This is a genomic window from Chryseobacterium soldanellicola (assembly GCF_900100115.1).
GTDB classification, from domain to species: Bacteria; Bacteroidota; Bacteroidia; order Flavobacteriales; family Weeksellaceae; genus Chryseobacterium; species Chryseobacterium soldanellicola.
Genome location: NZ_FNKL01000001.1, coordinates 980,413 through 1,038,083 on the forward strand (window position 1 = coordinate 980,413; position 57,671 = coordinate 1,038,083).

Below are 57,671 nucleotides of genomic sequence, written 5' to 3' on the forward strand. Positions count from 1 at the left end.
CCTAACGAATATTATCAGGTAAATGCTGTTAAGGCACCTTTAATTTCCGAAAAAGCTGAATTAAAAGGTTTTCCGATGCCTGAAACCCAGGTTTTTGACTTTAATACGAAAAAAAATGGAGTTTATATTTTTGAAACAAAATAACCTTTCATAAAAAATCCTGACGTTTATTTACATCAGGATCTTTTGCTAATTATTCAGATATTTTATTTTTCTGAAGCCATTTTGGATATTCAGTATCAATCAGCTTTTGTGCGTGATCGATATACCAGCTGTAGCCGTTTCTTCTTTCCTCGGAAACTTCATTATAATCGTATTTTACGCTTCCGTCGCGATCTCCGAAAAGAGGCTTGTTGGTATTAATATCGTAAAATCTAGCCCAAATCACAGAGTTTTTATCTTCCGCTAAAATTCTTACGGTCTTTCCGTTTTGTTTTGCGGTTTTGTAGCTGTAGCCTTCGATCTTATTTGCTTTAAACCATTTTACGGCACTTTTAACTGAATTTTCAATTTCAGGAGTGACAGGCTGCATCATCAAAAACCTTACAATACCCACAGATTCCCCGGTTGCTAAAGAAATAGGTTCAAAAGCCCGGGCTTTGTCGGGTTGAAGGGTTATTTCATTGTACTGGTCTGCCCAGATCGACGGGTTTCCTTTTTGTAAAACCTGGGTTTTTAAGATGCATAAAATTCCTTTTTGAAGAGCAATTTTTGATTTTTCTTTTAATTTTGAATCAATTACATCAAAATTATTTTTACTTTCAGCAACATTATAAAAAACCGTCAAAGCGTTGATCATTGCATTGTCATTGTATGTCACCTGCTTTCTGTAAATTGCTGAATTGGGATAATACTGAGGAAAACCTCCGTTATCATACTGCATGGAAAGCAGATACAGAATTCCTCTTTCCGCTGATTTCAGATAATCGGGATTTTTTGTGGTCTTGTACGCCTTTATTAAATCATTGATTTCTCTTGAAGTCGCATTATTATCGATCGTGGCGTGATCGTCTCCTGTAGCTTTTATCTTTTTTAAAAGATTGTTATCGATAGGCAAATTATAATTTACAACAGATTTATCGTCCAGTTGTTTTCCCCAACCTCCGTTCGGAAGCTGGTAAATTAATATTTTTTCTGCTAATGTATCTTTTACCTGCGCCGAAAATAGGGCAGTTACCAAAGAAAATACAGCTGCTGAAAGTTTTAATTTCATTATATATCAAGTTTTATCATTAAATACTGGCAAAAATGCAACCGATTGCACAATTTCATCAAATGTAAAAATAATTTTCGTTTAAATATAAAAAATCCTCATCAATGATAAGGATTTAACAATACTTTTAGAAAAAATATTGAGTGTCAAAATTAATGGAATTTTCGCAACAATTATTTAAATAGATGCTTAATTAAAAGATGCTTCGACAGGCTCAGCATGACACCGCTACAAATAAACTGTTGTAGTGTAATTAGTCGGTTAGTATTAGAGATGTCATGCTGAGCCTGTCGAAGCATCTCAATTAAAAAACAACACTTAAAAATTTTATACTTAAAATTAAGCTTAATGATTAAAAATATTCAATTACTCGCTCCACGGAGAATGCAAAATGCAGTCGCAGAAATTTTTTCTTTCAAAATTCGGGATCATGAACGCGCAAACATCGGCCTTAATATTCCCGAAAGTAGTATCTGTCTTATGCTTAAATCCTTCAAAGAAAGCCGGGATAATCCTGTTCTTAAAATCATCCCTCGGAAACGCCCTGATGATCTCGTTTCGGTTGTCTTCACTTAAATGCTCATAGCCCTCTCCCATTACATCCAGACCCACTCCGGAATACATTAGAGCCACTTCATTTTCTTTATGTTCTGCAACTCCGATTGTCGTGTGCAGGGCGATTGTATCCCAAACCAACTGTAATTTTTCTTTCGGAATTCCGTGGCTTTTAAGGAAGTCCCGGGCTGCATTGGCACCGTCAACTTCAAATCTTAAATCCGCGCTGCTGTAATGCGGAACCAATCCCAAATCATGGAAAACCGAACTTACATACAATAACTCCTCATCATATTCAAGATTTTTTCTCTTCCCGTTTAATGAAGAAAAAAGAAAAACTCTTAATGAATGATTGTAAATGAAATCCGTACCGTGCTCCAGCAACAATTCTGTGGCTTCGGTGGCAATTTTACTATCGGGAATGGTGATTCCGGCAACGTTTTTTAATCTCTGAACTGACATGCTCTGTAATTTTATTGATACAAAAGTAAGCTCAATAAAAACGCAAAGGAATGTCAGAATCTTCACATTACCTGCCAATATTTACGAAGATCTTTCGATAATCCAAAGGTGAAATATCCGTATATTTTTTGAAAAAATGACTGAACTGTTCCGGGCTGCTGAATGACAATTCGTAAGCAATTTCTTTGATTGTTTTTGCCGAAAACTGAAGCAATCGCTTTGACTCTGCGATAATTTGTGCGGCGATAATTTCTTTGGCGCCTTTCCCGCTTTTCTTTTTCGAAATATCCGAAAGCTTTCGCGATGTCACAGAAAGCTTTTCTGCATAATATAAAACATCATGCATCTGATTGTATTTGAAGCTTACCAATTCCAGAAATTTTCGGTAGGTCTGATTATCAAAATCATCGATCCCATCGTGGAAAGCCGGAGCAAGATTGGCTAATTTGATCATCATTACTTTTAAATAAGCCGCCATAGCATCGAGTTTGTTGGGATAATCTTCGCTTTCAAATTCGTTTAAAAGCATTTTGCAGATCGGGTTTAATTCTAAAAAATCTTTTCCCGTCAACGGAATATTCTGATGCAGCGCCGCATCATTGAACAGCAATAACTTACAGTTGGAAGCGCTTGCTGGAGTTTTATCCCAAAAACAATCCCCGAAGCTTATCTGAAATCCCGATAATCTGGTTTGTGGAGAAAAAAAAAATAGCTGTCCTTTTGATACGATAAATATTTCTGATCCTTTGATATCAAATTCTTTATGATCGATGATAATTTTCCCCTGCCCTTCATGAATAATAAATACGCGGTTATACGTCACACTGATCAGTGAAACCTCATCAAAATTTTTATCCTGTAACCTCACGACCTGAAAAGAATCTTTGACTTCCTGATCCGGATTGATTGTTGTAAGCTGTCGCACTGGGGATTTTTATTACATCAAAGTTCTTAAAATTAATTTAAAGTTTTTTGATTTTTTAAACAAAAAAAAGTTCAGAATAATCTGAACCCTTTTTATTTTACATTAATCTATATTTCCCCAGAACGCCCAATTGGTTCCGTTGTAGAAACAGACCAGCTTGGCGACGGGATCGTAGCACATCATTCCTGCAGCGGGTGATTTTACATTCGCTGCAGGATCTATTACTTTCGGTAAGATCAGGGCTTTATCTTCAGATTCTAGAACTAACACACCTTTAGCCGCAGAATCCGGAGCTCCGATGATAACACCTTTAGTCCTGTCCTGTTCGGCTCCTGCCAGTAAAGTTCTTGATACCCCAGTTTGTCCGGTAATCTCTATCCAGGCTGTACCGTTGTAGTATTTTACTTTTGATGTCGCTTCGTCGAAAACAAATGTTCCCTCTGCTACATCTGTCATATTTGTATTATTGGTGACTTGAGGAAGGATAAGTCCTTTTGTGGTTCCTGCCGGGAAATCTACTAATCCGCTTCCGTCAACAGCAGTGGTTTCAATACCGATCTGAGCTTTTGTAATCGTAAAAGCAAAAAGAAATAGGATAAGAATTGTTTTCATAATTAATTACATGTTTGGTTAATACAACTCCATTTTGTACCGTCATAGATTTTCAGACAAACATCGTCTGTATCAAATACCATCATTCCATCTACAGGATTGAGGATTGATATTTCAGGATCAGCAACTCTTGTAATTACAAGTCCTTTATCATTAGATTCCAACGCGACAAATCCGTTATTAACATCTGCCGGGAAATTGACCGTACTTTTAGTCGTTCTTGTGGAGATCCCAATCTTGGTAATTTCAGGAGTTCCCGTTGCACCCGGTTTATAGCAAGGGCATGAAAAAGATTTCACAACATTAGAATAGACTAAACAATTTCCGGCAACCGTTACCACAACATTATATTCAGCAGCAGAATTGTCTGTTATCGGAATAGAATAATCACTATTTGTAGCTCCCGGAATGGCTACCCCGTTTTTATACCACTGATACGCACCTAAACCAGGCGTTGCAGACAGTGATAATGACGAGCTTCCTGTAGCACCTGTACAAGGTCTTGTAGGATTTGGGCTGCCGGCTATACTGATCTCTACAATCGGTGCTGTTCCGAATCCTGAATAATATCCACCGAATCCGGCATCTACATCGGCTCCTATTAACTCTGCCTGAATGGTTCCTACAGAGCTTATTCTTACATTTTTAATTAGCGCTGTTCCTCCCGTAGCACCGGCAATATTATATCGGTAGCTTGTCCAGTTGGGATTTCCCGGCACGGCAATATTTGAACTTCCTGCAATGGGAGCCTGAGCCGTTCCTCCAACGGTTACGGTGGGCGGATTACCTGTCGTTGCCAGTACTGCAAGCTGTGTGTTGGTATATTCGTTTCCTCCGATACGCTTAGCATCCGGAATCATGTTTACTGAATTTTGCCCGAAGCACGATAATGGCGGAATAAACATAAAGCTGTTGGTATTAAGCGCAGAGCTTCCATAAATTTTATGAAAAACATAAACTGCTTTACTGCTTTTTATGTACATATTCTTATTGGTAAAGAATGTGGCAGGTACCATTTGGTAGTCTCCGACATTAGCCAATGTATAATTTACGCCTGTATTTCCATTCATGCTTATTGTTGTATTGGGTTGAGTAGCAATGACAACTACTCTTTCCTGAGTACCTCCATTTCCCTGCATGACTACATATTCGTTTCCTAATTGCTCAACAGGCACTAACTGATCCACCGCAAAGTCCCGGCTGTCCGATACCGTACCGCTTGTTGCTCCTCCTTGCTGCATTAATCCTCCTACCGTTACAGCAATATTTTTAGTGGCGGTAATTTTGGCTCCCAGCCAGCCTCTGTCCTGTAAACTCAATTGATTTAATTTTACTTTGGCGTAAAGGATAAAAGACTGTCCTTTCTGCAGTGTTCTTGTCACAGTAGTTCCGGTGATGGGTGTTGCGCTGGCTCCGTTGATAAATTGAGTTCCGTTATCAATCCCGGAAACCGTGATTACCGTATTATCTTCAGTAGCCATCATGGAAGCCATATTTCCGACTTCAGCAACGGCAGTGGTATATTCATTCGGAGTTCCGCCCCATATAAAGTTTTTACCTAAAGCCACACTTCCTTTTGTCATCACAGATCCTGCCTGACTTTCTGACCGACCTCTGTAATTGACAAAGAATTCACCAGTTGACTGGAAAATAAGTCCACCCGCATTAGCACCGATAATGGTTCCTGCAGTATTTGTTGGGCGTGTCATCGGTGATGTTCCGGGAGTTAAAATGACATTTGATGCATTCACAATATTGATTCTTAAAGGAACCCCATTGCTTAATGTTACAGACCCCGAAGTTACATAACTACCGGTGTCCGCATTGATATTATATACGTATAATCTCGGAATAGTGGTTCCGTCCGCTCTTCTTATTGTTACCGTAATATTACTGGCAGAGGGTGTTGATAAATAAATGTGCTCTGCTACAATGGTGGTATCATCATAAAGCCCGAAAATAATGGGCTGAAGGTAATGCACCGTATCAAGCTGTGCAGAAACCAATCTGAGCATAAAAAATGCTATTAATAAATAAATTCGTTTCACAATTATATTTTTAAGTTATTTTAGAAAAAGTATCATATAAATACAGAATGCCATTAGTTATTCTTAGCTCTTCTGCACTTGCTTTACATTTGAAAAAAGCCCGCTCATGAAACAGGTTTTCGTTCAATGAGCATCTGTAGCCAAATAATTTATATAAACATTTGTATTTTTAATTATAAATAAACATTAAGATGTTTTTATTTATAATTTTCCTATTTCTACAAAAATAATTCTATGATCATAAAAAAAATTTAAAATCCTGTACTAAAAAAACGACACCTTGTACTAAAAAAACTACAAAACCCCGCTCTAAAAAACAGGGTTTTATTACCTCAACTAAAAAAAGGAATAATAAGGAAATGAGAAAGTCTCAATTCAAATTAATCTATAAAGGCATTTGCATTTTATGATAATTGAGGGGAAATTTCACTGTAATAACTCATGTTCCTAAACAGCATGAAGGAAGAATTACTGCGATATTACAACAACCTTAATACATTAAATGTTGCTTTTCTTTATTTACCCAACCAGCCTGGCTTTCGTATTTCACAAAAAATATTTTTAAATCTGACTGGCTCGAATAATCTACAAAGAAAATCTTTTTCTTTGCCTGGCTCGCGTATTGTGTAAAAAACCACTTGCCGTCGTTGTTCCCGGCCTGACTTTCATACTCAACCTTATACACTTTCAGATCTGCCTGGCTTTCGTAATCAACCACAAAAACATTGACATCTGCATCACTCGAATATCGTGTTGAAAAAACGGTCTGAGCCTCTAGAAAAATTCCTGACAGGGTCAGTAAAAAAGTAAATAAGTATTTCATTTGTCGTCTGTTTCGTTTATTTAAATATATAAAGATTCTTCCAATAAAAAACGGGAGCCGGTAAAAAACCAGCTCCCGCACACTAACATTCATATTAACATATTAACTTTCTATGTCTAAAATTCAAATTCGCCGATCAAAATGCCGTCGCTATTTCCTTTAGAATCTTTCTGATTCTGGAAAACCACGATTTTTCTTTCTTGTTTTCCGGTGGCATAATTAATGTACACTTCTGCCATAATTGCTGTCGGACCCGCAATATTGATCTGTCTTTCATCAAAGAAATTGGTCTGGATATGATATTTTCCTTTAATCGCTTTTTTCAGTAAAAACTGTTCCGGACCAAAACCTCCTGTAAAATCATCACTCAATCTTCCGCCGATTTCCGTTGATTTGTGAGAATACATGCAACGCTCTTTGTTGGGATCCGTTACCCAAAGGTCAATGTCGGTGTTGTCTTTATTCCAATTCAAAACGACTCTGATATTGACGGGTAAATCTGCAATGATCTTAGGATTGATATTTTTTAAATCTAATTTATTCCCGTGATTGGTGATCAATTCATTAATTTCCATGATAATTGTTTCTTCAATTCCGTAGTCACGATTGGCTATTTCGCGGGTGTAAGACTGGTTTAAAATTTTATATAAATTGTCCAGAGCTTCCTGATATCTTCCGTTATCTTCCAAAGCCAGCGCGTAATCTCTGTAGCTTTGAGGATCGAAAGGCCGCCATTCCAACACTTTTTGAGAGATCCATAGCTCTTTATCAAAAACTTCGGCCTGTTTTAACCTGTAGGCTAATAATTTGTATAGTTCTTCATTTTCAATATCCAAATCTGCGATAGAGCTTAAGACTTTTAACCCTAATTTTTTATCATTATTTTTGAAAAGCAGCTGAGCCACATCAAAATAATATTGCGGAGTTTCGATATAATCTCTTCTTTGAGCAAGATAGGTCTGATAAATATCTTCAGTTTTTTTATCTCCTTGAAAAAACTTCATGTATTCTGCATCGGATTTTACATCAACGGTTGTAATTTTTCCTTTACTAATAAAACTTTCTGCAATTTCTTTTCTTTTATAATCTCCTTGTCCGGAACTGAAACCTCTTATAAGCACACCCGAAGCTTTACCCTGTAGCTTATTTGTCACATTTGCAGAAACGGATTCTGAAATAACTCTATTGCTGGCTGAAACCGACGCTACTCTTCTAGGCTCTGCTGAGTAGCCCAAAACAACCACCTCTTCAATATTTCTTTCGCTTCTCATCGAATCTCTGGGTGAAAATTGGGATTGCTCTTTTTCAGGTTTAGGATAAACTTTTTCTTTTGACTCAAAATCTGTTGCCCACCATTTTTTAAGATTTTCGGTCATGACTTCCGCTTTTTTCATTAAATCATTAACACGAACATCTTTTAACTGTTGCTTGTTTTTTACAATTTTATCATATTCCTGGCGCAATTCTGCAGGTGGAGTAATTTCGTACCGAACATAATCTGCCAAATTTTCAAGAACCATCAGGCTCATATTGTTGCTGACAATCCCAAATTGCTTGCTTAAATTTTTGATTTCGTTTTTATTTTTTTTCTCAAAAATCTCTAATTCATTCATTTTTTTCTGAGCCCAGAATTGCGAGATTTCCCAGTCGTTTACCATTTGTCTGTTGGCATCCAGAGAAATTGTCTTTGTTTCTGTTACTTTATTTCCGTAGCCCAGCATTACTTTTACCGTTGTCTGACTTCCATTTAAAATTCCTGTTACAACAAAACTTTCAGAAATACTTTGCGGCAGAGAAGGATACACTTCCGACAATGAAGAATTGTTTTCAATTCCTAAAAACTTCAAAGGCTCGTACAATAATTTTCTGACCTCTTTTGATGGAAGGTTTTCATTTAAATTTAAAAATTCACCGCCGGTTTTATTGCTGATAAATTTCAACTGATTAAAATTCGCATTATTCGATGCAGCAATCGTATAAACAGGATTTTCCCAGGATAATTTTAAGTCTCCGAAAGAAGAAAACCCGTCTGTAAAGAATAAAACCTCGTCTTCCCGCAATGATTTTAATTGTCCGAAATCTGTCCCGCCATCATAAGAAACCATTGAAAGATAGCTTTTTAATTCGCTCCAGTTTCCGTTGTGTATTTTAAAAGTTTTTCCTTCATCAAAGGTGTTATTAATAAAATACACATTCACCGAAAGACCTTTATTCACTTTAAAATATTCATCTAATAACTCAAATTCTTTTTTGTGATCGCGTTTTGATCCGCTCAAAGAATTGTCCCAGACAATTGCCAGTTTATTGGGCAGTTTTTTGGCTCTCTCCTGTGGATCAACGTCTAAACTTGCCAGAAAATAAGCCGAGCCATTTGAAGCCTTTTGCAGTAGAACATTTTCGTTTTCTTCACTTTTCGGAAAATTTATTTTAAGGTTCCGGCTCGGCCTGTAGTCTTTTTTATGTGTTTCTGCCACCCAGATATTTCCATTTTTAACGAAATTATAGCTTCCGTCTGGTCTTTCTTCCAATTGCGGAGAAATTGCATTTTGAAAAACACTGGTTTTAATGGTAAACTCAGGAATTTCGGAAGAATAATTTAACGGTAAATAATATTGATAATTGTTACCCGATTTTTTCAGTTCATAATTATAAGTAATCTGAACGATCCTCTCCCCGCCATTGGCATTGATCGGATAAATTCTTGTGCGGAAATTATTGCCTTCTACTTTTTCTAAAATTCCGGGATCTACATTTCTTTTTTCGATGGTTTCGAAGACTTCTTTTGCCTTTTCTTTTTCAACAGGCACGGCATTTCTCAGTTTCCCGTTGATATCCAGTGCGTAACCGCTCACATTCACGTCTTCGGGAAGCGGGAAAGTTAATCTTCCTTCCATCAATCGGCTGGAATTATTTCTGAAAACCATCGTGACGACATTGGTAGAAATTCCGCCGGTGATTTTGGTTTCAATATTAAGTTTTTGAAGAACCACTTTATTATTTGTATCAAAACCTCCTTTTTTGTCCGGAGTTTCGATGATCGGAATTTGCGCCCAGCATAAAATCGGCAGCAATAATAAAAATTGAATATATAAGCTTTTCATCCTCGAATATTTTATAGTTAATGAACCTCACTATTTATAAAGATGCCGCTTTGAGGAAAAAGGTTGGAATGAGAAGTGAAATTTTATTAAAATTCGGTGGAAATATTCAAATAAAACACTTTAAAAAGCTTTATCATTTCGTATACGCTGATAAAGTTTCATAATAAAGAAAAATCCCTGAAGATCTTTTCAGGGATTTTTTGATTTTTAAATTATATTTTAATTGAATATTTCATTCATTTCAGTTAAAATAACTGGCTTGCCGTCGGTGACTATAATCGTGTGCTCGTGTTGAGCCATATAACCGCCGTTATTGCCAACCATCGTCCAGCCATCATTCGTTTCTACTGCAATATTAGAATCTGTTGAGATAAATGTTTCAATGGCAACTACAGAATTTTTCCTGAACCGTCTGTTATCAAAACGGTTTTTATAATTGAGTAATTCATCCGGCTGCTCGTGCAAGCTTCTTCCGATACCGTGTCCGGCAAGGTTTTTAATAACTTTAAAGCCTTTTTTCTTAGCTTCGGTTTCCATTAACAAACCGACATCTGCTATTTTTACGCCTCCTTTTATGGTATTGATGGCTTTCTGCAAAATATCTTTGGAAGCATCAACTAATTTTTGATGCTGATGAATATCTTTTCCGATGATAAATGAGCCTCCGTTATCTGCCCAAAATCCATCAAGCTCTGCCGAAACATCGATATTAATTAAATCGCCTTCTTTCAAAACCCTTTGATCTGTAGGGACACCGTGGCAAAATTCGTTATCGACACTTATGCACGTCCAGCCCGGAAAACCGTATGTCAGATAAGGCGCAGATTTTGCCCCAAAGCCGGAAAGAATTTTCGCTCCGTACTCATCTAGGTCTTTTGTCGTCATACCAGGCTTTGCATAATTAATCATTTTCTTTAAGGTATATGCAACGGCCTGACTTGCTTTCTTCATTCCCGCTAATTCCTGTTCATTTGTTATCGACATTGTTTTGTTTTTTGATTGTTTAATGTAAAGATAAATAAAAAGACACTTACGTTTGTAAGTGTCTTTGGTTGTGGTCCCACCTGGGCTCGAACCAGGGACCACCTGATTATGAGTCAGGTGCTCTAACCAACTGAGCTATAGGACCTCAAAATTTGGTAGAATTTTGTGACTGCAAAAATAGCAAAATTTATTTCATTACAAAATTTTTTATTGCTTTTCTTGACAAAGTTCTATCAGTACTCCATTTGTGGATTTTGGATGAAGGAAGACAACTAATTTGTTATCAGCACCTTTTTTCGGCTCTTCTGAAATAAATTGAAAGCCTTCTTTTTTTAATCTTTCAACCTCCTCAAGAATATTTTCAACACCAAAAGCCAAATGATGAATACCTTCTCCCTTCTTATCAATAAATTTTGAGATCGGACTTTCTTCTTTATTGGCTTCTAAAAGCTCAATTTTACTTTCTCCTGTTGCATAAAAAGAGGTAATCACCCCTTCCCTTTCCACGGTTTCTTTTTTGTAAGATTCTTTTCCTAAAAGTTTGGTAAAAAGTTCGTCAGAAGCGCCTAAAGATTTAACGGCAATACCAATATGTTCTAATTTCATAAAAAATTTAAATAGGTTTAACATCGTAAATTTGATACAGTGACCAAATTTCAATGAGCAATTCAAACAAAAGTAGTAAATTTGCATAAATTATGGAAAGTAACAGACAAAGAAAAGTAGCACAAATTATACAGGAAGATTTCGCAGAGCTTTTCCGAAAGCAGGCTGCAGACAGCAAACAGAGCTTCTTGGTTTCAGTTTCGGATGTAAAGGTAACTGCAGATTTAAGTATTGCTAAAATTTATTTAAGCATATTTCCTCAGGAATTTCGTTCTTCTATTATGAAAGAAATCGAGGAAAATAAAACTCAGTACAGAAACTTTATCGGCCAGAAAATGGGCAAGCAGGTACGTATCATTCCGCAGCTTAATTTTTACTTGGATACTGCCCTTGATGATGTGGAAAAACTTGAAAAAGAATTAAGAGGCGAAGGCGATAATCCTGTGTTATAAATTTTGAAAAACATTGCATTTTATATAGCTTCCCGTTACCTTTTGTCAAAAAAAGGAAGTACTGCCGTTACGTTTATTACGTGGCTGGCGGTTGGAGCCATGACCGTAGCCGTCGTTGCAATGTTCGTCATTATTTCTGTTTTTTCGGGGCTGGAAGATCTTAATAAAGATTTAATTTCTAATCTTCATGCCGATTTAACGCTTAAAAGCTCTTCAGGAAAAACGATAAAAGATTTAGATAAAATAAGTTCTGTTTTAAAAAATAATAAAGAAATCAGCAGCTTTTCAAAAGTTATTGAAGAAAAAGTATACGTCAATTACAACGGAAAAGGCGATATTGCTTATTTAAGAGGCGTAGATTCTGCTTATACAAAAGTAAATCCCATTGATAAAAGTGTTTTTTATGGTGCTTATCCGAGTTTTCAATATTCGAATGAAGTATTAATGGAAAATTCTCTGGACAACAGGCTTTCAATTCCCGTTTCTTCAACCCGCGATTATGCAACGCTGTTTATGCCAAAACCAGGCACGGGAATTATCAATAAAGAAGAGGATATTTACAATAAAAAAGATATTCTCGTAACAGGAGTTTTTCCGGGGAATGATCAATTAGACAATTATATTATTGCGCCGATTGAGCTTACGGAAGAATTATTAAACTTGCCAAAACACTCTGCGTATCAGATTGTTATTAAGTTAAAAAATCCTGAAAATACAGATTCTGTAAAAGAAAAGCTGCATTCAGCTTTAGGTAAAAATATCGAAATTAAAACCAAAGAAGAAGAAAATGCAGCCTTCTGGAAAATGATCAACACCGAAAAACTTTTCATTTATCTGATTTTTGCGTTAGTCATTTTCATTACAACCTTCAATCTGGCGGGCGCAATCATTATTTTACAGCTTGACAAAAAAGAGCAGGCCAAATCCCTGATTTCTCTGGGATTGCCACTAAGTCATTTGCGACAGATCTATTTTTATACCGGAATTCTCATCGTAGTGCTGGGAATTATCTCCGGATTAATACTCGGAACGGCACTTTGCTACTTCCAGCTATTCACCGGATTCTTTAAAGCTAATGAAACCTTACCCTTCCCTGTAAAAATTGTTGGTAAAAATTATTTCATTGTCGCAATCACCGCTTCACTCTTTGGGTTCGGCATTTCCTGGGTATTTTCAAAGATCAGTAAAGAACATATTACTAAAAGTTAACAGACTTTACTTTCAATTTTTTGTACCTTTACGGCCCAATTTTTAGAAATGAAACGAATCTTATTTTCTTTTTTATTAAGCTTTGCATTTATCAGTGCATTTGCTCAAATTCCGGTCGGATATTACGACGGAACAACAGGTTTAACTGGCGCTGCCCTTAAATCTAAACTGAAACAGATTATCACCAACGGTCACCAGGACCACGGTTATAACGGGTTATGGACAGGCTATCAAACCACCGACCGAGACACTTTTTACGAAAACGACAACACTATTTTAGATATTTACTCTGAAAACCCAACCGGTACTGATCCCTATAATTTCACTTATGGAACCAACCAGTGCGGGTCTTACAACAGCGAAGGCGATTGCTATAACAGAGAGCATATTGTTCCTCAGAGTTTATTTAATGAAGGATTCCCAATGAAATCCGATATTAATTTTATTCGTCCTACAGACGGAAAAGTAAACGGAATGAGATCAAATTATCCTTTCGGAAAAGTAGGATCTGCTTCATATACCTCTTTAAACGGTTCAAAATTAGGAAATTCTGTATCTCCTGGATATTCTGGGATCGTTTTTGAGCCAATCGATGCATTCAAAGGTGATGTTGCAAGAATGATTCTTTATTTTGTAACAAGATATGAAACTCAACTTTCAGGTTTCAGTTCAGGTGATATGCTTGGAGGTTCTGCTTTCCCCGGTTTACAAACCTGGGAGCTTAATCAGCTTTTAGCATGGAACACTGCCGATCCTGTTTCTCCCGTTGAAATTACAAGAAATAATGCATCATACAATTATCAGGGAAACAGAAACCCATTTATCGATAATCCTGCATTTGTCGATCAAATCTGGGGAACGCCCACTGTGGACACGCAGGCTCCTACAGCTGCGACAAACTTAGCGGCAAGCAACCCTACTTCTAATTCAATTTCTTTAAGCTGGACGGCAGGAACAGATAATGTTGCCGTAACCGGTTATGACATCTATGTAAACGGAGTTTTTTATGCCACGGTTTCAGGAACTACAACGGTGGTTTCAGGATTGAATCCATCTTCGACTTATAGCTTTTATATTATTACTAAAGATGCAGCAGGAAATTCTGCGCCACAAAGTAATACCACAACAGGAACTACTCTTGCAGGGCAAGCCGGCGGAGGAAGCTGTGGAACAGAAAATTTTGAAAACATTCCGCCAAGCGCATCTGGCTACGCGACTCAGACATGGACAAATAATTCCATCACCTGGATCGCAACCGACGCAAGAACTGACCAAACCATTACCAACAAAGCAATTGCCATCAGACATGGAAGCCTTACAAGTTCCACAATTTCCGGGGGAATTCAAAGCTTAACGGTAAAAACACAATTGAAATTTACAGGTACTGACGATACCTTCAATTTAGAAGTAAACGGAGTTGTCGTTGGAACTATTCCTTACAGCGCAACCGTCGCAACAACCACAATCAACAATATCAATGTAAGCGGAAATGTGGTCATTACACTTACCAACAATTCTACCTCAAACAGAGTTGCCATCGATGATCTTAGCTGGACTTGCTTCAGTACTTTAGGAACTGCGGAAACAACAAAAGACAAAACATCTTTCACTGTTTATCCAAATCCTGTAAAAAACAACGAGCTTTTTGTAAAAGGTGAAAACTTAAACAAAGTTTCAAAAGCAACAATCTATGATCTTTCAGGAAAATTGATCGAAACGATTGCAAACCCTTTCAAAAATTCAAATAAAATTAACTTAAAAGGTCTTACAAAAGGAAATTATATCCTTAAAACAGACAATAATTCCGCAAAATTCATTGTAGAATAAACTTAAAAAATATTTTAACTTAAAGACCGGTTTATTCGGTCTTTTTTTTATTTTTGATTCATGGATTCTCATAAAAAATTAGGTTTAATAGGGAGAAATATCTCGTATTCTTTTTCAAAAAAATTCTTTGAAAACAAATTTCAGAAACTTATGCTGAAAGATTTTTCGTACGATATTTTTGATCTTAAAGAAATCAATGAAGTTGAAGATTTATTCTCAAAACCCGGACTATTGGGTTTTAATGTTACCATTCCTTATAAAGAAAAAATCATTGATTATCTGGATGAATTAAGCGAAGAAGCCCAAAAAATTGGCGCTGTAAATTGTGTTTTAATCCAAAACGGCAAAAAAACAGGCTATAATACCGATGCTGTAGGATTTGAAAAAACATTGCTTCTACACAGAAAACCCCACCAGAATTCAGCCTTAATTTTAGGAAATGGCGGTGCTGCAAAAGCGGTAAAATATGCTTTGGATAAAAATGGGATTCCGTCAAAAACCATTTCCAGGAATTCAGAAATTAATTTTAAAAATTTAGATAAAGAAACCGTTGAAAATCATAAAATTATCGTTCAGTGTACGCCTGTCGGAACCTTTCCGAATGTGGATGATTGTCTGGATTTTCCCTTCAACGGAATTACAAAAGACCATTTAATTATTGATTTAATTTACAACCCGAATTACACTCAATTTATCATCAAAGCATCCGAAAAAGGAGCAAAAACAGTCAACGGTTATTATATGCTTGAACAGCAAGCAGAAAAAGCTTGGGAAATTTGGAATTTTCAAAAAAAATAACATAAATTAGTGCAATAATTGGCTTTTTTGCTATTTTTAAAAGATATAAACGCCACTCACATAATAAGATTTGCTATGATTACAGAAAACAACCTTTCTGAAAACGAAGAAAATAAAATTTCTAATGAAGTATCTCTGGAAGAAACATCAGAAAATGCCGTGCCGCAGGAAGAAATTGCTCCTGAAGACGACACAGAGCATACAGAAGAACATCTGGACGCAGACATTAATTTGTCTGACGCTTTGAAAGAAATGGAAAAAATCATCAACACACCCAATGCTGGAGAAGATTTTAGAAAATTTAATGTATTAAAAGACAAAGCAAGTCATTTGATCCACGATGAAGTGGAAGATAAAAAGCATGAATACGTAGATGCGGGAAATGCACCTGAAAATTTCAGCTATGAACATCCTTCGCAGGCAAAATTTTCTGCTTTGGTGAATATTTTCAGAGAAAAGCATGATAATTATCAAAAAGGCCAGGAAGAAGAGCAAAAGAAAAATCTCGATCACCGTCAAAATATTATCGAAAGGCTCAAAAATCTTTATACCAACTCAGAACCGGGAACCAATCTTTTCAAATCTATTCGTGAAATAAAAGAAGAATGGTCAAAAGCCGGACAGGTCGCAAAATCTGAATTCAGAATTCTTAATAACAATTATTTCCACCATTTGAATCAATTTTATCAGATGCTGGATCTTAACAAAGAATTTCTGGAGCAGGAATACAGCCACAATCTTGAAAAAAGACAACACATCATTGCCCGCGCCAAAGAGCTGGAAAATGAGCCTGTTATTCAAAAAGCTTTAAACGAGCTACAATATCTTCATAAGCTCTGGAAGGAAGAAGCAGAACCTGTTGCAGAAGAATTCCGTGAGAAAACATGGGAAGAATTTAAAGAAATTTCCAATAAAATCCACGAAAGAAAATCTGAGCTTTCCGCAGCCATTGAAGCCGAACAGGCCACTAATCTTGAAAAGAAAAATCAGATTATTGCTGAAATCAAAAAGCTTTCTGAGCCGGATGAAAATCCAAACCATACCTACTGGCAAAATGCGATCAGAAGAGTGGAAGATCTTCGTTCTGAATTCTTAAAAACAGGAAGTGTCCCAAGAAAATTGTCTAATCAGAACTGGAACGAGTTTAAAACGACATTGAGAAGCTTTAATACGACAAAGAATACTTACTATAAATCATTAAAAGGTTCTCAACAGGCTAATTTGGAGGAAAAATTAAAATTAATCCAAACTGCAAAAGACAATATGAATAGTGAAGAATGGGATATCGCCGTTCCTCTATTCAAAAAGCTTCAGGAAGACTGGAAAAAGGTTGGCCACGTTCCAAAGAGCATGACAAACAAAATCTGGGACGAGTTCCGTGATGCCTGCAATACTTTCTTTAACAATTACAGGGAAAAAAGCAATGCTTCGACCGATAACTGGAAAGAAAATTACAAGCATAAAAAAGAGATTCTCGAGGAATTAAAAACCGTTTCAAACGACGAGGGAAGCATCGAGAAAATTGAAGCGATAAAAACCGCCTGGAACAATATTGGAAAAGTTCCGAGAGATAAAATTTCAATCAATACTGAGTTCAACAAAGCATTGAGAGAAAAATTAAAGCTTAACAAAATCAACGAGCTTGAGCTGAAAGAAGAAGGTTTATCTGAAAACCAATTAACCGATAAAGCAAGAAAAATCAAGAGCCAGATCTCTGATCTTGAATCTGAAATCGTAAAATTGGAAAACAACCTGGCGTTCTTTAAAAATCCGTCAAGAGAAAATCTTATGTTAAAAGATACTTTCGATTCAATCGATGAGAAGAAAGCGCATCTGGAAACTTTAAAACAAAATCTTCACAGCATTATCGCGGGGGGTGAACAGTAAAATAATAAAATTGAAGAGTCCCGAAGGGACGATTTAACAAAAAATTGGATAAAATCCGATTTAAATAAAAAATAAAGGCGATACAAAGAAATTTGTCTTCGCCTTTTACTTTCATACTATGCAGGACGAATTTTACATAAAAAGATGTATTGAGCTGGCTCAGAAAGCTTTAGGAAAAACCTATCCGAATCCTTTGGTGGGAAGCGTGATCGTTCATAACGGAGAAATTATCGGCGAAGGCTATCATCATAAAGCCGGAGAAAATCACGCGGAAATCAATGCCATTAATTCTGTTCAAGACAAAAGTCTTATTCCCGAATCTACCATTTACGTTTCTCTGGAACCGTGTGCGCATTACGGAAAAACACCGCCTTGCGCTTTAAAAATCAAAGAGCTTGGGTTTAAAAAAGTAGTGATCGGCGCTATGGATTCTCACGATAAAGTCAATGGAAAAGGCAAAAAAATTATTCAGGATGCCGGAATTGAAGCTGTTTCAGGAGTTTTGGAAAAGGAATGTATTGAATTAAACAAAAGATTTTTCACCTATCACGAAAAAAAGAGACCTTACATTATCTTAAAATGGGCTGAATCCGGTGACGGATTTTTGGATAAAGATTTCAAACCCTACTCTATTTCAAATTCTTTGGTTAATCAGTTTGTACATCAATTGAGAGCCGATGAGCATGCTATTCTGGTTGGAACTCAAACTGCTTTAAATGACAATCCAGGCTTAACCGTAAGAAATGTCGAAGGCACAAATCCTGTGAGAATTTTAATCGATTTTGATTTGAAAGTTCCGCAAGATTTCAGGATTTATAACAATGAAGCAAAAACTTTAATTTTTAATTCTAAAAAAGAATCAGACGAAAATAATATCCGTTTTATAAAAATTGAAAAGGAAAATTTTTTACAGAATTTGATGAATGCTTTATATAAAGAACAAATTCAGTCCGTTATAATTGAAGGCGGAAGTTTTACTTTGCAGCAATTCATCAGTGCCAATCTTTGGGACGAAGCAATTGTTATTAAAAATGAAAATTTGAAGCTTGAAAACGGAACAAAAGCTCCTGATTTTCAATTTAAAGCTGGAAAAATTTCAGAATTTAGGGACAACACAATATCGACTTATTACTATAACTTTAATAAAAATTAATATTTATTGTTATTTTATTTAAATTATTCATATAAAATTATTAATTTGGTTAAAAATTAAAACGGAATCCGAAAAGTTTTAGAGTAGGAAAAACCAAATACCAAATAATCATGAAAAATTTAAAGAAAATGAAAACTCTGACGAGAGAAGATTTAAAAAAAATTTCCGGTGCTGTTAAGGCTCCATGGGTTGATGATGGCTGCGGTTGGCCATTATGTATGAACCAGTTTGGAAGATGTTCAGCTTTCGCTTGCGATGGTGTAGAACAGATTTAAATAAAAACATTTAAAATTATAAAAGAGCTTTAGGGCTCTTTTTCTTTTTCCTTTATTTTCAATATAATTGTAAAGTGTATTTTTGCAGTATAACCTGAATATTGAATGCAGTTCGAGTACAAAACCATAGAAAAACCCATAGAAAACACTTTATTAAAAGAAAAAGGAAGCAAGTTTATCGGATTTGCTTATCCTGTTAATAATGAAGAAGAACTCAAAAACGCTTTAGAAAAAGTAAGAAATGAGCATCCGAAAGCAACACATCATTGCTATGCCTTCAGAATGGGTTTAAATGGTGAAAATTATCGCGCCAATGACGATGGCGAACCTTCCGGAAGTGCCGGTTTACCGATCTACAATCAATTATTAGCTCATGAAATTACAAATGTTCTGGTAATTTCTGTTCGTTATTATGGCGGAACGAAACTGGGTGTTTCAGGATTAGTAAAAGCTTACAAAGAATGTGCAAAGATTACGTTGGATGAAGCCAACATTATCACCAGAGAATTAGAAACACAGATTGAAATTCAGTTTAATTTTAACCAGCAAAACACCATTTTTACCTTACTTTCTAAATATGATGCTAAAGTTTTGGATTTTGATGCCAATGAAAACTGTATTTTGACAGCTTCTTTAAAGCTGGCCCAAAAAGAAAGCATCTCAGAAAAACTTTCCGAGATGCAATATATTTCTTTTGAATTTAAAGATTAGCCTCTTCTTCCGCCCATTAATAAAGAAACCCAGTAAAGAAGCTGTGCCAGTGAGCCTATAGCCGCCACAACATACGTTCGCGCTGCCCATTTTAAACTATCCTGAACTCCTGTAAATTCTTCGGAAGTCACTGTTCCTGTATCTTTTAGCCATTTCATTGCTCTGTTGCTCGCGTCATATTCTACAGGGAGAGTTATAAAAGCAAAAAGCGTTGTAAAAGCGAACATAATAACTCCAATTGTTAAAATCAATGTATTTCCGTTAGGATTTTCCATCGACTGCGTTGCTGCCATAATAACGATACCGGCAATAAGCACAAATTGCATTAAATTTGAACTGATACTTACAACAGGAACCATTTTTGAGCGCAACTCCAACATAGAATATCCCACCGCATGCTGTACGGCATGACCGCATTCGTGGGCAGCAACAGCCGCTGCAGCCGCATTTCTCTGCATATAAACGCCTTCGGATAAATTAACCGTTTTTTCCTGAGGATTATAGTGATCCGTCAACTGCCCGGGAACCGAAATTACCTGCACGTCATTGATCCCGTTATCCTTCAGCATTTTTTCTGCAACTTCTTTTCCTGAAAGTCCATTTTTAAGATGAACATTAGAATAATATTCGAATTTTGATTTCAATTTCCAGGAGACATACCAGCTCACCAGCATTGAAATTATAATGATTATATAGTAACCGGACATTTTTACAAGATTTTATTGTGTATTTTTGATCTAATTGATGTAAAAACTGTGCCAAAGTATTACATATTATTATTTATATTTGCCCTTTAATACCCACTTAAACTATGTCTAACGTTTCTGTTATTGAAGTAAAAAACCAAAGCCAGCTAAAACAATTTGTACGGTTTCCGATGGATCTGTATAAAAACAATCCTTATTATGTTCCGTCTTTTATTAAAGATGAATTTAAAATCTGGGATGCAAAAGAAAATCCGGCATTAAGCTATTCAAAATCAAAACAGTACCTTGCTTTTAAGGATAATAAAGTAGTCGGAAGAATTGCCGTAATCATCAATCATAAAGAGGAAAAAGAATTAGGCATAAAAAAAGTACGCTTTGGCTGGATTGATTTTATTGATGACAAAGAAGTTTCAGCAGCTTTAATTCAGAAAGCAATTGATTACGCTAAAGAAAACAACATAGACAAAATCGAGGGGCCAATGGGCTTTACCAATCTCGATAAAGCCGGAATGCTCACAATGGGCTTCGACAAACTGGCAACAATGATCGGGATTTATAATCACGAATATTATCCTAAACACCTTGAAGAGCTTGGCTTAGCCAAAGAAAAAGAATGGGTGGAATTTGAAATGAATTTCCCTAAAGTTTTACCTGAAAAAGTAGAAAAATTCAGCGGATTGATTGCCCAGAAATACAAGCTTAAAGTCCTGCCTTTCAAATCAAAAGAAGAGATTTTACCTTTTGTAGAACCTATGTTTAAGCTTTTGGATGAAACTTACAAACATCTTTCAACTTACACTCCGATTTCAGACGAGCAGATCAAAACATACAAAGAAAAATACTTCCCATTTATTGACAAAAACTACGTAATTTGCGTCGTTGATGAAAATAATGAGCTCGTATCTTTTGCCATTACAATGCCTTCATATTCAAAGGCTTTACAAAAATCAAAAGGAAAATTATTCCCTTTCGGATGGTGGCATTTTTTACAGGCGAGCAAGAAAAACGACCGTGCTAATTTTTACCTGATCGGAATTCACCCGGAATATCAGAGACGCGGCGTAACGGCTATTATTTTTAAAGAAATTTTTGTCCGTTTTACAAGCATGGGAATCGATTTCGCAGAAACCAACCCTGAATTAGAGGAAAATAAGAGCGTACAGGTTCTTTGGCAAGATTATAACCCTGTAAATCACAAACGTAGAAGAACGTACTCTTTAGATATAAATAAGTAATTGATAATGAGTAATCTTATGAAACTAATTACATACATTTAATAACGCTAAAACGCTCCAACTCCCAAACTCATGAAGCCGCACCTTATTATTTTTGCCATTTTAATTGCTGGATTTATCGCCTACAACTTATTTTTCAGGGTTGAAGATGACAGAACCAATACGGCAGTTAACATAATCTATGCAAGTATCCTTTTCGGTTATATTTCATTTATGGCATTTGCTCTCCTTAAAAAAATGAAGAAATAATCGTTATTTTTATTGATTCTAAATTATCGGTTTTCCTAATTTTAATCCTACTTTTAAGCTTATTAATTTCATGCTTTCTTGTTTATTCTGTAAATTTGCAAATTGAGATAATAATGCAAAAATGAATTTACCTGAAAGTTATATTCCAATCCTATTACAGGCAGGTGTTGCAATCGCATTTGTAGCGGTTTCTTTGCTTGGAGCGCATTTTTTAGGTCCGAAACAGAAAAAAGGAAATTCTGTGAAAAACCAAAGCTGGGAATGTGGAGTCCCGGTAGAAGGAAATGCAAGAACACCGTTTTCAATTAAATACTTTTTGACGGCGGTATTATTCGTATTATTCGATATTGAAATCGTATTTTTTTATCCATATGCTGTCAACTTCAGAGAATTCGGAATGGAAGGGTTCCTGGCAGTGCTTACATTCGTGGCGATTTTCTTCATGGCATTTTTCTATGTCTGGAAGCGCGGCGCACTGGATTGGGATAAATAAAACAAATTATGAATTATAATTCTTGAATTTTGGATTAATATCTGAAATTTATAATTCAAAATCTAAAATTAAAAGAAATGTCAGATAACAAACCAGTAATAAGAACAGATGCACCTGCTCCGGAAGGATTTGAAGGAGAAGGGTTTTTCGCAACGAAACTGAGCAGCGTAATCGGGATGGCAAGAAAGTTTTCACTTTGGCCGTTACCTTTTGCAACCTCTTGTTGTGGTATCGAGTTTATGGCTACCCTGAACCCGACTTATGACGCTTCGAGATTTGGTATGGAAAGAAACTCTTTCTCTCCAAGACAAGCGGATATGTTGATGGTTTGCGGAACTATATCTAAGAAATTAGGACCTGTCCTAAAAGAAGTTTACACTCAGATGGCTGAGCCGAAATGGGTGGTAGCAGTGGGAGCTTGCGCTTCCAGCGGTGGTATTTTTGATACATACTCTGTTTTACAGGGAATCGATAAAATTATTCCGGTTGACGTTTACGTTCCGGGATGCCCGCCAAGACCGGAGCAGATTATTGAAGGTGTAATGCAGGTTCAGGCTTTGGCAGAAAGTGAAAGCATCAGAAGAAGAGATATGCCTGAATACCAAAAATTGTTAGATTCTTACAACATAAGCAACTAAGACGGAAATGACAAACGAATTTGTATTAGAAGCAATCACCAGAGAATTTCCGGAGTCTGTAATTTCCAGTTCAGAGCCTTATGGAATGTTGACGATCGAAGTGAAGAAAGATGATATCAAAAAGATCATTCATTATTTGAAAGATTCATCGTTGGAATTTAACTTCCTTACAGACATTTGTGGAATCCATTACCCGGAATTTCCAGACAAAGAAATTGGCGTTGTGTATCATTTGCATAATATGATGGCTAATTTCAGATTGCGTCTGAAAATCTTTATGTCCAGAGAAAATATCGAAGTTGATTCACTTGTGGATTTATATGCAGGAGCCAACTGGATGGAAAGAGAAACTTTTGATTTCTACGGAATTAAATTTAAGGGACATCCGGATCTTAGACCTATTTTAAATATGGAAGATCTTGGGTACCATCCAATGTTGAAGGAATATCGTCTTGAAGATGGCACAAGAACAGACAAAGACGATGCAATGTTCGGAAGATAAAATTAAAATATAAATGATTAATGATGATTGATGAATGATCAATTATCGCCTATCAATTATCAATTATATATTATGAAAGATAACTCATTATCTAATATACTTAACCAATACGAAAGTAAGGAGCAAATTGACGGTCAGCTATATACCCTCAATTTAGGACCCACCCATCCTGCAACGCACGGGATTTTCCAGAATATCCTAACGATGGACGGAGAAAGAATCCTTCACGCCGAGCAAACGGTTGGATACATCCACAGAGCATTTGAAAAGATTTCTGAAAGAAGAAACTATTCTCAGATCACTACCCTTACCGACCGTATGAATTACTGTTCTGCACCGATCAACAATTTAGGTTGGCACATGACAGTTGAGAAGCTGATTGGAGTTGAAGTTCCTAAGCGTGTAGATTATATGCGTGTAATTTTAATGGAATTAGCAAGAATCGGTGACCACCTTATCTGTAATGGGGTAACCGGAATGGACTCAGGAGCGATTACCGGTCTTACCTATATGTTCATCGAAAGAGAACGTATTTATGATATGTACGAGCAGATCTGCGGAGCCAGAATGACTACCAATATGGGAAGAATCGGAGGTTTTGAAAGAGATTTCACTCCAAAATTCCATGATTTATTAAAGGATTTCCTTAAGACTTTCCCACCAAGATTTAAAGAATTCTGTACTTTATTAGAAAGAAACAGAATTTTCATGGACAGAACCATCGGAGCAGGAGCAATTTCTGCAGAAAGAGCATTAAGCTACGGTTTCACAGGTCCGAATTTACGTGCAGCAGGAGTAGATTATGACGTGAGAGTTGCACAGCCTTATTCTTCTTACGAAGATTTCGATTTTATCATTCCTGTAGGAACTGCAGGAGATACGTACGACCGTTTCATGGTTCGTCAGCAGGAAATCTGGGAATCAATTAAAATCATCAAACAAGCATACGAAAATCTTCCGGAAGGTCCATTCCACGCGGATGTTCCTGATTTTTATCTTCCTGAAAAAGCTGATGTTTATCAGAAAATGGAAGCATTAATTTACCATTTCAAAATTGTAATGGGAGAAACGGATGTGCCTAAAGGCGAAGTTTACCACGCTGTAGAAGGCGGAAACGGAGAATTAGGCTTCTATTTAGTGAGCGACGGCGGAAGAAGCCCTTACAGGCTGCACTTCAGAAGACCATGTTTTATCTATTACCAGGCTTATCCTGAGATGATTACAGGTTCTGTAATTTCTGATGCGATCGTGACGATGTGTAGTATGAATATTATTGCGGGAGAATTAGACGCATAAGAAATTATAGATGTTGGATTATGAATTTTAGATTAATCCAAACTAAATATAAAAATTGAAATTTTTTAGAATTTAAAATCTAAAATTCAAAATTTAAAATTTAAAAAAGTGAGCGAAACAATAGCTTTTAAACCGGAAAGTTTAGCACAGGTACATAAAATTATCGCAAGATATCCTGAAGGAAGACAAAAATCAGCTCTTCTTCCTGTCCTGCATTTGGCACAGAAAGAATTCGGAGGATGGTTAGACGTTCCTGTGATGGATTATGTTGCGGAATTATTGAGCATTAAGCCAATTGAAGTGTATGAAGTGGCTACTTTTTATACCATGTTCAATATGAAGCCGGTTGGTAAATATGTGTTGGAAGTTTGCAGAACCGGACCTTGTATGGTTTGCGGAAGCGAAAAAATCCTTGACCATATCAGAACGAAACTGAACATTAAGGATGGACAGACAACGGAAGACGGAATGTTCACATTAAAGCCTGCTGAATGTCTTGGTGCTTGTGGATATGCCCCAATGATGCAGCTAGGGAAATTTTTTCATGAAAATTTAACGATAGAAAAAGTAGATGAAATCCTTGATCTTTGCAGAGAAGGACAAATCGCTTTAGACTAAAATAGATTTTAAATTAATTAAAAAAAGGCGCACAGCTGTCACACTGAGCTTGTCGAAGTGTAATAGCCATTCGCTAAAAGCATATAACAATGAGTAAAAAACTTTTACTTAAAGACGCACATATAGAAGGTATCCGCTATTTTGAAACCTACCGTAAACAAGGTGGTTACACAGCAGCTGAAAAAGCCTTGAAAATGACACCCGATGAAATTCTTGAAGAAGTAAAAACTTCAGGTCTTCGCGGACGTGGTGGTGCCGGATTCCCAACCGGAATGAAATGGAGCTTTCTGGCAAAACCGGAAGGCGTTCCAAGACACTTGGTCGTAAATGCCGACGAATCTGAACCGGGAACGTTCAAAGACAGATATTTAATGGAATTTCTTCCTCATTTACTGATCGAAGGAATGTTGATTTCGTCTTATTGTTTAGGTTCAAATGTTTCATATATCTACATTCGTGGAGAATATTCTTGGATTCCTGATATTTTGGAAGAGGCTATTGAAGAAGCAAAAGCGGCTGGATTTTTAGGTAAAAATATCATGGGAACCGGTTTCGATTGCGAAATTTACGTTCAAAGAGGTGGTGGAGCTTATATTTGCGGTGAAGAAACTGCATTGCTTGAATCTCTTGAAGGTAAAAGAGGAAACCCAAGATTGAAACCGCCATTCCCGGCTGTAAAAGGACTTTGGGAAAGACCAACGGTTGTAAATAACGTTGAATCTATCGCAGCAATTGTTCCGATCATTGATATTACAGGAGCCGAATACGCTAAAATCGGAGTTGGAAGATCTACAGGTACAAAATTAATTTCTGCTTGTGGAAACATCAACAAACCGGGGGTTTATGAGATCGATATGACCATTACGGTTGAAGAATTCATTTACTCTGATGAATATTGTGGGGGAATTAAAGACGGAAAAAGATTAAAAGCTTGTATCCCCGGAGGAAGCTCTGTTCCGATCGTTCCGGCAAATTTATTATTGAAAACCGTAAACGGAGAACCAAGATATATGAATTACGAATCATTAGCTGACGGTGGTTTTGCTACCGGAACAATGATGGGTTCAGGAGGTTTTATCGTTTTGGATGAAGACCAGTGCGTCGTAGAACATACCATGACTTTAGCGAGATTTTACAATCACGAAAGTTGCGGACAATGTACTCCTTGCCGTGAAGGAACGGGCTGGATGTACAAGATTTTAAAGAAAATTGAGAAAGGAGAAGGAAAAATGGAAGATATCGATCTGCTTTGGGATATCCAGAGAAAGATCGAAGGAAACACGATTTGTCCGTTAGGTGATGCGGCAGCTTGGCCCGTTGCAGCGGCAATTCGTCATTTTAGGGATGAATTTGAATGGCATATAAAAAATCCGGAATTGTGCTTAACACAAAACTATGGTTTGGCAAACTATGCAGATCCTATTCCGGCGCCTACAGTTTAATTCCTAATTAATAAGAAGAATTTAAGTTGAAAAATAAATTTTTATTGCTGTTTTTATTAACAGTAACAATGAGTGTTAATGCTCAGAGAGAAGCGTTCAAAAAAGGATCAGTAATGGTATTTTGGGGCTGGAACAGAGGTTGGTTTGGAAATTCTGATATTCATTTTTATGGTCAGAACTACAACTTTACATTAAACAATGTCTCCGCACACGACAGGCCTACGCCAATCAGTGAGTTTGACCATTATATCAATCCTACAAAAATTTCGATTCCACAGGTTAATTATAATATTACTTATTTTATTAAAGATAATGTAGGAATTACATTTGGAATAGATCATATGAAATATGTGATGGATCAGAATCAGACTGTTGATTTCAACGGCTATATCAACGATCCGGCATATGCAGGAATGGTAAATAACGGTAAAATTGATCTTTCTAATGGTGAGTTCTTGAAATATGAGCATACAAATGGTTTAAATTATTTAAACCTTGGGCTTCAGAAATACAAGCAAATCCTTAATAAGAATAAATTTGATATATTCTGGAATTATGGTTTGGGAGCAGGTGTTTTAGTTCCTAAAACGGATGCTACATTAATGGGGAAAGGAGAAAGCGACCACTTTCATTTAGCTGGATTTGGTCTGGATGCAAGAACAGGAGTAAACGTGGTATTCTGGAATCATCTTGTGGCAAAAGCTGAAGTAAAATACGGTTACATCAATTTACCAAGCGTAAGAACAACAGAGGAAAATGTAAAAATTGACAAAGCGACTCAGGATTTTACATTCTGCGAACTGGTATTCGGAATCGGATACACATTTAATACAAAAAAGCAAAAATAAAAATATAGCTTAACTGCTTTAAAAGCATAGAATATGAGCGAAGAGGTTAAAAAATTCAAAATAACTATAGACGGACAAACGACCGAGGTTATGCCTGGAACTTCTATTTTGGAAGCTGCCAGACAGATCGGTGGAAAATCTGTTCCTCCAGCAATGTGCTACTACAGCAAATTAGAAACAAGTGGAGGAAGATGTAGAACTTGCCTGGTGGAAGTTTCTAAAGGATCGGAAGCAGATCCTCGTCCTATGCCGAAACTGGTTGCAAGCTGCAGAACGAATGTGATGGATGGCATGGAAGTAAAAAATCTTACTTCTGATAAGGCTCAGGAAGGTAGAAAAGCTGTCACTGAGTTTCTATTGGTCAACCACCCGCTGGACTGCCCTATTTGCGATCAGGCCGGTGAATGTCACCTTCAGGATCTTGGGTATGAGCACGGTGTTGAGAATACAAGAACTGAGTTTGAAAGAAATACATACGAAGCAGACGATCTTGGTCCGAATATCAAGTTGAATATGAACCGTTGTATTCTTTGTGCAAGATGCGTACTCGCTGCCAATCAATTGACTGGAGAAAGAGAGCACGGAATTTTGTTCAGAGGAGATCATGCTGAAATTTCAACATATTTAAATAAAGCTTTAGATAATGATTTTATCGGAAACGTTATTGACGTTTGCCCGGTTGGAGCATTAACAGACAGAACAGCTCGTTTTGCAAGCAGAGTTTGGTTCACAAAACCAATGAACGCTTCTTGTAAATGCGATAAATGTTCAGGAAAAGCTCTTGTCTGGTTGAAAGGTGATGAAGTTTTAAGAGTTACTGCAAGAAAAGATCAGTGGGGTGAGGTTGAAGAATTTATCTGCGATACTTGCCGTTTCGAAAGAAAAAAACTGAGCGACTGGAACATTGAAGGTCCTAGACATATCGACAGACATTCAGTTATTTCATTGAATCACTATGAAAAGCCTAAAGATGAGCTAAGAGTTTTAGACAATCCCATGGCTAAGGAAATCAGTGAAAAAGACGAAAAATAATATTTAATAAGACATCAGATTTCAGACATTAGATAACAGACTTTTTGTAATTCTAATTTCTAACTTCTAATATCTAACATCTATAAAAATAAAATGGATTTACTTACATTTAAATTGATACTTGTATTAGCACTTTTCCTGCTTTCTTTGACGATCGCAGCCTACTCTACCTGGGCAGAAAGAAAAGTTGCTTCTATCATGCAGGATAGAATTGGACCCAACAGAGCCGGGCCTTTCGGATTGCTGCAGCCTCTTGCCGATGGTGGAAAGTTTTTCTTTAAAGAAGATTTTACACCTGCCAATGCAGAAAAATTCCTTTTCGTACTGGGGCCGGCATTGGTCATGTTTATTTCATTAATTACGGGAGCGGTTATTCCTTGGGGTAAAACATTGAATTTTGGTGGAGTTTCTTATGATTTACAAGTAGCAAATATTGATGTTGGAGTACTTTTCATTATCGGAATGGCTTCAATCGGTGTTTACGGAATCATGATCGGAGGCTGGGCTTCGAATAATAAATATTCATTATTAGGGGCAATCCGTGCTTCTTCGCAGATGATTTCTTATGAATTAGCGATGGGATTGGCTTTACTTTCTATCATTATGATGACGGGAAGTTTAGACTTAAAAGAAATCACGGAAAGCCAGACAACAGGAAAACTTTGGGGATTTATTCCTTGGGTTTCCGGTCTTAACTGGAATATTTTCTATCAGCCGATTGCTTTCTTAGTATTTTTTGTAGCAGCTTTAGCAGAAACCAACAGACACCCTTTCGACTTACCTGAATGTGAATCGGAATTGGTGACAGGTTATTCTACAGAATATTCATCCATGAAATTAGGTTTATATATGTTTGGTGAATATGTGAATATGTTTATCTCTAATGCTTTCATGGTCGTTCTTTTCTTCGGTGGTTACAACTATCCGGGAATTGAATGGGTAACTCAGCACTGGGGTGAAAACATGGCAGGAATCTTGAGTATTGTAGCATTTTTATCTAAAACAGTAATCGGAATTTTGATCTTTATGTGGATCAGATGGACGCTTCCGAGATTCAGATATGACCAGTTAATGCACCTAGGATGGAAAACTCTGATCCCGATGGCATTGGTAAACTTATTAATTACAGGTGCTGTAATTTTAGCATTTGGAAATTAAAAATTGAATTTGAAGATGAGCGGATTTAATGATTAAATGATAGAATCAAAGTTTTATCTTTAACATCGCAATTCAGAAATAAATATTAATTAAGATAACAGACAGGATTATTCTAATGTCTAACATCTAACATCTATAATTAAATGAAACTTACGAACAGATCAAAAGTTGTTTCCAATAAAGAAATGACCCTTGCTGAAAAAATCTACCTTCCTGCAATTTTTACAGGAATGGGGATTACATTTAAGCATGCTGTAAGAACAGTATTGAAAGGTGCCCCTGCAGTATATTCGTATCCGGAAGTACAGAAACCCAGAGCAGAAATCTGGAGAGGTCAGCACGTTTTGAAAAGAGACGAAGAAGGCAGAGAAAGATGTACAGCTTGCGGACTTTGTGCGGTGGCTTGCCCTGCAGAAGCAATTACAATGACTGCCGCAGAAAGAACAAAGGAAGAAAAACACCTTTACAGAGAAGAAAAATACGCTTCGGTATATGAAATCAATATGCTGAGATGTATCTTTTGTGGGATGTGTGAAGAAGCCTGCCCTAAATCTGCGATCTATCTTACAGACAGATTGGTAGATGTGGAAACCAACAGAGGTTCTTTCATCTACGGAAAAGATAAGTTGGTTGAAAAAATAAATGAAAGGATTGATATCACTGAAAGACAATCCGAGAAACAAAAAAATGCGGTAAAATAATGGATCAGTTTTTATTTTTCTTGGTGGCGTTTTTAGCAGTGGCAAGTGCGGTTTATTTCGTATTCGCCAGAAATCCTTTATATGCTATTTTGTCATTAATTGTTACAATGTTTTCGATTGCGGGAATGTACATTCTTCTGAATGCACAATTCCTTGCGATTATCCAGATTATAGTCTACGCTGGTGCCATCATGGTATTATTCCTTTATATTTTAATGATGCTTAACCTTAATAAAGAAGACGAAAGTAAGAAGAACAATACTTTAAAATTTGTTGGAGTTTTTACAGCCGGTCTTTTATTAATTGGAGTTTTAGGCGTATTCAGAGGAGTCCAGCAAAACCATATCGTTGTTGAGAATGTAGACAAGGGAGTTGGTCTGACGAAAAATCTGGGCAGACTTTTGTTTAATGAATATGTTTTACCGTTTGAGCTTGCATCCATCCTTATTTTGGCAGGTATTGTAGGTGCGGTATTAATCGGTAAAAAAGATTTATAAAATTATGGGAGAAGTAAATACATTTATACAAAGCGTCCCTTTAAATTATTTCATAATTCTTTCTTCAGTATTGTTCTGTTTGGGAGTGTTAGGAGTATTGTTGAGAAAAAACGCTATTGTTATTTTGGGTTGTGTTGAGCTTATGCTGAATTCTACAAACCTTTTATTGGCTGCATTTTCAGCCTACAAAGGGAATGGCGACGGACAACTTTTAGTTTTCTTCATTATGGTGGTGGCTGCTGCGGAAGTAGCGGTAGGTTTGGCAATTATTGCTATGCTATATAGAAATACCCGTTCTGTGGATGTAAGTATATTTAATAAATTAAGAGGATAAGAATGGAAAATTTAGTGTATGCAATCATACTTTTACCCCTTTTAGGTTTTCTTATTAACGGTTTATTCGGAAAAAATCTTCCAAAAATAGTTGTTGGAAGCTTGGCGACAATTGCTGTTTTCGGATCTTTCTGTATTGCGGTAAGTATTTTCATGAATTTCGATTCTGAAAGCCAGCCTATCATTGTAAAAGCTTTTGAATGGTTTAGAGTAAACGGAGTTCAGATTAATTTCGGATTCCAGATTGATCAGTTATCATTAATGATGATCATGATTATCACAGGGATCGGATCTCTGATTCACCTGTACTCTATCGGATATATGAGCCATGATAAAGGTTTCTATAAGTTTTTTACTTATTTAAATCTGTTTATCTTCTCCATGTTATTATTAGTTATGGGAAGCAACTACCTTATCCTGTTCATCGGATGGGAAGGTGTAGGTCTTTGTTCTTATCTGTTGATCGGATTCTGGTACACCAACGAAGAATACGGTAAAGCAGCAAGAAAAGCTTTCATTATGAACAGAATTGGTGACTTGGCATTATTGATCGGCATCTTTATGATCGCTTCTCAGACCAATGCTTTGGATTATCTTTCTGTAGCTCAAAATGCTTCAAAATTTGAATTAGACGGGCCAATAATAATCTTTATTACAGCGAGTTTATTTATCGGTGCAACTGGTAAATCTGCTCAGGTTCCTTTATATACATGGTTACCGGATGCGATGGCAGGTCCGACTCCGGTTTCTGCATTGATTCACGCGGCGACGATGGTAACTGCGGGTATTTATTTGGTTGTAAGATCAAATTTCTTATTTACTTTAGCGCCAACCGTTCAGGACGGAATTTTATTAATCGGATTCTTAACAGCAGCTTTAGCAGGATTCTATGCGCTTCGTCAAAACGATATCAAAAAAGTATTGGCATATTCTACCGTTTCACAACTTGGGTTCATGTTCATCGCTTTAGGTCTTGGAGCGTATACAACGGCTATGTTCCATGTTATGACGCACGCTTTCTTTAAAGCATTATTATTCTTGGGGGCAGGTTCTGTAATCCACGCGATGAGCAACGAGCAGGATATGCGTTTCATGGGAGGTCTTAAAAAATATATTCCTCTTACCCACGCTACTTTCCTTGTCGGGACATTAGCAATTTCAGGATTCCCTTTATTATCGGGGATGATTTCTAAAGATGAAATTTTAGTGGCAGCTTTTGCTAAGAATCCGGTTTACTGGGTATTCTTATTTATTTTAGCAGCTGTTACTGCAACCTATATGTTCAGATTGTATTACCTTACTTTCCACGGAGAGTTCAGAGGTACTGAAGAGCAAAAACATCACCTACACGAAAGCCCGTCAAATATGACAATACCATTGATCGTTTTGGCTATTCTTTCTGTATTGGGTGGTTTAATCAACCTTCCTCACTTCATTGGTCACGGTCATTATGCAAAATTAATGGAGTGGTTGAAGCCGGTTCTTACCGAGGAAAGCTATAACCAAATGGAAACTACCCTTTCCGGAGTTCCGTTCGGTACTGAAATGATACTTTTAGGAGCAACTGTTCTGATGTTCTTCTGTGTTTGGTTTATCGTTAAAAACACGTATGTAAATAAGAAAAAACAAGCACTTCCTGAGGAACAGTACACAGGATGGGAAAAATTGTCTGCTAAAAAACTATATATTGACGAACTTTACAATGCATTGATTGTAAAAACTGTTGAAGGATTAGGACGCGGAGGAAAAATGTTTGATAAAGGCATTCTGGACCGTTTTGTAGATTTCGTGGGAGAAGGCGCTGAAGACAGCGGTAGATCTATGAAGCGTATTCAAAACGGAAATGTTGAGAATTATATTCTTATCATGTCTTTAGCGGTGGGAATTATACTGATTGTTAACTTTATATTACAATAATGTCTGGTTTATTATTAACATTATTACTATTACCTCTAGTAGGTTCGGGATTAGTTTTTGCATGGAAGGGTAATTCCGGCAAATATTTGGCGCTGGGAATTGCATTGGTACAAATGCTGCTGACTTTCTATGCTCTTTCGGAATTCAATTTTGGACCGACAGTGGATAGCTCTTTGCAGTACGAGATTACTTATCCCTGGTCACAATTCATTAAAAGTACGCTTCATTTCGGCATAGACGGGATGAGTATGCTTCTTTTGTTGTTGACTAATATTTTGACGCCAATCATCATTTTATCTTCTTTTAATGAGAATGTAAGCTACAGAAACTCTTTTTACGGTTTGATTTTGCTGATGCAATTCGGGCTTGTAGGCGTTTTCACCTCTTTGGATGGCTTATTGTTCTACATTTTCTGGGAAGTAACTTTGATTCCAATTTGGTTTATCGCCGGACTTTGGGGACAGGAAAACAAAAGAATGGAGTTTACAACAAAATTCTTTGTCTATACATTCGTTGGATCGTTGTTTATGTTAGCTGGATTGATTTACATTTACAATCACTCTGCATCATTCGCATTAACAGATCTTTACAATGCTCAACTTAACGAAACTCAGCAAACGGTGGTATTCTGGTTTATTTTCTTTGCTTTTGCAGTGAAATTACCGGTCTTCCCTTTCCATACCTGGCAGCCTGATACCTATACCTACTCTCCTACTCAAGGATCGATGTTGTTATCGGGGATTATGCTAAAAATGGCGGTGTATGGAGTTATGCGTTATTTGTTACCAATCACTCCGATTCCGATTGCGGGAATTTCAGGACAAATTGTAATTATTCTTGCGATTGTAGGAATTGTTCACGGTGCATTAATTGCCATTATCCAAACTGATATGAAGAGAATCATTGCGTATTCTTCTTTCTCTCACGTTGGATTAATGGTGGCAGGGATCTTCGCTTCTGCGGTTGTTACTTTAAGAGGAACATTCAATATTGAAGGTGCTGAAGGTGCTTTGGTACAGACTTTTGCTCACGGTATCAACGTGGTAGGCTTATTCTACTGCTGTGATATTTTATATAAAAGATTTAAATCAAGAGATATCAGACAAATGGGAGGTTTAGCGAAAGTGGCCCCTAAGTTTGCTGTATTATTCCTGATCATCATTCTTGGCTCAATGGGAGTTCCGTTAACCAATGGATTTGTCGGAGAATTTATTTTGATTAAATCTGTTTTCGATTTTAACGCCACTGCGGCAGTGATTGCTGGTCTTACGGTAATTCTTTGTGCAGTTTATTTATTGAGATTCTACGGAAAAGCAATGTTTGGAAAAGGTGATGAAGCAGTTTTGAGCACTGCAAAAGATTTATCATCTGTAGAATTCTCTGTATTGGCAAGTTTAGCGGTTTTTGTGATCTTACTTGGTATTTTCCCACAGCCGATAATCGATATGGTGGATAGTTCGTTGAAGTTTATTTACACGGCGATGGCCAATTAAAAAATTAAAGAATTAAGAAATTCTAGAGTCAAAGAGTCAAGTTTTACAAGTTTCAACTCTCAAACTCTCGAGCTCTCAAACTCTATTACCTAACTACTATGAGTGTTTTAATTATTGTTTTCCTAACGGCAGTTGTTGCGTTATTTTCAGGAGTTTTTGAACATGGAAAATTCGCAAGATACATTGGGATTTTTGGATTAATCATCGCATTATATGTAAGCTTCATGCCGGAATGTGCGTTCTTCGAACAGTACAGACATATGTATGAATATACTGCAAATACTGCGTTATTCACTAAAATATCAATTGTAACGACATTATTGTTATTCTTCCTTGGCGGTTTTGCATTCAGCAACCACAGAAGCCACCAGTCAGAATTATATGCTTTAATGCTTTTCGCACTTTGCGGCGGAATTACCCTTTTCGGATACCAGAACTTAGTAACGTTATTCTTAGGAGTTGAAATCCTTTCTATTCCTTTATACGTAATGGCGGGAGCTAACAAAACTGATTTAAGATCAAATGAAGCTTCAATTAAATATTTCTTAATGGGTGCATTTGCGACAGGTTTCTTACTTTTCGGGATTGCGTTTATTTATGGAAGTACAGGAAGTTTTGATTTATATAAAATCCAGGATTTCGGGATTACACATCCTAAAGATGTCATGTTCATTTTAGGAGTTCTGTTAATTCTTTGTGCATTATCATTCAAAGTGGCTTTGGCACCTTTCCATATGTGGAGCCCTGATGTTTATTCAGGTTCGCCTTCATTAATCACAGCTTTCATGGCGAGTGTTGTAAAAATTTCAGGATTTTTTGCATTATTCAGATTAATGACCATCGGCTTTGGAGGAGTTACCGCAGAATGGATCAATGTTTTCGGAGTATTTTTAATCATCACATTACTTTTGGCGAACGTTATGGGTCTTGCTCAGACGAATGCAAAAAGAATGCTGGCGTACTCTTCAGTTTCTCACGCAGGTTACATCGGGTTGGTTTTCTACGGAATGACAAGCCTTTCAACTTATAATTTGGCGTTTTATTTATTTGCTTACTCTTTGTCAACAGTCGGAGTTTTCATGTGCTTGATTTATGTAGAAAAATTAAAAAGAGAAACTTCATTCGGAGCCTTCAAAGGATTGGGAAAATCTGAACCTTTATTGGCAGTCGTGGCTACAATTTCTATGCTTTCAATGGCAGGGGTTCCGTTAACAGCTGGTTTTATGGGGAAATTTGCATTATTCTCTCAGGCGATGAATTCAAAACATGGCGTTTTCTTAGTATTTGTGGCTGTTTTAGGTTCTGCAGTTTCAATTGCCTATTACTTAAGACTGATCATTGCAATGTTCTTCTTCAAAGAATCAACATTCAAATCTTCAGAAAAAGTAACGCTTACCTATAACATTGTTGCCGTAGTTGTTATCGCTTCAATCCTTGTATTAGGAGTTGTCCCAGACTTATTTGCAGGAATGTTCGGATTATAAAAATCCAATTTTAAAATAAATGAGCACAGCAGAAATGTTGTGCTTTTTTCATTTAAATTAACTTGAAGCTCTTTGAAAAAATAATGCTTATATCAATTATTTTTCTAATTTTGAAAAACAAACACGCAAAAACAAATACAAATGATAAAATACCAAGTCAAGTACAATCACGATTATACCTCGTCTCTTTCTTTTACCTCCATCTGATAATTACTAATAATAATTTAATAATATCTAAACCACAACTATGCACCGGTAGAGATATATACCAATTATACAAAATTTAAAAACACTCATGAGCAAAAAAGGTATTTCACAGATCAAAGGTCCTGCCGAGATTCGTCTTGGTGAGACGGCTTATTACGAAGTGAGCCGAATATACGATATTGATGATAAAAAGAAAGTAGATGCTGCAAGATGGAAATTGTATGCTTTAGATTTTAAACATCATGATAATTGGCGCGAGCTGACGCCCAAAGCCGGAACTCCTCCCAAAATTGGGTATCGCGTTCCGGTTATCGTAACCAATCAATCGTTGGTTGGGAGTGAACTGATGTTGGAAGCTTATATTTATGAACCTGAAAAAAGAATTCCTCCGGGACTGAGAATTAAAGTTCTGCCCGGATTAAAGAAGAGAATATCACGCGTAGAACTCTTTAAAGCTGACAATAGTCCTATTAAAGAGGATACGGTCATGAAGTACGGACAGACCATAAAAGTAAAGGTCTATACCGAAAACATGCAGGGAGAAATGGTGAAGTTAAGTCTCTACGAAGATGATGCCCAGGGTGGAGGTGACAGCCCCAAGAATAAGAATAATAGGGTTGCCCACATCACAAAAGCGCTGAATAAGAAAGGTTTTCTGTGGCATGAATTTAAACTGAATATTGATTTTACAAAAATTGCCAATGCCGTTATGGATGGCAGCCACGACAAGCTCCATGAATATTATGTGGTGGTAGAAACCGCCGAACACAAGTCTGTCAGTAAAAATGTGGAGGTACAAAACCCGGATTATATTTTTTCTCAAACGGTAAGCAGTGGTGTTGATACTGAGAAAACTTACGGAGAGACTTTGATCGAGGAGGTTGTTATTAAAGGAAAATACAAGAAGCAACCGGGAATAAATCCTCATGTGAATACTGGAAATCAGGTGGCAACGGTGTTTGAACCTGATGAGAAAAAGAAAGATGATAAATGTGCTTGTAAGCAATATGATTTGATTTGGGGAGATAAAATAGGATGTAATGAAAGGAAAAAGATAGTTGAAGTTGCCAAAAGTCTTAATGTTAATCCAAATTGGTTAATGACAATAATTGCTTTAGAAACAGCAGAAACATTTAATCCTTCAATTGATAATGGCATTGGTTATGTCGGACTTATTCAGTTTGGTTCTGGAGCAGCTAAAGATATTGGAACTGATCAAAAAAAACTAGTTAAAATGTCATTCGTAGATCAAATGGATTATGTTGAAAAACATTTAACAAAAAGTAAGATTAAATACAAAACATTAGCAGATTTATATTTAGCAGTATTATATCCCTCTGCTTGTGGTCACGGATCTGAAAGAGATTATATTGTATTAGAGGGTACAGCCTATAAAAAAAATCCGTTCTTTTTTAAAGAAGATGACGAATGGACAACTAAGGTAATTAAAGGAAAAATAAAAAAAGTGCGAAGCCCTAAGGATAATGGTAAAACCTATGTCTGGGAAGTTGCATTGGCAGCACAAGAAGTATATGCTAAAGGATTAATTAATAAAGAAAAAAGATTTAGTTGTAATGCAGGTAAGAAAATGGAAATTCCAAAAGAGGGTAATTGTGTAGATACTTGGGATAAATCCACAAATGGGAAAATAGAGAAGCTACATCCTAAAATTCGCTGTGCAGCAAAAAACTTTATTAATGAAGTGGAAAAAACAATGGGAATTCAGTTAAGGATTATACAAGGATATAGAACCTATGCTGAACAGAATGATCTTTATGCACAAGGAAGAACAAAAGGAGGTAGTAAAGTAACAAATGCAAAAGGTGGACAAAGTAATCATAACTTTGGATTAGCCATTGATGTGGCTGAGATTAAAAATGGAAGAATAGATTGGGCGGAACAAGAAACTGTGTTGCCAAAAATTGCTCCAATAGGTAAAAAATGGGGATTTGATTGGGGAGGAGACTGGAAAAGTCTAAAAGATAAACCACATTTCGAAATGATGTTTGGAAAATCACTTTCAGAATTAAGAAAACTGTATGAAGACAATAATAATGATCCAACCAAAATTCCTTTATAAATCTATGAAAAATACAATCAATAGTATATGCTTGCTTGTTTTAATTCTCATTTCGCTTTCATGCAAGAAAAGCAACAAACTTAAACAAGCAGTATTTAACTCAAATACAGATGAAATTAGAACAGATTCGATAAAACTGATAAAAGATACTATCCTTTTTGTAAACTCTTCTGAAGGTGAAGATGTTAAATTTTCAATAAATAATATTACACAAGATTCTATAATAGAAAGTGAAGTAATGGGTGAAACTGGTAAATCAGTATACAAATTCATTTTTAACAAAGAATTAAAAACAGGAGAGTGCGATACACATAGATATAGTGAACCAATTTATATCAATTCAAGTCCGAAAATAAAATTACATACAAAAGAAAATCTTTTTACTTCACCTCAAACAAAGGAAAGATTACAAAAAATATTTAATAGTTATGCTAAAATTTTCTTTAAAGTTAATTTAAAGAAATCAAATAGATGGAATGGAGTTTATTCATTTTCTATAAACGAAGATTCAGATGATTGGAGAAACATCCACGAAATAAAATTGACTATTTCAAAAGATTCAATCACTTATTTGGCTAAGGGTTTTCAATTATATGAATACTATATGTTATCATCTAAAGACAATGAAAAAACGATAAGTCTAAATTTTTTTAAAGGATTAGACAATACAGAAAATGAAATTCATTTACAAAAAACTAAAGATTTTGGAACCATTGGCCTTGATGGGAAAGACTATGTGTTGCAAAGCCCATATATTGACATCAATTTAAATGATGGAAAAAAACAAAAGTATAAGCTAAAAAAATTAAAATGAAAAAAATATTTCCAACTCTTTTTTTACTTTTATTATTCTCTTGTAAAGGAGAATTTAGAAAAGATAAAAAAATATCTGATTCAATAGAAGCTAAAATTAAACCAGATACAACAAATGCAACAAAAATAATAAATAACCCGATAGTTAAATCTGAAAGCTGTTATGATTATTTAACTGAATTGGTAAGAAGTAGTAATTTCCCTTTTTCAAATTGGAGTATTCAAAAGGAAAAAGTTAACCTTGAAATTGATGAAGATAATGAGGAGTATATTTCTGCAAAACTTTTTTTTGATACGGATGGAACAGGAACAATTGGCTGGATAAATTATTATAAAAAAACAGGAAAGTTATTTGATACTTCTGCAAATTTAGAAAAACCAAAAGAACTTAAATTTGATTCACATTGGAAAAAATTATTTGATGAATGTGTTAATTATAATCAAGGTAGTTTATCTAAAACTTCATTAGAGAGTATTTATAATCAATGCAAGGAAATATCACTTCCAAATAAATACAGTTTTGATGCTATTCCAACGAAAACGACTTTATTTCTTTAGATAAAAAATATTACAACATTTTTCCGTTAGATCATATGGATAATTATAAAATTGCAAAAATTGCAAAACTTCCAATTACAAATAATAATAAACCTATTATTCTAATAGCATACAATGAAAATGGACAATCTAATTGGTACTTATTTACTTTAGATAGTAGCTATAAGCCCATTTCAAATATTATTATTTATACAAGTGAAGAGTCTGATAATGGTAATTCTATTAGTACAACTTTTTTATCAGTGAAAGTTATATTATAAGTGTTGAAAAGTCGATTATTTCAAATGAAATAGAAAAGATATTTGATAAAAAAATATATAAAATTTCAAAAGGCGGTTATATAAAATGAAACATATAATTTTTTTCATACACATATGAAAAAACAAAGTGTTTGTTTTGCAAAAATGTAATGAATAATGTTTGTGTAAAATATTGATTTATTTAGGTTTTGTAATCTGATAATTAGTTTATTATAGTTTGAATTGAAATATTATCAAGGTAACACGTTATGAAAAAAATTATAAATATTTTTTAGTTTACTGTTCTTTCTTACAGGATTAATTTCTTGTAATGGGCAGGAAAATAATAAAAATAAAAATGACAATAAGAGGCATGATCTTAATGAAAAAAAATCATTCCTAATCTATTTGATAAGAGATATTTTCATGGAAATTATTAATAAATCGAAAATGAATTTAACATGGTTTGGATTTTATTATAAGAAGACAAAAAAATATATTCAAACTGAAAATCCTTTTAATAAGAATAGTAATGTCGCAACAATTATTCATTGCACTAACGAATAGGATTTTAATAAAATTTGTGTATTGTTGAAAAGTAATCACAAAATTCTTTAAAATTGATATAAAAATTAAGAATAGATATAATATACCATCAAAGCAGAAAAGTACTAATGAAAAATAACACAGCACAACCAAAAAGTTGTGCTTTTTTCATAACTTTACTTAAATTTCAGGCTTTTGGCAAATCTTTACAAAAAAGACGCTCCATTTCAGGTTTTTATCTCGTTCAAAAAATATTTGGACGTGTTGGAACATATCCGCTATAATGACAGATTGGAGTACCGTGTCAATTATGCCGAATCACTGATCGAAAAAACAAAAAACTTTCAGGAGCTTCGAGATGGTTTTCAGGACCTGACCTTACTGGATAAATATGAAGACCTCATCAAACTTCTTTTGGCCGATCTTTTCCCGACCGGGCTTACCAACAATGAAATAAAAGCAGCCAGCATTCCGCTTTCAAATATTACATTTAATTATACCGAAAGGTTTAAAAATATTCTTAAAGATGCCGGAAAAGACTTTGAAATAGAACTCAGAAACATCAACGATGATGAATTTTATGTTTTCTGCTGCTGCCTTATTTTACAGGTTTATTTCAAAAGAGATATAAGAAGCACACTTCCCTTTTATTATGATATTCCGAATAAGCTCGGCATTATGAAGCATTATAAAATCACGGTAAATTCAGATTTTAGTGATATTTATCCCACTGAGGAAGCCCTGATTCCCGAAGATCGAATAATCGATATGCTTCTTGAAAATATGGATGACATCAAGTTGTGGAAGAAATATTTTCCCTCAAAATCCTGGATTCTGAGCGGTTTTACCATTATTTCCTTAGTCGATTGTACCTCTGAAGTCGCGCTGTCAGACCTTAAATCAAGCATGATACAGATCGATCCGGAAAACCTTACGCCTGATGAAAATCTAGAAGAAGTTCTTAAATCTTATTTTGATGTCGCTGAGCTCAAGTTTGGATTAATGCTTTTCAATAAAAAAGAAAAAAGACTTGAAAAAGTTCCAATTTATGAAAACGTATTTACCAATCATATCCTTGATTTCTGGATCAATACTTTTGACGAGGAAGTGCAAAAAACAACCTTTGAAAATTTTAATTATAATTCAAAACCTATCGTTGTTTCAAATGTCAGCAACCTGGATGCGCATGTAAAAAATTTACCGTCTTTTGAGATTCTCATAGAAAATAATATTAATAGCTTTATGGTAATTCCTATCATGAAAGATAATGAATTGCTGGCTATTATTGAATTTACTTCGCCAATTCCCAATAGCTTCAATGGTTTAAAGCTGAAAAAGCTTGAGTTTTTTGCAGACATGATTTTGTTCTCACTGAGCAGATTCACTTTTGAGCGAAACAATCAGATTGAAGCCATTATTCAACGTGAATATACAACGATTCATGACAGTGTCATCTGGAAATTCAGAAGTGAAGCGGAAAGATATTTCAATGCTTCATTGGCGAAAAAAATTTACACCTTAAAACAGATTTCGTTTAAAAATTTAACGCCTTTATTTGGTTTTTCCGATATTCGTTCGTCTTCGGAAAAACGTTATAATTTAATGCTTGAAGATCTGAATGAACAGATTGAAGCGCTTCATGAAATTTTTTCATTAATAAATTCAGATTCTGAGAAATATTTACTGGCTTTAGATATTTTTGAAAATGAATTAAACAACGAAATAAAAGCCGATACAGAACAGCGTCTCCAACGATTGTTAAGAGACGAAATTCATCCCTATTTACAGGGAAAACTAGAGCTTAAATCTACCAAAGAAATAAAAACCAAAATCAAAGATTATTTTGCTCAGGTAAGTCAAAATCATTTATTCTACAATCACAGAAGAAGCTTGGATGAATCCATAACCCTGATAAACAGGAAGTTAGCCGACATGTTGGATGAAGGCCAAATTGAAGCTCAACAGCTTTTTCCGCATTATTATGAAAGATTTAAATCTGACGGCGTGGAACATAATCTGTATATAGGATCGGCCATTGCCCCGGATTTGCATTACAGCTCAAAATTTGTTCATAAACTTAGGTATTGGCAGCTGAAAACTATCTGTAATATGGAACAGGAATTTCAGAGCTTTAAGAAAAATATGCCTATTTCTTTAGATATTGCTTCATTAATTTTCGTTTATAATGAAAAAATAGATATCCGTTTCCGAATGGATGAAAAACGTTTTGATGTAGACGGCGCCTTCAATTCTTATTATGAAATTATAAAAAAGAGACTGGATAAAGCCCATATTAAAGGCTCTTCAGAAAGAATAACATGCCCGGGAAAAATTACAATTGTCTATTTCGGCATGGAAAATCAAAAAGAATATCTCGATTATGTTGCAAAGCTTCAGAAAAAAAACATCCTTGAAAATGATATCGAATTTTTAAAAGTCGAAGATTTGCAAGGAATTACAGGGCTTCTTGCGCTGAGAGTTTCTATCACCCAACATCAGGAAATACAATAACTCGGATTTCAATCATCCGTAAAATTCAAATAATTTTCTACGTTTAAGTTAAATTTATAAAGAAAGAAAAGCATATCCGAAAGATAATACGGAAATAATAATTCCTGCCATAAAAATCTTATATGTTATCGACAAAAGCCTGTATTTTCTATCTAAAACTTTTCCTAAATAGTATAAATCTTTCACCATTGAATCATAAATATAATCTCTGTCTTTGATTAAATCTTTCATCGCATTGTTATAATCATCGAAAATCATTCTATTAAAATTACCGAAGAATAAAAGATTTACTTTTCTGTCGGCAACATCCTGATTCGTAAACTTAGCTTTTGTTACATTTGGCTTTGTTGATAAAATTGCAAAAATAATCGTTAAAACACTCGATAAAAGCAATACAAAACTCGGAATGATAAGGTGGGAATTTTTCGGAGTATCCAATTTTGGAACCAAAACAGAAAGACAAACCGAAATAATAATCGCATTGACGGAAAGTAAAATATTCGCTTTACTGTCGGCTATATCACTCAATCTTGTATGATTATTCAACGTCACTCTGAACAGTGTATCAACACTTCTGTCGGGCTTAGAATCTTTTATTTCTTTTGTTTCCTTCTTTTCAGAATTTTCTTTTTTCCCTTCTTCTTTTTCTAGCTTTTTCTCAATTTTCTTAATATTTTTCTTTTTTAAAGGTTCCCAATTTTCTTTAGCATACTCTGTATAAAAGGTATGCTTATTTTTCAGCATTTCAAGATTGCCTTCATTCCATTCATCATTAGAAAAACACCTTACATTGGTAAGTTCCCATTCTTTTCTCAAAGCATCAGAAATATCATTGTAATCATGGCTCGCAAAGTGGCTGCAGTCCGCATCTTTTACAATTTTTTCTAAAAGATTTTGAGGTTCATATGTTATTTTTGTCGCTAAAATCAATTGCGCAACGGCATCAATATAATCTTCAGAATAATTTTCATTTTGTAGAAAATTTTTCATGATCTTAACACCTTCTTCTTCATGATTTTCTGCGCATTCTATATATCCTGTATCATGAAACCAAAGAGCAAGCAACACTTTTTCCTGATCTTCTTTAGATACAGGCGTGTTTCTCATAATCTCGTCAGCTTTATTAACTGTATACGTAGTATGAATAAAATTATGATAAAAATATACCGAAGATAGCTTATCTTTGAATAAGATTTCAACATAATCTTTCGCTTTTTGTAAAATATCCATACCTGAATTTTTGTTAATGTAAATTTATGAATTTATCCTTGAAAACACATCTAAAAAGATTTTCGGTTCCAATAAAATTTTTACTGGTTCCCGGACTTTTATATTCTTGTGCAACCTATAACGTAAAAAAAGGAAAAAACTTATTTGAAGTAAAAAATTCTGATATAAAATCTGAAAATGACTTTAAAATTTTCTTAATCGGTGATGCAGGAAATCCAAACGAACCGCAGTCTAGGCAAACTTTAAATTTACTTAAAAACAAGCTTGATTCCGCTGATCAAAACTCCATGCTTATTTTTCTGGGAGATAATATTTATCCTTCAGGAATGCCAAAAGAAAAAACTGAAGGCTACGTCTCCGCGAAAGAAAAACTGGAAGAACAGTTGAAAATAGCCCAAAATTTCAAAGGAAAAACATTGGTTATTCCTGGAAATCATGATTGGTATAATGGTTTGGACGGCTTAAAAGCGCAGGAAGAATTTGTTAAAAATTATTTAGACGATAAAAAAGGATTTCTTCCAAAAAATTCATGCCCGATTGATGATGTAAACCTTACGAAAGACATCAAATTAATTGTCATTGACTCTGAATGGGCGTTAGTAAACTGGGACGACTACCCCGGAGTCAATAAGAACTGCACCATTAAAACCCGCGAAGATTTTTTCACTGAATTTAAAGATTTGATTAATAAAAATCAGGGCAAGAAAATTATCGTCGCATTACATCATCCTATCATAAGCAGTGGTGTGCATGCAGGTTTTAACTCTGCAAAAGCCCAGCTTTTTCCATTAAAGAGTAAAATACCCGTTCCTGGAGTCGCAAGCCTGGTGAATGTATTGAGAACCTCATCCGGGGCAAGTCTGGAAGATATAAACAATAAACATTACGCAGATTTTGCGAACAGGCTAAAAAGTATCGTCCAGGATAAAGAAAATATCATTTTTGTTTCAGGGCACGATCACAACCTGCAATATCACGAAGAAAGAAATATCAGACAAATTATCAGTGGTGCGGGCTCCAAGGTTGATCCTTCTGCCATTGCTCAGAAAAGTGATTTTTCATACGGTGGAAGTGGTTTTGCCGTTTTAAATCTGAGAAAAGATCAAAGCACTGATGTTGAATATTTTTCTACAAAAGACAATAAACTCGAAAAATTGACACAAATTTCCGTAACATCAAAGCCGGATGTATTTGTGAATAATTTTCCGAAATCGTTACCAACTACAGTCTCATCTACAATTTATCCTAAAAAACTGACAGAAAAGGGAAAAATTTACAGATGGCTTTGGGGTGAGCATTACAGAAAATATTACGGAATGCCGATCGAAGCTCCGACAGCCAATATTTCTGAACTTGACGGCGGCTACACTCCATTTCGGGAAGGTGGTGGAAATCAATCAAATAGTTTACGCTTAAAATCTCAAAACGGGCAGGAATTTGTCATGAGAGGCGTGAAAAAAAGTGCCGTTCGTTTCCTTAACAATATGGCTTTTAAGAAAAGTACATTTGGCAATGAATTAAATAATACATTCCCGGAAAGATTTTTATTAGATTTTTATACTACCAATCATCCGTTTACTCCATTTTCAGTAAATAATCTAGCTGATAAAGTAAATATTTTTCACAGCAACCCAAGGTTATTTTATATTCCGAAACAATATGGATTGGGAGAATACAATTCTACCTACGGTGATGAAATGTACATGATCGAAGAACGTTTTTCTGCAGATCCGAAAACATTACAAGCCCTTGATAATGCAAAAGATATTGTTTCTACGGATGATGTTTTGAAAAATTTTACAAAAAATTACACATATTCTGTAGACAGAGAATCATATATCAGAGCAAGAATTTTTGATATGCTGATTGGCGACTGGGACCGGCATTCAGATCAATGGAAATGGGCAGAATATGAAGATGGCAACAAGACAATTTACAAGCCAATCCCAAGAGACAGAGATCAGGCTTTCAGCAAATATGACGGTGCTGCATTTAAAATTATTATGAATATTCCCGCAATCCGTCACATGAAAACCTTTAAAGATGATATTAAAAACGTCAAATGGCTGGCAATGGAACCTTATCCTCTGGATCTGGTTTTCCTAAAAGAGTCAACTGAAGAAGAATGGATCGCACAGGCAAAATATATTCAGGAGCATTTGACGGACCAAGATATTGATGAAGCTTTCAACAATATTCCGAAAGAAGTAAAAGATGAAACAATTGCTGACATCCAACGAAAATTAAAAGCCAGAAAAACAAAATTACAAGAATATGCTGTAAGATATTATGACGTTTTGCAGGAAAAAGTTCCGTTAGCAGGAACCGTAAATCCAGATAAGTTTGTCATTACAAAAAACGGAAATACAGTTAATGTAAAGCAATATAAATTAGATAAAAATAAAGAAAATCCTGAGCTGGTTTTTGAAAAAACTTATGACGATTCAAAAACAAAAGAGCTTTGGGTATACGGGCTTGAAGACGATGATATTTATGAAGTTTCCGGTAATGGAAGACCAAAAATGAATATCCGTCTTGTGGGTGGTTATAATAATGACACGTACAATGTTGCCAATGGAAGCAAGATAAAAATTTATGATTTTAAATCTCAAAAAAACACCTACAATACCAAAGGGGCAACGAAAAATATTTCAGACGATTATGATATCAATACATACAATTATAAGCATCCGAAATACAGCTATTTTGCGGGATACCCGAACGCCGATTATAATCCTGATGATGGGGTAATTATTGGGGTTTTGGCGAATTATACCGTTAATAATTTCATAAGAGCACCTTACACTCAAAAACATAGCTTAAAAGCGAATTTTTATACGGCAACCGGTGGATTTAATTTAGTTTATAAAGGGATTTTCAAGAAAGCGATCTCAGGCTGGGATTTTAATCTGGATGCTTCGTACACAACGCCGCGTTTTGCAGAAAATTTCTTCGGATTATCCAATGAAAGTTTTTACGATAAAGAGCTTGTAGAAAGAGAATATAACAGAGCAAGAATTTCAAAGTTCTATTTTGCACCGGCGATTTCCAGGAAAAGCTGGATGAATTTAGAAAATAAATTACAGCTGACTTTTGAAAATAATAAAGTTCAGAGAAAAGGAAACCGTTTTGTAGATATTTCTCCTGATGTAAGACCGGAAGTATTCGATAATCAGCAATTTGCAGGAGCCAACTATACTTTTAGCTTTAAAAATTTAGACAACAACGCTTTTCCGACTTTGGGAATGGAATTTATGTTAAAAGCTGATTGGAAAGCTAACCTTTCAAATTTTGACAAGAATTTTTTAACCTTAAACGGAAGACTTACAATTGATCATAGAATTGATAAAAAAGGAAACTTTGTTTTTGCCAATTCAAGCAATGTAATGTGGATCAACAATAACAATTTTGAATTTTACCAGGCGGCAAGCATTGGCGGAAATAATGGAATGAGGGCTTTCAGAAATGACAGATTCTCAGGAAAATCTTACTTTACAAATAACTCTGAAGTGCGTTGGGATTTCGGAAGAGTGAGAAATAATATTGTTCCTGCCAATATGGGAGTTTTGGTTGGCTATGATTTCGGAAGAGTCTGGAATGATGGCGAAAATTCCCAGAAATGGCATCAGTCTGTAGGAGCGGGATTTTGGCTAAGCATTGTGGAAATGTTTTCTGCAAGAGTCAATTATTTCTATGGAACAGATGGCGGAAGGCTTTCTGCCGGCGTAGGAATGACGTTTTAATTAAATTTAAAATTAACTATAAATAAAAAACCGCAGAAAAATTTTCTGCGGTTTTTTATTTTATATTGCTCAATCAGAAAGAAAATTTATACACATTTCCTCCCGTACTTTTATCTTTTTCATCAGCGATCAGTAATGTTTTATCATCAAGAAAAACAACCGCTTCTTTTTGAGAATTATGGTTTAGTGATATTTTCTGAATTTTAGCATCTTTAAAATCATTTGCTGTAAATCCTGAAAGAACGTGGATATTTTTATGAGTCAGCAATACAATTTTGTCTTTTGTGCTGTTTATAGTCGCAGAAGTAATTGCAGCATCACTGTAACTTCCCTGAAGCTTCAGTTTTCCGATCAGTTTTGCCTCAAAATCACCCTCTTTATTAGGAATCTGGAACACTAAAAAAGTACCGTCGAAACCTTTGCTTCTGTTTTTTGTGAAAAGGTAAAAATTTCCATTCATTTCTACAAAAGCTTCACAATCATATAGCCAATGCGATTTTTTTGGCGGGAATTCTGTCTGGCCTTCATAATGATATTTTGTCGTCTGAATTACATTAGCCGTCTTTTGAGAAGCATCTTTTAAGTCTAATTTTAAAATGGCAAGATTCTGTCGGTCATTATCATTATTTCCAAAATCACCGAGATAAATATTCCCTTGAGAATCTGCTGTAATATCTTCCCAGTCATTATTTTCAGCATTTGCGACAAGCACATCGGAAACCAGTTTTCCCGAGTTATCCAAGCCATAAACCACATTTTTATTTCCCTGATCTTCAATCGCCCAAATCGTTTTTTTATCCTGAGACAAAGCTATTCCTGAAACTTCTTTGAGTTTTTTAGGTAAAGAAAATTCTACTTTTAAAGTATCTTCTTTTGATTCACTTTGAGTTTTCGGATTGCATCCCATCAATAAAAGTGATGCTGCTGCACAAAAAATATTCATTTTCATTGGTTATTATTTATTAGTTTAGCTTTTTCCCAAAGTACATCCATTTCTTCTAAAGACATATCTGCAAGCTTTAAATTTTCATCAGAGGCCAAATTTTCCATTTTCTGGAATCTTGAAATAAATTTCAAATTGGTTCTTTCCAATGCTGAATCAGGATTAATTCCTAAAATTCTTGCATAATTGATTAACGAAAAAAATACATCTCCCAGTTCCAGTTCTTTTTTATCCAAATCAGTTTCCGCATGGAATTCCTGAATTTCTTCATCCACTTTTTTCCAGGCATCTTCGGAATTATTAAATTCAAAACCAATTCCTTTTACTTTATCCTGAATTCTGTAGGCTTTCACCAAGCTCGGCAAACTTTTCGGAACACCACCCAAAATGGACTTATTTCCTTCCTTCAGCTTTAATTTTTCCCAATTTTGCTTTACTTCTTCTTCATTTTTCACTTCTACATCACCATAAATATGAGGGTGACGGAAAATTAATTTTTCATTCAAAGAATTAATAACATCTGCAATATCAAAACTTTCCTTTTCCGAACCAATTTTAGCATAAAAAACCAAATGAAGCAGAACATCACCCAATTCTTTCTTAATCTCCTGTAAATCACCCTGCAAAATGGCATCGGAAAGTTCATATGTTTCTTCAAGCGTCAAATGGCGAAGCGATTCCAACGTCTGTTTCTGATCCCACGGGCATTTTTCGCGCAAATCATCCATAATGTCTAATAATCTTCCGAAAGCTTCTAGTTTTTCCTGTCTGGTATTCATAAGTAATTGGGAATTCTAAGTAATACAAATTTAAGGTAAATCTTTATTAATATAATGTTCTTTTGTCTTGAAACAAAAGAACCAAAAGTTCAAGACTTGGAAACTTACGCTAAAAATAAATTCTGTTCTCTAAAAATTCTAAAACTCGTACGGATTTGCTCATGTTTATTCATTTCAAATTTTGTCCCGCACTCAAACAGTAGAATTTTCTTAACGTTCACATAATTTATTTTCTTAACGCTTCATTTTCCTATGTCGTTTTTAAATTATTGAAAACAAAAAACCTTGTCAAGAAAACTCTCAACAAGGCTTTATTTTTAAAATTAAATGGATGAATTATCCCATTTTTCTGTGTGTGCTTTTTGTAGCTGCTTTTGCGCCGGATGAAGCTTTCGCTTTCGGAGATGCAGGTTTATCAGCCTTTGGAGCTGCTTTTTTTGGAGCTTCCTTATCTGTTAAAGTCACTTCACCTGTTACAGGATCTAATGTTTCAGGCTCAGCCTTTACAAAGCTTTCCGGGGTAATATATCCTGCTTTTTGCAAAATATTGTACCATTGAGCTAATTTTTTGATATCAGAAGCATATACTCTTTCTGTATCGTAGTTTGGAAGAGATGCCGTCATGAATTCCTTCAGCTCGGCGTCAGAAGATTTGTGAGAAATCGTTTCCTTATAATCATGATTTTTAGCAATACTTTCAAAAACTTCAAACAAAGGAACTTCTTTATCAACCGTAAACATCGCGATATTGTCTAACAAACTCACCTGGCTTGAATTTCCAATGCTTACTTTTTTCTTGCTTGTAACATCTTCAATAATAAATCCGTTTCTTAATTGAGAAACTAATTTGTAAAGTCCTGGTTTTCCAGAAATTGAAATTATTTTTTCTAACAGCATAATTTTATTTTTTTAATTTCTGCAATCAGCTCGAAGCTTTTTGCTGTATATATTATTTTTTGTTTTTAATTAATTATTTCGGAAATCTCATTTTATAGCTAATGCTTACTTCACCCTGAGAGATTTTCGTTAATTTACCTTTCACCAGTTTTTTCTTTAAAGCACTTAAATGATCGGTAAACAGCGTTCCTTCGATATGATCATATTCATGTTGAATTACGCGGGCTCTAATATCGGAAAAAGTTTCCGTATGCTTAACGAAATTTTCATCATAATATTCGATAAGGATCGTACTTTTCCTTTTAACGTCTTCTCTTACGTCAGGAATTGAAAGGCATCCTTCGTTAAATTTCCACTCTTCACCGGATTCTTCAAGAATTTTAGCATTGATGAAAACTTTTTTAAAGTCGATCAATTCATCCTTAATATCCTCATAATCTTCATCTTCCGCAAGAGGTGATACGTCAATTATAAACAGACGGATATCAAGGCCGATTTGTGGTGCAGCCAATCCTATGCCATTTGCACTGTTCATGGTTTCAAACATATTATCTATCAACTCTTGTAAATCGGGATAATCTTTGTCTATTTCTTTGCCTACTTTTCTCAAAACAGGATCCCCAAAGGCTCTTATCGGTAAAATCATCTTGTTCTTTGTTCTAAAAAATTCTGCAATATGATGGTTGCACTTACTTTATCTATTAATCCTTTTTCTTGTCTTTGCTTTTTGTTTTTTCCGCTTTGGGAAATAAAAAACGAAGCCATTTTGGACGTAAATCTCTCATCTAAACGATGCACCTGAATAGCCGGAAACTCTTTTTTAAATATTTCTATAAATTTTAAAATATCGGTTTCCACTTCAGAAATATTTCCTCTTAAATCTACGGGAAGCCCCACCACTACTTCATCAACTTTGTTTTCGGTGAAATATTTTTTTAAAAATTCCATCAAAACGGGAGTCTGTACCGTATCAAGACCGCTCGCAATGATCTGCATATCATCTGTTGCAGCAATGCCACAACGCGCCTTTCCATAGTCTATTGCAATGATCTGTCCCATAAGTCTGCAAATTTAAGAAAAATTAGTCATTTTATCCGTAACACAGTTTTTTTTATAAATCATGTTTTATTCCATTATTTTTTTTATAATTTTAATCTTCCAAAACCGAAAAATATGAAGAAACTCATCCTCGTAAGACATGCAAAAAGCGACTGGCCGGAAGAAACCGAAGATTTCGACAGACCACTGGCGGACAAGGGGTTGCAGGACGCGATGAACATGTCCAGATTTTTAAAAAACAATGATATTTCGATTGATTATCTTGTGTCGAGCCCGGCGGTTCGCGCCTTGAATACGTGCAAAATTTTTAACCAGACCTATCAGCTTAATTTTATAACTGATGAAAAATTGTATAATCCCTCGGAAAGAAATTTTGAATCTGTAATTTACGACCTGGATGACAGCCATGATTCTGTAGCTTTTTTTTCACATAATAACGGAATTTCAAATTTTGCGAATTCCATTTCTGAAGATATTTTTCATTTTCCAACTTGCGGTGTGGCTGGTTTTGAAATAAACTGCGATTCTTGGGCTGAGTTTGATGGTGCCGAGAAAAAGCTTTTATTCTTTTATGAACCCGGAAAAATTTAAGCTATTATAAAAATTTATTATTGAATTATCTCTCATATCGAAATAGCGAGAATCTAAAGAATTTTTGCGGAATTGTTATATGTATGCGTAAAATTTAGCTAAATAAGTTTTAGCTAAAGCCAGTCTAGTCTGTAAATAAAAAAACGGGCTAAAGCCCGTTTCTATTGATAAAAGTGAATTTTATACGTTATGCAGTTGCTATTCAAAAATTTATTTTTCTTCTCAAATCAAGATCATCAAAATCAAAGCTAAAATCCGTGACATCAGAAATTGGTTTTAATTTTGCAGATTCTGCTTTTCCGTTTTCATCATAATTAAAAATAATGTAAGCATCGGCGTCATAGCTTCTGTCGTCCCATTTGATGATAAAAGAGTTATTTGAATATGGCAGCAAGTCACCTTTTAGCCTTGGGGAATTTTTGCAAGAAATTCTGTACAAATTTACCTGTTGAGAAATTTCTACATCACCAAACCAAATATCATTGTAAGTTCCTATGAATTGCTCTGCTTTGGGTTGAAGATTTTTTTCTTTTTTAAAAGCTTCAGATTTTGCAAAAGCTTCTTTCTTTTGCTTATTAAATCCTTCTTCCATTTTTGAAATTCTTTCACTGTAAGTTTTCAGCCAGTTTCTGTCAGCAATGCCCAGATAAGAATCTTTTATCGTATTTGTAATCGTGTTGAAAGCCGCCCCAGACTGTTGATTCGTGAGAACCACAATTCCTAATTTTATATCAGGAATCAGTGTAAACTGAGTGACAGTTCCTATTAAACCACCTGTATGCTGAATTTGTTTGTGACCTTTAACATCACTTAAAAACCAACCCATTCCGTATCCATAAAAACTCGTGTCATAAGGACTTTTCGGCGCTATTCCACTTGGAATCTGTAAACTCCAAAGCTGTTGGATACTTTTGTCCGAGACCAGTTTTTTACCGTCTTTCGTGGTGAAATTATTTAACAAAAATTCTGCCCACGTCGTCATGTCTTTAATGTTGCTCATAATTCCTCCGGCAGCGTTGGCGGTTTCGTTCCAGTCGTGAGGAACGGCGATTGCTTTTCCGTCTACAGGAGCGTGTGCATCGATTTTATTGGTCACAGCCTTTGCTCTGTTGTAGCTTCCGAAACTTGAGGTCATTCCGACAGGCTTCATAATTCTCTGTTCGATAAAATCTGCCCAGCTCAATCCCGAAATTCTATGAATCACTTCTCCCGCAATGATAAACATGATATTATTATAATCTAAGGTCGTTCTGAAAGGGTTTTCCGGTTTTAAATATCTCACATTGTGAACAATATCATTTACTGTCAAATTTCCGCCTTCAGGAAAGAACATCAAATCTCCTTGTCCCAAACCCAATCCTGCCCGGTGAGTCACCAAATCTTTAATCGTAACATTTTGAGAAACATACGGATCATACATTTGAAATTCAGGGATGTATTTTGAAACTTTATCGTCCCAATTCAATTTTCCTTCATCTGCTAAAATTGCTAATGCTGTACATGTAAAACCTTTTGAATTCGATGCAATTCCGACCAAAGTATTGTCGTCCATCGGTTGTTTTGTGGTTAAAGAACGTACGCCAAACCCTTTAGAATAAATTAATTTACCATCTTTGATAACTCCGACAGACATTCCCGGAACATCGAAAGTTTTCAAGGTATTCTGGATTAGCTCGTCCAGCTTTTTTTCTTCTACCTGCGCAAAAGAGATCAGAGAGAAAAGAATAAAGAACAAAGAAAAGTTATGCTTCATTATTTTAAAATTTATCAAATTTAGTAAATATTGGATGATACTAATTTTGTAATCGTTGAAAGTTTCTTTATTTTGGTTTAAACATTTTTAATTCAAATGAAAGAATTGGTTTATATTTTATTATTATTTTTTACTGTTATTTTCATTAATTCTCAATGTAAAACAAAGAATTCTCTCGGAATCTTGAAAAAATTTCTGATACGATGATTAAACCTTTTCTATATTTGCATTTTAATATAAACACTAAAGAATGACAACAAAAAAACGTCTTACCTTATTTTTATTTATGCTTAGTTTTAATTTTTATTTTTCGCAAGAAGTTGTAATTAAGGACGAAAAAGTTCTTCTTGACGGGAAACAGATTTTAAAAGCGGAAAAAATTAATGCCTTCCAGTATTCTTTCTTTACCATGAAGGATGATGACGAAATTTTGATGTGGAAATATATGGATAACGAAACTCCAAAATATATGGAAGATGATTATTTTATTCTGAATTTCTTAACTGAAAAAATAAAAGTAGAAACAACTGATATTTCGAAAATTGCCAACTTCATGAATTCAAGAAAAGGCATGGAAAAGCTGATAAAATGGTTAATAAAAGAAAGAGTGCTAAATCATGACGGAGAATTAAGTTCTGAACGTGTTGCCATTTTCAAAGAAAAATATGATGAAAATATTACTGAAAGAACTTTTAGATAATGACCAAAATCCTCCTCCTTTCCGATTCACATTCATATATTGATGACCGAATTTTAGAATATGCAAGACAAGCTGATGAAATTTGGCATTGCGGAGATTTCGGCAGTTTTGAGATCATTGAAACGCTTGAAAAAATTAAACCATTAAAAGGAGTTTACGGAAATATCGACAATGCAAAAATCCGTTCTGAATTCCCTGAAGTGAGCCGATTTTTCTGTGAAAATCTGGAAGTTTTAATGATTCATATTGGCGGTTATCCCGGAAAATATACCCCTTTAGCCAAACAGGAAATTTCTGAAAAAGCTCCGAAATTATTCATTTCAGGGCATTCACATATTTTGAAAGCGATGTTTGATCAGAAAAACAATTTGCTTCACCTTAATCCTGGAGCTTGTGGAAAACAGGGTTGGCATAAAGTAAGAACAATGATGCGTTTTGTGGTTGATGGTGAAGAAATTAAGGATCTGGAAATTATTGAATTAGGACCAAAAATTTAGCATAGATTTTTGTCATTTTGACGAAGAAAGAATCTCTAGAATTAAAAAATAGATTCACTCTATTTCGTTTCATTCAGAATGGCAAAATCGATTAAATATATTATTGAAATTGCTTCGTTGGTGTGATCCTCACAATGACGAAACTTAAAAATTATTATGAAGATAGGCGATAAAGTTTCTGTAGTAGATGAAGATTTAAGCGGAGTTGTAACTTCGGTGAACGCAAATATTGTGGTTTTTAAAGACGAATATGGCTTTACCTATCAATATCCGAAAGAGAAACTTGTTCCGAAAAATGCCGATCTTTATGAAAATATTAAAGTTGTAAAAAAAGCAGAGCCCAGAAAAAATATTTCTAAAAAGCATCAGAAAAATCAGTTGGTTCTGGATCTTCATTTTCATAATTTAGTTAAAAATCCTAATGATTATGACAGTTTTGAAAGGCTTTTCATTCAAAAGGAAAAATTACTGGAAGTCATTGCGTTTTGCAGAAAAAATAATCTAAAAAGACTGGAAATCGTTCACGGAATTGGTGACGGCGTCCTTCAGAGAATGGTTTTGGACGTTTTGGAAAGCCAAAGTAATCTCGATTTTTATAATAAGGACATACTTCATCATCAATCGGGTGCGGTAATGGTAGAATTTCACTAAATTTGCAGGAATTGAAATATGAACGTACTTAATTTACTTTTTACCAAAGACGGATTAATCTACCAAATTGCCAAAAACAAGAGCATTTTGGAGGAAAAGTCTTATTTCGTTGATGAAGAGACTCCGGAAAATTTTATTGCCGATCAACTTGATAAAGTGCTGATCAAACAACGTTTTGACGAAATCCATATTATATCGGCTCTTAATCATTTTACGTTGATGCCTGAAGGATTTTCAGAGCATGAAGGCGGATATAATCTGATCGCTTACAACGCCCATGTAGACAAGGAAAATGAAGAATTGATGCTTTCTGTCAATAAAAAATTCAACGTTCAGTTTTATTATACTTTTCCGAAGAATTTTTACAGAAAAATTAAAGATCTGGCTATTCCCACCCATTTTAATTTTTCGGGGGAGAAGTTTTTAAATTCAATTAATAATAAAAACAATAAGGAAATTCACATCAATCTTTATCATAATCAATGTGAATTTTTTGCTATCGATAATAAAAAAATCATCTTATATAATAATCTGGATGTCAATTCGGAAGTAGATTTTCTTTATTTTGTCATGTTTACGTTAAGCAAAATCGGCTTTAGCATCAACGAAACAAATTTCTTCGCTTATGGTGAAACGACGGAAAATGAAACCTTTATTTCAGAATTACAGAAATTCGTAAAGAATCTGAAAATTGTATTTGATAATCTTCCCAACAAAAACTTTATACTTAATTAAGGGATAAAGATTTAGAAACAGGGCTTAGTTTTAAAATCCCTAATTCCTAAACCCTAATTCCTAAACCCTAAAAAAATATGTACAGAATAATAGCCGGAAAATGGAAAGCGAAAAAAATTGCTGCTCCGAAAAATTTTGACGTAAGACCTACGACAGATTTTGCAAAGGAAGCCCTGTTCAGTATTTTGGAAAATAAATACGATATGCAGTCGATTTCCGTGCTGGATCTTTTTGCAGGAATTGGTTCTATCACTTTTGAATTTGCTTCAAGAGGCTGTAAGGACATTACTTCCGTGGAAATGAATCCAAAACATACCAGTTTTCTGAATTCTACGGCTTCTGAGCTGGGATTTAGTCTGAATGTAAGTGTTCAGCGGGGTGATGTTTTCGACTGGCTGAAAAAATTCAGGAATAAAAAATCTTTTGAAATTGTATTTTCCGATGCGCCTTTTGAAACAGAAGAAAAAAAATATTATGAACTTCTTTCCTTAGTTTTAAATAATAAATACCTGAAACCCAACGGAGTTCTCATCGTGGAACATCAAAGCCGAATGAAATTTGATCATCCGAATTTACTCGATACCAGAAAATACGGAAACGTAAGCTTCAGTTTTTTTGAACCGAATAAAGATGAAGAAAAAGAAGAAATCACCGGCCAGGAAATTTAATTCCTGGTTATTTTTTTGGATGTATCGACCGCTTCCTGTCCCCATTTTGCAATTTCGTTTAAAACTGGCAAAAGCGTCTTCCCAAAGTCCGTTAAGGTATATTCTACCATCAACGGGGGCTTTTTTGTATATACTTTTCTGTTAATAATATTATCCTCTTCCAATTGTTTTAATTGAAGACTTAATG

Annotated in this window: 55 protein-coding genes and 1 tRNA gene (2 of these 56 only partly in view); 37 read left to right on the top strand and 19 right to left on the bottom strand. The window is 35.1% G+C overall.

What is annotated here, in order from left to right; genetic code table 11:
• Nucleotides 1-144, top strand: partial view of a glycoside hydrolase family 95 protein gene (locus BLT04_RS04270; RefSeq protein ID WP_089753980.1) — the final stretch only. 2,328 nt of this gene lie to the left of the window's left edge; only the last 144 of its 2,472 coding nucleotides appear in the window; its start codon lies off the left edge, out of view; its stop codon occupies nt 142-144.
• A gap of 49 nt (nt 145-193) precedes the next feature.
• Here the strand turns inward: BLT04_RS04270 and pelA are convergent, their stop codons facing one another.
• The 10 genes from pelA to mce form a co-directional block, all read right to left on the bottom strand.
• On the bottom strand, nt 194-1,213 hold the full coding sequence (gene pelA, locus BLT04_RS04275; protein WP_089753983.1) for a pectate lyase: 1,020 nt from the start codon (nt 1,211-1,213) through the stop codon (nt 194-196).
• Between the two features lie 366 nt (nt 1,214-1,579).
• Nucleotides 1,580-2,230: an HD domain-containing protein gene (locus tag BLT04_RS04280; protein ID WP_089753985.1), complete on the bottom strand. Its 651-nt coding sequence runs from the start codon at nt 2,228-2,230 to the stop codon at nt 1,580-1,582.
• Nucleotides 2,231-2,297: 67 nt separating this feature from the next.
• Nucleotides 2,298-3,155 (bottom strand): helix-turn-helix domain-containing protein, encoded by an 858-nt coding sequence (locus BLT04_RS04285; RefSeq protein WP_089753986.1) that lies wholly within the window; start codon nt 3,153-3,155, stop codon nt 2,298-2,300.
• Nucleotides 3,156-3,257: 102 nt separating this feature from the next.
• On the bottom strand, nt 3,258-3,767 hold the full coding sequence (locus BLT04_RS04290; protein WP_089753988.1) for a hypothetical protein: 510 nt from the start codon (nt 3,765-3,767) through the stop codon (nt 3,258-3,260).
• A 2-nt stretch (nt 3,768-3,769) separates the two neighbouring features.
• Nucleotides 3,770-5,815, bottom strand: coding sequence for an IgGFc-binding protein (locus BLT04_RS04295; protein WP_139166210.1), 2,046 nt, complete (start codon nt 5,813-5,815; stop codon nt 3,770-3,772).
• Nucleotides 5,816-6,305: 490 nt separating this feature from the next.
• Entirely contained in the window at nt 6,306-6,638 is a 333-nt protein-coding gene (locus BLT04_RS04300; protein ID WP_089753992.1) for a 7(1) septoil knot domain-containing protein, read from the bottom strand.
• Nucleotides 6,639-6,754: 116 nt separating this feature from the next.
• Nucleotides 6,755-9,739 (bottom strand): VIT domain-containing protein, encoded by a 2,985-nt coding sequence (locus BLT04_RS04305; RefSeq protein ID WP_089753994.1) that lies wholly within the window; start codon nt 9,737-9,739, stop codon nt 6,755-6,757.
• Nucleotides 9,740-9,958: 219 nt separating this feature from the next.
• Nucleotides 9,959-10,723, bottom strand: coding sequence for a type I methionyl aminopeptidase (gene map / locus BLT04_RS04310; RefSeq protein ID WP_089753996.1), 765 nt, complete (start codon nt 10,721-10,723; stop codon nt 9,959-9,961).
• Between the two features lie 71 nt (nt 10,724-10,794).
• Nucleotides 10,795-10,868: transfer RNA gene (locus BLT04_RS04315), tRNA-Ile, on the bottom strand.
• 62 nt (nt 10,869-10,930) lie between these two features.
• On the bottom strand, nt 10,931-11,329 hold the full coding sequence (gene mce / locus BLT04_RS04320; protein ID WP_089753998.1) for a methylmalonyl-CoA epimerase: 399 nt from the start codon (nt 11,327-11,329) through the stop codon (nt 10,931-10,933).
• 92 nt (nt 11,330-11,421) lie between these two features.
• Between mce and rbfA the strand changes: the two genes are divergently transcribed.
• From rbfA to BLT04_RS04355, 8 genes are all read left to right on the top strand, one after another.
• Complete coding sequence (gene rbfA / locus BLT04_RS04325) at nt 11,422-11,781, top strand: 30S ribosome-binding factor RbfA (RefSeq protein ID WP_089754000.1); 360 nt, start codon at nt 11,422-11,424, stop codon at nt 11,779-11,781.
• 3 nt (nt 11,782-11,784) lie between these two features.
• A complete protein-coding gene (locus BLT04_RS04330; RefSeq protein ID WP_089754001.1) occupies nt 11,785-12,990 on the top strand; it encodes an ABC transporter permease in 1,206 nt (401 codons plus the stop codon).
• Between the two features lie 48 nt (nt 12,991-13,038).
• Nucleotides 13,039-14,817 (top strand): endonuclease, encoded by a 1,779-nt coding sequence (locus BLT04_RS04335; protein WP_089754003.1) that lies wholly within the window; start codon nt 13,039-13,041, stop codon nt 14,815-14,817.
• A 60-nt stretch (nt 14,818-14,877) separates the two neighbouring features.
• Nucleotides 14,878-15,615, top strand: a complete 738-nt coding sequence (locus tag BLT04_RS04340; protein ID WP_089754006.1) for a shikimate dehydrogenase family protein — start codon at nt 14,878-14,880, stop codon at nt 15,613-15,615.
• A 75-nt stretch (nt 15,616-15,690) separates the two neighbouring features.
• Nucleotides 15,691-17,502 (top strand): DUF349 domain-containing protein, encoded by a 1,812-nt coding sequence (locus BLT04_RS04345; protein ID WP_089754008.1) that lies wholly within the window; start codon nt 15,691-15,693, stop codon nt 17,500-17,502.
• A gap of 118 nt (nt 17,503-17,620) precedes the next feature.
• Nucleotides 17,621-18,655 carry a bifunctional diaminohydroxyphosphoribosylaminopyrimidine deaminase/5-amino-6-(5-phosphoribosylamino)uracil reductase RibD gene (gene ribD / locus BLT04_RS04350; protein ID WP_089754010.1) on the top strand — a complete coding sequence of 345 codons (1,035 nt, stop codon included), beginning with the start codon at nt 17,621-17,623 and terminating at the stop codon, nt 18,653-18,655.
• Nucleotides 18,656-18,783: 128 nt separating this feature from the next.
• A complete protein-coding gene (locus tag BLT04_RS18855) occupies nt 18,784-18,930 on the top strand; it encodes a hypothetical protein (RefSeq protein ID WP_170828424.1) in 147 nt (48 codons plus the stop codon).
• A 105-nt stretch (nt 18,931-19,035) separates the two neighbouring features.
• Nucleotides 19,036-19,641, top strand: coding sequence for an IMPACT family protein (locus tag BLT04_RS04355; protein ID WP_089754012.1), 606 nt, complete (start codon nt 19,036-19,038; stop codon nt 19,639-19,641).
• On the opposite strand, the gene BLT04_RS04360 is transcribed toward BLT04_RS04355, so the two are convergent.
• On the bottom strand, nt 19,638-20,348 hold the full coding sequence (locus BLT04_RS04360; protein WP_089754014.1) for a zinc metallopeptidase: 711 nt from the start codon (nt 20,346-20,348) through the stop codon (nt 19,638-19,640). The genes BLT04_RS04355 and BLT04_RS04360 overlap by 4 nt on opposite strands.
• A 104-nt stretch (nt 20,349-20,452) precedes the next feature.
• On the opposite strand from BLT04_RS04360, the gene BLT04_RS04365 reads away from it, so the two are divergent.
• The 21 genes from BLT04_RS04365 (at nt 20,453) to BLT04_RS04465 (ending at nt 43,238) form a co-directional block, all read left to right on the top strand.
• Nucleotides 20,453-21,583 (top strand): GTP cyclohydrolase, encoded by a 1,131-nt coding sequence (locus tag BLT04_RS04365; protein WP_089754016.1) that lies wholly within the window; start codon nt 20,453-20,455, stop codon nt 21,581-21,583.
• A gap of 72 nt (nt 21,584-21,655) precedes the next feature.
• Nucleotides 21,656-21,832: a hypothetical protein gene (locus BLT04_RS18860; RefSeq protein WP_170828425.1), complete on the top strand. Its 177-nt coding sequence runs from the start codon at nt 21,656-21,658 to the stop codon at nt 21,830-21,832.
• A gap of 121 nt (nt 21,833-21,953) precedes the next feature.
• A complete protein-coding gene (locus BLT04_RS04370) occupies nt 21,954-22,325 on the top strand; it encodes an NADH-quinone oxidoreductase subunit A (protein WP_089754018.1) in 372 nt (123 codons plus the stop codon).
• 77 nt (nt 22,326-22,402) lie between these two features.
• Nucleotides 22,403-22,963 carry an NADH-quinone oxidoreductase subunit B gene (locus tag BLT04_RS04375; protein ID WP_047397471.1) on the top strand — a complete coding sequence of 187 codons (561 nt, stop codon included), beginning with the start codon at nt 22,403-22,405 and terminating at the stop codon, nt 22,961-22,963.
• 7 nt (nt 22,964-22,970) lie between these two features.
• Nucleotides 22,971-23,465 carry an NADH-quinone oxidoreductase subunit C gene (locus tag BLT04_RS04380; protein ID WP_089754020.1) on the top strand — a complete coding sequence of 165 codons (495 nt, stop codon included), beginning with the start codon at nt 22,971-22,973 and terminating at the stop codon, nt 23,463-23,465.
• A gap of 72 nt (nt 23,466-23,537) precedes the next feature.
• On the top strand, nt 23,538-24,761 hold the full coding sequence (gene nuoD / locus BLT04_RS04385; protein WP_089754245.1) for an NADH dehydrogenase (quinone) subunit D: 1,224 nt from the start codon (nt 23,538-23,540) through the stop codon (nt 24,759-24,761).
• A gap of 108 nt (nt 24,762-24,869) precedes the next feature.
• On the top strand, nt 24,870-25,379 hold the full coding sequence (locus BLT04_RS04390; RefSeq protein WP_072957958.1) for an NADH-quinone oxidoreductase subunit NuoE family protein: 510 nt from the start codon (nt 24,870-24,872) through the stop codon (nt 25,377-25,379).
• An 89-nt stretch (nt 25,380-25,468) separates the two neighbouring features.
• Nucleotides 25,469-26,821 carry an NADH-quinone oxidoreductase subunit NuoF gene (nuoF, locus tag BLT04_RS04395; protein ID WP_089754022.1) on the top strand — a complete coding sequence of 451 codons (1,353 nt, stop codon included), beginning with the start codon at nt 25,469-25,471 and terminating at the stop codon, nt 26,819-26,821.
• Nucleotides 26,822-26,865: 44 nt separating this feature from the next.
• Nucleotides 26,866-27,669 (top strand): hypothetical protein, encoded by an 804-nt coding sequence (locus tag BLT04_RS04400; protein ID WP_228421902.1) that lies wholly within the window; start codon nt 26,866-26,868, stop codon nt 27,667-27,669.
• A gap of 33 nt (nt 27,670-27,702) precedes the next feature.
• Nucleotides 27,703-28,701, top strand: coding sequence for an NADH-quinone oxidoreductase subunit G (locus tag BLT04_RS04405; protein WP_089754026.1), 999 nt, complete (start codon nt 27,703-27,705; stop codon nt 28,699-28,701).
• Nucleotides 28,702-28,794: 93 nt separating this feature from the next.
• Entirely contained in the window at nt 28,795-29,859 is a 1,065-nt protein-coding gene (gene nuoH / locus BLT04_RS04410) for an NADH-quinone oxidoreductase subunit NuoH (protein ID WP_089754028.1), read from the top strand.
• 143 nt (nt 29,860-30,002) lie between these two features.
• Nucleotides 30,003-30,560 carry a NuoI/complex I 23 kDa subunit family protein gene (locus BLT04_RS04415; protein ID WP_027380121.1) on the top strand — a complete coding sequence of 186 codons (558 nt, stop codon included), beginning with the start codon at nt 30,003-30,005 and terminating at the stop codon, nt 30,558-30,560.
• The gene (locus BLT04_RS04420; RefSeq protein ID WP_089754030.1) at nt 30,560-31,057 is read left to right on the top strand and encodes an NADH-quinone oxidoreductase subunit J family protein; all 498 of its coding nucleotides are present in this window, start codon (nt 30,560-30,562) and stop codon (nt 31,055-31,057) included. The genes BLT04_RS04415 and BLT04_RS04420 overlap by 1 nt, the downstream gene beginning before the upstream one ends.
• A 4-nt stretch (nt 31,058-31,061) precedes the next feature.
• Complete coding sequence (nuoK, locus tag BLT04_RS04425) at nt 31,062-31,391, top strand: NADH-quinone oxidoreductase subunit NuoK (RefSeq protein WP_089754032.1); 330 nt, start codon at nt 31,062-31,064, stop codon at nt 31,389-31,391.
• A 2-nt stretch (nt 31,392-31,393) separates the two neighbouring features.
• The gene (gene nuoL / locus BLT04_RS04430) at nt 31,394-33,307 is read left to right on the top strand and encodes an NADH-quinone oxidoreductase subunit L (protein WP_089754034.1); all 1,914 of its coding nucleotides are present in this window, start codon (nt 31,394-31,396) and stop codon (nt 33,305-33,307) included.
• Nucleotides 33,307-34,800: a complex I subunit 4 family protein gene (locus tag BLT04_RS04435; RefSeq protein ID WP_089754036.1), complete on the top strand. Its 1,494-nt coding sequence runs from the start codon at nt 33,307-33,309 to the stop codon at nt 34,798-34,800. The genes nuoL and BLT04_RS04435 overlap by 1 nt, the downstream gene beginning before the upstream one ends.
• Before the next feature lie 98 nt (nt 34,801-34,898).
• Complete coding sequence (locus BLT04_RS04440; RefSeq protein ID WP_089754039.1) at nt 34,899-36,284, top strand: NADH-quinone oxidoreductase subunit N; 1,386 nt, start codon at nt 34,899-34,901, stop codon at nt 36,282-36,284.
• A 295-nt stretch (nt 36,285-36,579) separates the two neighbouring features.
• Nucleotides 36,580-38,571 (top strand): M15 family metallopeptidase, encoded by a 1,992-nt coding sequence (locus BLT04_RS04445; protein ID WP_089754041.1) that lies wholly within the window; start codon nt 36,580-36,582, stop codon nt 38,569-38,571.
• A gap of 4 nt (nt 38,572-38,575) precedes the next feature.
• Entirely contained in the window at nt 38,576-39,385 is an 810-nt protein-coding gene (locus BLT04_RS04450) for a hypothetical protein (protein ID WP_139166211.1), read from the top strand.
• Complete coding sequence (locus BLT04_RS18985) at nt 39,382-39,942, top strand: hypothetical protein (RefSeq protein WP_185114302.1); 561 nt, start codon at nt 39,382-39,384, stop codon at nt 39,940-39,942. The genes BLT04_RS04450 and BLT04_RS18985 overlap by 4 nt, the downstream gene beginning before the upstream one ends.
• 980 nt (nt 39,943-40,922) lie before the next feature.
• Nucleotides 40,923-43,238, top strand: coding sequence for a GAF domain-containing protein (locus tag BLT04_RS04465; protein ID WP_089754047.1), 2,316 nt, complete (start codon nt 40,923-40,925; stop codon nt 43,236-43,238).
• Nucleotides 43,239-43,292: 54 nt separating this feature from the next.
• On the opposite strand, the gene BLT04_RS04470 is transcribed toward BLT04_RS04465, so the two are convergent.
• Entirely contained in the window at nt 43,293-44,468 is a 1,176-nt protein-coding gene (locus BLT04_RS04470) for a Pycsar system effector family protein (RefSeq protein ID WP_089754048.1), read from the bottom strand.
• Between the two features lie 38 nt (nt 44,469-44,506).
• Between BLT04_RS04470 and BLT04_RS04475 the strand changes: the two genes are divergently transcribed.
• Entirely contained in the window at nt 44,507-48,211 is a 3,705-nt protein-coding gene (locus tag BLT04_RS04475; RefSeq protein ID WP_228421903.1) for a metallophosphoesterase, read from the top strand.
• Between the two features lie 73 nt (nt 48,212-48,284).
• Here BLT04_RS04475 and BLT04_RS04480 read toward each other — a convergent pair whose 3' ends face one another.
• The 5 genes from BLT04_RS04480 to ruvX all read right to left on the bottom strand — a co-directional run bounded on the left by BLT04_RS04480 (nt 48,285) and on the right by ruvX (nt 51,889).
• Nucleotides 48,285-49,160 (bottom strand): hypothetical protein, encoded by an 876-nt coding sequence (locus BLT04_RS04480; RefSeq protein ID WP_228421904.1) that lies wholly within the window; start codon nt 49,158-49,160, stop codon nt 48,285-48,287.
• Nucleotides 49,157-49,933, bottom strand: coding sequence for a nucleoside triphosphate pyrophosphohydrolase (gene mazG, locus BLT04_RS04485; RefSeq protein WP_089754052.1), 777 nt, complete (start codon nt 49,931-49,933; stop codon nt 49,157-49,159). The genes BLT04_RS04480 and mazG overlap by 4 nt, the downstream gene beginning before the upstream one ends.
• 336 nt (nt 49,934-50,269) lie before the next feature.
• Complete coding sequence (locus BLT04_RS04490) at nt 50,270-50,830, bottom strand: DUF5606 family protein (protein WP_089754054.1); 561 nt, start codon at nt 50,828-50,830, stop codon at nt 50,270-50,272.
• Nucleotides 50,831-50,903: 73 nt separating this feature from the next.
• Nucleotides 50,904-51,476, bottom strand: a complete 573-nt coding sequence (gene def / locus BLT04_RS04495; RefSeq protein WP_089754055.1) for a peptide deformylase — start codon at nt 51,474-51,476, stop codon at nt 50,904-50,906.
• On the bottom strand, nt 51,473-51,889 hold the full coding sequence (gene ruvX / locus BLT04_RS04500; RefSeq protein ID WP_089754057.1) for a Holliday junction resolvase RuvX: 417 nt from the start codon (nt 51,887-51,889) through the stop codon (nt 51,473-51,475). Before ruvX ends, def begins: the two co-directional genes overlap by 4 nt.
• Nucleotides 51,890-52,003: 114 nt before the next feature.
• Between ruvX and BLT04_RS04505 the strand changes: the two genes are divergently transcribed.
• Nucleotides 52,004-52,480: a SixA phosphatase family protein gene (locus BLT04_RS04505; RefSeq protein ID WP_089754059.1), complete on the top strand. Its 477-nt coding sequence runs from the start codon at nt 52,004-52,006 to the stop codon at nt 52,478-52,480.
• 202 nt (nt 52,481-52,682) lie between these two features.
• Here BLT04_RS04505 and BLT04_RS04510 read toward each other — a convergent pair whose 3' ends face one another.
• On the bottom strand, nt 52,683-54,233 hold the full coding sequence (locus BLT04_RS04510; RefSeq protein WP_089754061.1) for a serine hydrolase: 1,551 nt from the start codon (nt 54,231-54,233) through the stop codon (nt 52,683-52,685).
• 250 nt (nt 54,234-54,483) lie between these two features.
• Between BLT04_RS04510 and BLT04_RS04515 the strand changes: the two genes are divergently transcribed.
• The 5 genes from BLT04_RS04515 (at nt 54,484) to BLT04_RS04535 (ending at nt 57,484) form a co-directional block, all read left to right on the top strand.
• Nucleotides 54,484-54,933, top strand: coding sequence for a hypothetical protein (locus BLT04_RS04515; RefSeq protein WP_089754063.1), 450 nt, complete (start codon nt 54,484-54,486; stop codon nt 54,931-54,933).
• A complete protein-coding gene (locus tag BLT04_RS04520) occupies nt 54,933-55,430 on the top strand; it encodes a metallophosphoesterase family protein (protein WP_089754064.1) in 498 nt (165 codons plus the stop codon). The genes BLT04_RS04515 and BLT04_RS04520 overlap by 1 nt, the downstream gene beginning before the upstream one ends.
• A 156-nt stretch (nt 55,431-55,586) precedes the next feature.
• Nucleotides 55,587-56,081 carry a Smr/MutS family protein gene (locus BLT04_RS04525; protein ID WP_089754066.1) on the top strand — a complete coding sequence of 165 codons (495 nt, stop codon included), beginning with the start codon at nt 55,587-55,589 and terminating at the stop codon, nt 56,079-56,081.
• A gap of 18 nt (nt 56,082-56,099) precedes the next feature.
• Nucleotides 56,100-56,816 carry a DUF3822 family protein gene (locus tag BLT04_RS04530; RefSeq protein WP_089754068.1) on the top strand — a complete coding sequence of 239 codons (717 nt, stop codon included), beginning with the start codon at nt 56,100-56,102 and terminating at the stop codon, nt 56,814-56,816.
• Nucleotides 56,817-56,893: 77 nt separating this feature from the next.
• Nucleotides 56,894-57,484 (top strand): RsmD family RNA methyltransferase, encoded by a 591-nt coding sequence (locus BLT04_RS04535; protein WP_089754070.1) that lies wholly within the window; start codon nt 56,894-56,896, stop codon nt 57,482-57,484.
• Here BLT04_RS04535 and BLT04_RS04540 read toward each other — a convergent pair.
• On the bottom strand, nt 57,481-57,671 hold the 3' portion of the coding sequence (locus BLT04_RS04540) for a winged helix-turn-helix transcriptional regulator (protein WP_089754072.1). Its footprint extends 157 nt past the window's final position; 191 of the gene's 348 nt are visible here — the last part of the coding sequence; its start codon lies off the right edge, out of view; its stop codon occupies nt 57,481-57,483. The two genes, BLT04_RS04535 and BLT04_RS04540, sit on opposite strands and share 4 nt — an antisense overlap.

Coding starts and splice junctions, on each gene's coding strand:
- pelA (WP_089753983.1), bottom strand. CDS start 1,213: ATGAAATTAAAACTTTCAGCAGCTGTATTTTCTTTGGTAACTGCCCTA.
- BLT04_RS04280 (WP_089753985.1), bottom strand. CDS start 2,230: ATGTCAGTTCAGAGATTAAAAAACGTTGCCGGAATCACCATTCCCGAT.
- BLT04_RS04290 (WP_089753988.1), bottom strand. CDS start 3,767: ATGAAAACAATTCTTATCCTATTTCTTTTTGCTTTTACGATTACAAAA.
- BLT04_RS04300 (WP_089753992.1), bottom strand. CDS start 6,638: ATGAAATACTTATTTACTTTTTTACTGACCCTGTCAGGAATTTTTCTA.
- BLT04_RS04305 (WP_089753994.1), bottom strand. CDS start 9,739: ATGAAAAGCTTATATATTCAATTTTTATTATTGCTGCCGATTTTATGC.
- map (WP_089753996.1), bottom strand. CDS start 10,723: ATGTCGATAACAAATGAACAGGAATTAGCGGGAATGAAGAAAGCAAGT.
- mce (WP_089753998.1), bottom strand. CDS start 11,329: ATGAAATTAGAACATATTGGTATTGCCGTTAAATCTTTAGGCGCTTCT.
- rbfA (WP_089754000.1), top strand. CDS start 11,422: ATGGAAAGTAACAGACAAAGAAAAGTAGCACAAATTATACAGGAAGAT.
- BLT04_RS04335 (WP_089754003.1), top strand. CDS start 13,039: ATGAAACGAATCTTATTTTCTTTTTTATTAAGCTTTGCATTTATCAGT.
- BLT04_RS04340 (WP_089754006.1), top strand. CDS start 14,878: ATGGATTCTCATAAAAAATTAGGTTTAATAGGGAGAAATATCTCGTAT.
- BLT04_RS04345 (WP_089754008.1), top strand. CDS start 15,691: ATGATTACAGAAAACAACCTTTCTGAAAACGAAGAAAATAAAATTTCT.
- ribD (WP_089754010.1), top strand. CDS start 17,621: ATGCAGGACGAATTTTACATAAAAAGATGTATTGAGCTGGCTCAGAAA.
- BLT04_RS18855 (WP_170828424.1), top strand. CDS start 18,784: ATGAAAACTCTGACGAGAGAAGATTTAAAAAAAATTTCCGGTGCTGTT.
- BLT04_RS04355 (WP_089754012.1), top strand. CDS start 19,036: ATGCAGTTCGAGTACAAAACCATAGAAAAACCCATAGAAAACACTTTA.
- BLT04_RS04360 (WP_089754014.1), bottom strand. CDS start 20,348: ATGTCCGGTTACTATATAATCATTATAATTTCAATGCTGGTGAGCTGG.
- BLT04_RS04365 (WP_089754016.1), top strand. CDS start 20,453: ATGTCTAACGTTTCTGTTATTGAAGTAAAAAACCAAAGCCAGCTAAAA.
- BLT04_RS18860 (WP_170828425.1), top strand. CDS start 21,656: ATGAAGCCGCACCTTATTATTTTTGCCATTTTAATTGCTGGATTTATC.
- BLT04_RS04370 (WP_089754018.1), top strand. CDS start 21,954: ATGAATTTACCTGAAAGTTATATTCCAATCCTATTACAGGCAGGTGTT.
- BLT04_RS04375 (WP_047397471.1), top strand. CDS start 22,403: ATGTCAGATAACAAACCAGTAATAAGAACAGATGCACCTGCTCCGGAA.
- BLT04_RS04380 (WP_089754020.1), top strand. CDS start 22,971: ATGACAAACGAATTTGTATTAGAAGCAATCACCAGAGAATTTCCGGAG.
- nuoD (WP_089754245.1), top strand. CDS start 23,538: ATGAAAGATAACTCATTATCTAATATACTTAACCAATACGAAAGTAAG.
- nuoF (WP_089754022.1), top strand. CDS start 25,469: ATGAGTAAAAAACTTTTACTTAAAGACGCACATATAGAAGGTATCCGC.
- BLT04_RS04405 (WP_089754026.1), top strand. CDS start 27,703: ATGAGCGAAGAGGTTAAAAAATTCAAAATAACTATAGACGGACAAACG.
- nuoH (WP_089754028.1), top strand. CDS start 28,795: ATGGATTTACTTACATTTAAATTGATACTTGTATTAGCACTTTTCCTG.
- BLT04_RS04415 (WP_027380121.1), top strand. CDS start 30,003: ATGAAACTTACGAACAGATCAAAAGTTGTTTCCAATAAAGAAATGACC.
- BLT04_RS04420 (WP_089754030.1), top strand. CDS start 30,560: ATGGATCAGTTTTTATTTTTCTTGGTGGCGTTTTTAGCAGTGGCAAGT.
- nuoK (WP_089754032.1), top strand. CDS start 31,062: ATGGGAGAAGTAAATACATTTATACAAAGCGTCCCTTTAAATTATTTC.
- nuoL (WP_089754034.1), top strand. CDS start 31,394: ATGGAAAATTTAGTGTATGCAATCATACTTTTACCCCTTTTAGGTTTT.
- BLT04_RS04435 (WP_089754036.1), top strand. CDS start 33,307: ATGTCTGGTTTATTATTAACATTATTACTATTACCTCTAGTAGGTTCG.
- BLT04_RS04440 (WP_089754039.1), top strand. CDS start 34,899: ATGAGTGTTTTAATTATTGTTTTCCTAACGGCAGTTGTTGCGTTATTT.
- BLT04_RS04445 (WP_089754041.1), top strand. CDS start 36,580: ATGAGCAAAAAAGGTATTTCACAGATCAAAGGTCCTGCCGAGATTCGT.
- BLT04_RS04450 (WP_139166211.1), top strand. CDS start 38,576: ATGAAAAATACAATCAATAGTATATGCTTGCTTGTTTTAATTCTCATT.
- BLT04_RS18985 (WP_185114302.1), top strand. CDS start 39,382: ATGAAAAAAATATTTCCAACTCTTTTTTTACTTTTATTATTCTCTTGT.
- BLT04_RS04470 (WP_089754048.1), bottom strand. CDS start 44,468: ATGGATATTTTACAAAAAGCGAAAGATTATGTTGAAATCTTATTCAAA.
- BLT04_RS04480 (WP_228421904.1), bottom strand. CDS start 49,160: ATGAAAATGAATATTTTTTGTGCAGCAGCATCACTTTTATTGATGGGA.
- mazG (WP_089754052.1), bottom strand. CDS start 49,933: ATGAATACCAGACAGGAAAAACTAGAAGCTTTCGGAAGATTATTAGAC.
- BLT04_RS04490 (WP_089754054.1), bottom strand. CDS start 50,830: ATGCTGTTAGAAAAAATAATTTCAATTTCTGGAAAACCAGGACTTTAC.
- def (WP_089754055.1), bottom strand. CDS start 51,476: ATGATTTTACCGATAAGAGCCTTTGGGGATCCTGTTTTGAGAAAAGTA.
- ruvX (WP_089754057.1), bottom strand. CDS start 51,889: ATGGGACAGATCATTGCAATAGACTATGGAAAGGCGCGTTGTGGCATT.
- BLT04_RS04505 (WP_089754059.1), top strand. CDS start 52,004: ATGAAGAAACTCATCCTCGTAAGACATGCAAAAAGCGACTGGCCGGAA.
- BLT04_RS04510 (WP_089754061.1), bottom strand. CDS start 54,233: ATGAAGCATAACTTTTCTTTGTTCTTTATTCTTTTCTCTCTGATCTCT.
- BLT04_RS04515 (WP_089754063.1), top strand. CDS start 54,484: ATGACAACAAAAAAACGTCTTACCTTATTTTTATTTATGCTTAGTTTT.
- BLT04_RS04520 (WP_089754064.1), top strand. CDS start 54,933: ATGACCAAAATCCTCCTCCTTTCCGATTCACATTCATATATTGATGAC.
- BLT04_RS04525 (WP_089754066.1), top strand. CDS start 55,587: ATGAAGATAGGCGATAAAGTTTCTGTAGTAGATGAAGATTTAAGCGGA.
- BLT04_RS04530 (WP_089754068.1), top strand. CDS start 56,100: ATGAACGTACTTAATTTACTTTTTACCAAAGACGGATTAATCTACCAA.
- BLT04_RS04535 (WP_089754070.1), top strand. CDS start 56,894: ATGTACAGAATAATAGCCGGAAAATGGAAAGCGAAAAAAATTGCTGCT.